Origin of the sequence: Methylococcus sp. ANG (assembly GCF_040730495.1) — a bacterium.
In the GTDB taxonomy this organism is placed as follows: domain Bacteria; phylum Pseudomonadota; class Gammaproteobacteria; order Methylococcales; family Methylococcaceae; genus Methylococcus.
This window is the reverse complement of sequence record NZ_CP160399.1, coordinates 4,056,224-4,113,190: the sequence shown is the minus strand read 5'-3', so window position 1 is coordinate 4,113,190 and position 56,967 is coordinate 4,056,224. Positions and strand designations below refer to the sequence as shown.

The 56,967-nt window shown below is 63.8% G+C and carries 48 protein-coding genes and 6 pseudogenes (2 of these 54 only partly in view); 20 read left to right on the top strand and 34 right to left on the bottom strand.

Features of this window, described 5'->3' with window-relative positions; translation table 11 throughout:
- A protein-coding gene (locus ABZN20_RS19940; protein ID WP_218806092.1) for an ABC transporter substrate-binding protein crosses the window boundary here: on the bottom strand, positions 1 to 2,081 show its 5' portion. 85 nt of this gene lie to the left of the window's left edge; 2,081 of the gene's 2,166 nt are visible here — the first part of the coding sequence; its start codon is at positions 2,079 to 2,081; its stop codon lies beyond the left edge, outside the window.
- A 128-nt stretch (positions 2,082 to 2,209) separates the two neighbouring features.
- Between ABZN20_RS19940 and ABZN20_RS19935 the strand changes: the two genes are divergently transcribed.
- Positions 2,210 to 2,992: an enoyl-ACP reductase FabI gene (locus tag ABZN20_RS19935; RefSeq protein ID WP_218806091.1), complete on the top strand. Its 783-nt coding sequence runs from the start codon at positions 2,210 to 2,212 to the stop codon at positions 2,990 to 2,992.
- Between the two features lie 329 nt (positions 2,993 to 3,321).
- A pseudogene (locus ABZN20_RS19930) lies at positions 3,322 to 4,281 on the top strand (ISAzo13 family transposase); the annotation flags it as partial.
- Between the two features lie 176 nt (positions 4,282 to 4,457).
- Here the strand turns inward: ABZN20_RS19930 and ABZN20_RS19925 are convergent.
- From ABZN20_RS19925 to ABZN20_RS19915, 3 genes and pseudogenes are all read right to left on the bottom strand, one after another.
- Positions 4,458 to 4,853: pseudogene (locus ABZN20_RS19925) on the bottom strand (transposase); the annotation flags it as partial.
- Complete coding sequence (locus ABZN20_RS19920) at positions 4,754 to 5,809, bottom strand: transposase (RefSeq protein ID WP_367025156.1); 1,056 nt, start codon at positions 5,807 to 5,809, stop codon at positions 4,754 to 4,756. The gene ABZN20_RS19920 and the pseudogene ABZN20_RS19925, both read right to left, overlap by 100 nt.
- Positions 5,810 to 6,138: 329 nt before the next feature.
- Positions 6,139 to 7,530, bottom strand: coding sequence for an IS1380 family transposase (locus tag ABZN20_RS19915; RefSeq protein WP_367025178.1), 1,392 nt, complete (start codon positions 7,528 to 7,530; stop codon positions 6,139 to 6,141).
- Positions 7,531 to 7,655: 125 nt separating this feature from the next.
- Between ABZN20_RS19915 and ABZN20_RS19910 the strand changes: the two genes are divergently transcribed.
- The 8 genes and pseudogenes from ABZN20_RS19910 to ABZN20_RS19875 all read left to right on the top strand — a co-directional run bounded on the left by ABZN20_RS19910 (position 7,656) and on the right by ABZN20_RS19875 (position 15,139).
- Positions 7,656 to 8,537 carry a ribonuclease T2 family protein gene (locus ABZN20_RS19910; protein ID WP_367026378.1) on the top strand — a complete coding sequence of 294 codons (882 nt, stop codon included), beginning with the start codon at positions 7,656 to 7,658 and terminating at the stop codon, positions 8,535 to 8,537.
- A gap of 21 nt (positions 8,538 to 8,558) precedes the next feature.
- A complete protein-coding gene (locus tag ABZN20_RS19905) occupies positions 8,559 to 9,614 on the top strand; it encodes a transposase (RefSeq protein WP_367025156.1) in 1,056 nt (351 codons plus the stop codon).
- Positions 9,515 to 9,910 (top strand): annotated as a pseudogene (locus ABZN20_RS19900) (transposase); the annotation flags it as partial. The gene ABZN20_RS19905 and the pseudogene ABZN20_RS19900, both read left to right, overlap by 100 nt.
- 408 nt (positions 9,911 to 10,318) lie before the next feature.
- Positions 10,319 to 10,693 (top strand): hypothetical protein, encoded by a 375-nt coding sequence (locus ABZN20_RS19895; RefSeq protein WP_255556324.1) that lies wholly within the window; start codon positions 10,319 to 10,321, stop codon positions 10,691 to 10,693.
- Between the two features lie 86 nt (positions 10,694 to 10,779).
- A complete protein-coding gene (locus tag ABZN20_RS19890; protein ID WP_218806118.1) occupies positions 10,780 to 11,289 on the top strand; it encodes a DUF1269 domain-containing protein in 510 nt (169 codons plus the stop codon).
- A 79-nt stretch (positions 11,290 to 11,368) separates the two neighbouring features.
- A complete protein-coding gene (locus tag ABZN20_RS19885; RefSeq protein WP_367026377.1) occupies positions 11,369 to 11,845 on the top strand; it encodes a hypothetical protein in 477 nt (158 codons plus the stop codon).
- A 193-nt stretch (positions 11,846 to 12,038) separates the two neighbouring features.
- Entirely contained in the window at positions 12,039 to 13,304 is a 1,266-nt protein-coding gene (locus ABZN20_RS19880; RefSeq protein ID WP_367026376.1) for a hypothetical protein, read from the top strand.
- Positions 13,305 to 13,315: 11 nt separating this feature from the next.
- A complete protein-coding gene (locus ABZN20_RS19875) occupies positions 13,316 to 15,139 on the top strand; it encodes a peptidoglycan recognition protein family protein (protein ID WP_367026375.1) in 1,824 nt (607 codons plus the stop codon).
- 674 nt (positions 15,140 to 15,813) lie between these two features.
- On the opposite strand, the gene dnaE is transcribed toward ABZN20_RS19875, so the two are convergent.
- The 9 genes from dnaE to ABZN20_RS19830 all read right to left on the bottom strand — a co-directional run bounded on the left by dnaE (position 15,814) and on the right by ABZN20_RS19830 (position 26,887).
- Positions 15,814 to 19,314, bottom strand: coding sequence for a DNA polymerase III subunit alpha (gene dnaE / locus ABZN20_RS19870; protein ID WP_367026374.1), 3,501 nt, complete (start codon positions 19,312 to 19,314; stop codon positions 15,814 to 15,816).
- A 438-nt stretch (positions 19,315 to 19,752) separates the two neighbouring features.
- Entirely contained in the window at positions 19,753 to 20,658 is a 906-nt protein-coding gene (rfbD, locus tag ABZN20_RS19865) for a dTDP-4-dehydrorhamnose reductase (protein WP_218806114.1), read from the bottom strand.
- Complete coding sequence (gene rfbC, locus ABZN20_RS19860; RefSeq protein ID WP_367026373.1) at positions 20,655 to 21,212, bottom strand: dTDP-4-dehydrorhamnose 3,5-epimerase; 558 nt, start codon at positions 21,210 to 21,212, stop codon at positions 20,655 to 20,657. The genes rfbD and rfbC overlap by 4 nt, the downstream gene beginning before the upstream one ends.
- A complete protein-coding gene (rfbA, locus tag ABZN20_RS19855; RefSeq protein ID WP_218806112.1) occupies positions 21,209 to 22,096 on the bottom strand; it encodes a glucose-1-phosphate thymidylyltransferase RfbA in 888 nt (295 codons plus the stop codon). Before rfbA ends, rfbC begins: the two co-directional genes overlap by 4 nt.
- Positions 22,093 to 23,166 carry a dTDP-glucose 4,6-dehydratase gene (rfbB, locus tag ABZN20_RS19850; protein ID WP_218806111.1) on the bottom strand — a complete coding sequence of 358 codons (1,074 nt, stop codon included), beginning with the start codon at positions 23,164 to 23,166 and terminating at the stop codon, positions 22,093 to 22,095. The genes rfbA and rfbB overlap by 4 nt, the downstream gene beginning before the upstream one ends.
- A gap of 5 nt (positions 23,167 to 23,171) precedes the next feature.
- A complete protein-coding gene (locus ABZN20_RS19845; protein WP_367026372.1) occupies positions 23,172 to 23,975 on the bottom strand; it encodes an ABC transporter permease in 804 nt (267 codons plus the stop codon).
- Entirely contained in the window at positions 23,972 to 24,715 is a 744-nt protein-coding gene (locus tag ABZN20_RS19840; protein WP_218806109.1) for an ABC transporter ATP-binding protein, read from the bottom strand. Before ABZN20_RS19840 ends, ABZN20_RS19845 begins: the two co-directional genes overlap by 4 nt.
- Complete coding sequence (locus tag ABZN20_RS19835; protein WP_367026371.1) at positions 24,712 to 25,701, bottom strand: YVTN family beta-propeller repeat protein; 990 nt, start codon at positions 25,699 to 25,701, stop codon at positions 24,712 to 24,714. The genes ABZN20_RS19840 and ABZN20_RS19835 overlap by 4 nt, the downstream gene beginning before the upstream one ends.
- Positions 25,667 to 26,887 carry an ABC transporter substrate-binding protein gene (locus tag ABZN20_RS19830; RefSeq protein ID WP_255556321.1) on the bottom strand — a complete coding sequence of 407 codons (1,221 nt, stop codon included), beginning with the start codon at positions 26,885 to 26,887 and terminating at the stop codon, positions 25,667 to 25,669. The genes ABZN20_RS19835 and ABZN20_RS19830 overlap by 35 nt, the downstream gene beginning before the upstream one ends.
- A 241-nt stretch (positions 26,888 to 27,128) precedes the next feature.
- On the opposite strand from ABZN20_RS19830, the gene ABZN20_RS19825 reads away from it, so the two are divergent.
- From ABZN20_RS19825 to ABZN20_RS19815, 3 genes are all read left to right on the top strand, one after another.
- The gene (locus ABZN20_RS19825) at positions 27,129 to 28,529 is read left to right on the top strand and encodes a TolC family outer membrane protein (protein ID WP_367026370.1); all 1,401 of its coding nucleotides are present in this window, start codon (positions 27,129 to 27,131) and stop codon (positions 28,527 to 28,529) included.
- Positions 28,530 to 28,707: 178 nt separating this feature from the next.
- On the top strand, positions 28,708 to 28,965 hold the full coding sequence (locus ABZN20_RS19820) for a type II toxin-antitoxin system Phd/YefM family antitoxin (protein ID WP_218806106.1): 258 nt from the start codon (positions 28,708 to 28,710) through the stop codon (positions 28,963 to 28,965).
- Entirely contained in the window at positions 28,953 to 29,285 is a 333-nt protein-coding gene (locus ABZN20_RS19815) for a type II toxin-antitoxin system RelE/ParE family toxin (protein ID WP_367026369.1), read from the top strand. Before ABZN20_RS19820 ends, ABZN20_RS19815 begins: the two co-directional genes overlap by 13 nt.
- 49 nt (positions 29,286 to 29,334) lie before the next feature.
- Here ABZN20_RS19815 and murI read toward each other — a convergent pair whose 3' ends face one another.
- Genes murI through ABZN20_RS19800 form a run of 3 tightly spaced genes read right to left on the bottom strand, consistent with a single transcriptional unit; the run spans position 29,335 to position 32,438 of the window.
- The gene (gene murI, locus ABZN20_RS19810) at positions 29,335 to 30,153 is read right to left on the bottom strand and encodes a glutamate racemase (RefSeq protein WP_367026368.1); all 819 of its coding nucleotides are present in this window, start codon (positions 30,151 to 30,153) and stop codon (positions 29,335 to 29,337) included.
- A 20-nt stretch (positions 30,154 to 30,173) separates the two neighbouring features.
- Positions 30,174 to 31,238, bottom strand: coding sequence for an AI-2E family transporter (locus tag ABZN20_RS19805; RefSeq protein WP_218806103.1), 1,065 nt, complete (start codon positions 31,236 to 31,238; stop codon positions 30,174 to 30,176).
- 24 nt (positions 31,239 to 31,262) lie between these two features.
- On the bottom strand, positions 31,263 to 32,438 hold the full coding sequence (locus ABZN20_RS19800; protein WP_367026366.1) for a pyridoxal phosphate-dependent aminotransferase: 1,176 nt from the start codon (positions 32,436 to 32,438) through the stop codon (positions 31,263 to 31,265).
- Positions 32,439 to 32,597: 159 nt separating this feature from the next.
- Here ABZN20_RS19800 and ABZN20_RS19795 point away from each other — a divergent pair, with 159 nt between their 5' ends.
- The 4 genes from ABZN20_RS19795 to sufT are packed head-to-tail and all read left to right on the top strand — an operon-like array spanning position 32,598 to position 35,972.
- Positions 32,598 to 33,914 (top strand): TRZ/ATZ family hydrolase, encoded by a 1,317-nt coding sequence (locus ABZN20_RS19795; RefSeq protein ID WP_367026365.1) that lies wholly within the window; start codon positions 32,598 to 32,600, stop codon positions 33,912 to 33,914.
- 13 nt (positions 33,915 to 33,927) lie between these two features.
- Positions 33,928 to 34,653 carry a bifunctional 2-polyprenyl-6-hydroxyphenol methylase/3-demethylubiquinol 3-O-methyltransferase UbiG gene (gene ubiG / locus ABZN20_RS19790; RefSeq protein ID WP_218806100.1) on the top strand — a complete coding sequence of 242 codons (726 nt, stop codon included), beginning with the start codon at positions 33,928 to 33,930 and terminating at the stop codon, positions 34,651 to 34,653.
- Between the two features lie 13 nt (positions 34,654 to 34,666).
- Complete coding sequence (locus ABZN20_RS19785) at positions 34,667 to 35,437, top strand: SDR family NAD(P)-dependent oxidoreductase (RefSeq protein ID WP_367026364.1); 771 nt, start codon at positions 34,667 to 34,669, stop codon at positions 35,435 to 35,437.
- On the top strand, positions 35,424 to 35,972 hold the full coding sequence (gene sufT, locus ABZN20_RS19780) for a putative Fe-S cluster assembly protein SufT (RefSeq protein ID WP_218806098.1): 549 nt from the start codon (positions 35,424 to 35,426) through the stop codon (positions 35,970 to 35,972). The genes ABZN20_RS19785 and sufT overlap by 14 nt, the downstream gene beginning before the upstream one ends.
- Before the next feature lie 152 nt (positions 35,973 to 36,124).
- On the opposite strand, the gene ABZN20_RS19775 is transcribed toward sufT, so the two are convergent.
- The 6 genes from ABZN20_RS19775 to ABZN20_RS19750 are packed head-to-tail and all read right to left on the bottom strand — an operon-like array spanning position 36,125 to position 43,507.
- Entirely contained in the window at positions 36,125 to 36,496 is a 372-nt protein-coding gene (locus ABZN20_RS19775) for a YkvA family protein (protein WP_218806097.1), read from the bottom strand.
- Positions 36,497 to 36,510: 14 nt separating this feature from the next.
- Positions 36,511 to 38,130: an ABC transporter ATP-binding protein gene (locus ABZN20_RS19770; protein ID WP_367026363.1), complete on the bottom strand. Its 1,620-nt coding sequence runs from the start codon at positions 38,128 to 38,130 to the stop codon at positions 36,511 to 36,513.
- Positions 38,127 to 38,969: a phosphoserine phosphatase SerB gene (serB, locus tag ABZN20_RS19765; RefSeq protein ID WP_367026362.1), complete on the bottom strand. Its 843-nt coding sequence runs from the start codon at positions 38,967 to 38,969 to the stop codon at positions 38,127 to 38,129. The genes ABZN20_RS19770 and serB overlap by 4 nt, the downstream gene beginning before the upstream one ends.
- A gap of 10 nt (positions 38,970 to 38,979) precedes the next feature.
- The gene (locus ABZN20_RS19760; protein ID WP_367026361.1) at positions 38,980 to 40,368 is read right to left on the bottom strand and encodes an ABC transporter permease; all 1,389 of its coding nucleotides are present in this window, start codon (positions 40,366 to 40,368) and stop codon (positions 38,980 to 38,982) included.
- A complete protein-coding gene (locus tag ABZN20_RS19755) occupies positions 40,368 to 41,345 on the bottom strand; it encodes an ABC transporter permease (protein WP_218806093.1) in 978 nt (325 codons plus the stop codon). The genes ABZN20_RS19760 and ABZN20_RS19755 overlap by 1 nt, the downstream gene beginning before the upstream one ends.
- Positions 41,342 to 43,507 carry an ABC transporter substrate-binding protein gene (locus tag ABZN20_RS19750; RefSeq protein ID WP_218806092.1) on the bottom strand — a complete coding sequence of 722 codons (2,166 nt, stop codon included), beginning with the start codon at positions 43,505 to 43,507 and terminating at the stop codon, positions 41,342 to 41,344. The genes ABZN20_RS19755 and ABZN20_RS19750 overlap by 4 nt, the downstream gene beginning before the upstream one ends.
- Before the next feature lie 128 nt (positions 43,508 to 43,635).
- Between ABZN20_RS19750 and ABZN20_RS19745 the strand changes: the two genes are divergently transcribed.
- Positions 43,636 to 44,418: an enoyl-ACP reductase FabI gene (locus ABZN20_RS19745; protein WP_218806091.1), complete on the top strand. Its 783-nt coding sequence runs from the start codon at positions 43,636 to 43,638 to the stop codon at positions 44,416 to 44,418.
- A gap of 329 nt (positions 44,419 to 44,747) precedes the next feature.
- Positions 44,748 to 45,707: pseudogene (locus tag ABZN20_RS19740) on the top strand (ISAzo13 family transposase); the annotation flags it as partial.
- A 176-nt stretch (positions 45,708 to 45,883) separates the two neighbouring features.
- On the opposite strand, the pseudogene ABZN20_RS19735 reads toward ABZN20_RS19740, so the two are convergent.
- From ABZN20_RS19735 to ABZN20_RS19690, 10 genes and pseudogenes are all read right to left on the bottom strand, one after another.
- Positions 45,884 to 46,279, bottom strand: a pseudogene (locus tag ABZN20_RS19735) (transposase); the annotation flags it as partial.
- Positions 46,180 to 47,043, bottom strand: coding sequence for a transposase (locus ABZN20_RS19730; RefSeq protein WP_367027591.1), 864 nt, complete (start codon positions 47,041 to 47,043; stop codon positions 46,180 to 46,182). The gene ABZN20_RS19730 and the pseudogene ABZN20_RS19735, both read right to left, overlap by 100 nt.
- A 90-nt stretch (positions 47,044 to 47,133) precedes the next feature.
- Positions 47,134 to 47,721, bottom strand: coding sequence for an IS5 family transposase (locus ABZN20_RS19725; protein ID WP_367025145.1), 588 nt, complete (start codon positions 47,719 to 47,721; stop codon positions 47,134 to 47,136).
- Positions 47,721 to 47,879 (bottom strand): annotated as a pseudogene (locus ABZN20_RS19720) (transposase); the annotation flags it as partial. The gene ABZN20_RS19725 and the pseudogene ABZN20_RS19720, both read right to left, overlap by 1 nt.
- Before the next feature lie 14 nt (positions 47,880 to 47,893).
- Positions 47,894 to 50,584, bottom strand: coding sequence for a hypothetical protein (locus ABZN20_RS19715; RefSeq protein ID WP_367026360.1), 2,691 nt, complete (start codon positions 50,582 to 50,584; stop codon positions 47,894 to 47,896).
- Positions 50,585 to 50,863: 279 nt separating this feature from the next.
- Complete coding sequence (locus ABZN20_RS19710) at positions 50,864 to 51,631, bottom strand: helix-turn-helix transcriptional regulator (RefSeq protein WP_367026359.1); 768 nt, start codon at positions 51,629 to 51,631, stop codon at positions 50,864 to 50,866.
- A gap of 72 nt (positions 51,632 to 51,703) precedes the next feature.
- On the bottom strand, positions 51,704 to 51,916 hold the full coding sequence (locus ABZN20_RS19705; RefSeq protein ID WP_218806083.1) for an FmdB family zinc ribbon protein: 213 nt from the start codon (positions 51,914 to 51,916) through the stop codon (positions 51,704 to 51,706).
- Positions 51,917 to 51,929: 13 nt separating this feature from the next.
- Positions 51,930 to 52,352, bottom strand: a complete 423-nt coding sequence (gene hemJ / locus ABZN20_RS19700; RefSeq protein ID WP_218806082.1) for a protoporphyrinogen oxidase HemJ — start codon at positions 52,350 to 52,352, stop codon at positions 51,930 to 51,932.
- Positions 52,353 to 52,356: 4 nt separating this feature from the next.
- A complete protein-coding gene (locus ABZN20_RS19695; RefSeq protein ID WP_367026358.1) occupies positions 52,357 to 52,815 on the bottom strand; it encodes a TlpA disulfide reductase family protein in 459 nt (152 codons plus the stop codon).
- Between the two features lie 74 nt (positions 52,816 to 52,889).
- On the bottom strand, positions 52,890 to 53,816 hold the full coding sequence (locus tag ABZN20_RS19690) for a Tim44 domain-containing protein (protein ID WP_367026357.1): 927 nt from the start codon (positions 53,814 to 53,816) through the stop codon (positions 52,890 to 52,892).
- A gap of 194 nt (positions 53,817 to 54,010) precedes the next feature.
- Between ABZN20_RS19690 and ABZN20_RS19685 the strand changes: the two genes are divergently transcribed.
- On the top strand, positions 54,011 to 55,702 hold the full coding sequence (locus ABZN20_RS19685; protein ID WP_367026356.1) for an alkaline phosphatase family protein: 1,692 nt from the start codon (positions 54,011 to 54,013) through the stop codon (positions 55,700 to 55,702).
- Between the two features lie 48 nt (positions 55,703 to 55,750).
- On the opposite strand, the gene ABZN20_RS19680 is transcribed toward ABZN20_RS19685, so the two are convergent.
- Together ABZN20_RS19680 and prlC are read right to left on the bottom strand one after the other, a co-directional pair.
- Positions 55,751 to 55,921, bottom strand: a complete 171-nt coding sequence (locus ABZN20_RS19680; RefSeq protein ID WP_218806079.1) for a rubredoxin — start codon at positions 55,919 to 55,921, stop codon at positions 55,751 to 55,753.
- 36 nt (positions 55,922 to 55,957) lie between these two features.
- Positions 55,958 to 56,967 carry the 3' portion of an oligopeptidase A gene (prlC, locus tag ABZN20_RS19675; protein ID WP_367026355.1) on the bottom strand. 1,039 nt of this gene lie beyond the right edge of the window, so 1,010 of the gene's 2,049 nt are visible here — the last part of the coding sequence; its start codon lies off the right edge, out of view; the stop codon is at positions 55,958 to 55,960.

The following is a 56,967-nucleotide window of genomic DNA, read 5'->3' as shown; positions in this document are numbered from 1 at the left end:
AGCGGCCACCAGACCGGCCGGTTCCACTCGGCGCGGCGGGCCGCGCGCTGCCAGGCGTCGATCTTCATGTACTTGAGCTTGTTGTTGGCCATCAGGTTGGGCTTGAGGTTGCCGTACCAGGCATGATGCAGCGAGAACCCCTTGGGATGCAGCCCGAAGATCCAAGGGGCATCGTGCCGGACCTTTTCCTGCAGGGCCTCGATCAGCGCCAGACGTTCCGGACCGTCGTCCAGGTTGCGCATCCGCTCGAACAGCCGGTCGAATTCCTCGCTGACATAGTTCGAGGCATTTTCGCCGCCGTTCGGCACCTTGGCGTTGCGCCCGTACAGCAGGAAGAAGAAGTTCTCCGGATCGGGGTAATCGGCATTCCAGCCCCACTGGTAGATCTGGGCATTGCCCGCCGCCATCTTCTGCTGGAACTGGTTGTAGTCGGTGGCACGGAACACCAGCTGCACGCCGAGCTTCTCCAGTTGCTTGCGGTACCAGGCCAGCAGCGGCTTGTCGTCCGCCCCATGGGTGGAAAGATCGAGATACAGCACCAGGGGCTTGCCGGTCGCGGCGTCGACGCCGTTGGGATAGCCCGCCTCGGCGAGCAGACGGCGGGCGGTTTCGACGCTTTTGCGCTGGGGCGCCCCGTCCACCCAGTCGTAGACGTAAGGATTGATCCCCTTCTCGCCTTCCTGGTAGCCGTAGATGCCGGGTGGCAGCACGCCCTGAGCCGGCACCCCCCGGCCGTTCATGAAGATCGAGATGAATTCCTCGTAATCCATGGCGATGCTGAGCGCCCGGCGCAGCTTGCAATGCGCCTCGTCCAGCCCGCCGACCACGGGGTCGCGCAGGTTGAATCCCAGGTAGTAATCGGAAGCCGCCACGGAAGTCTCCAGCCGGATGCCCTTCTCCAGCATTTCCGGCGTCAGTTCCGGACCGCCCGAGCTACCGAACTGCACGGCCTGGTCGAAGTTGTCCGAAGCGATGCCGGAATAATCGTAATAGCCCTGCAGGAATTTGTTCCAATAGGGGATCGTTTCCTTCTCCAGGTTCATCACCAGCCGGTCGACCAGCGGCAGCAGCCTGCCCGCATCGGCCAGCAGACCGTTCGGCCCGTCCTCGAGATCGCCCTCCGCCGGATAACGGTCCTCGTGGAAGTACGGATTGCGCTCCAGCACCATGCGGCGGTTGGGGTTGTTCTCCGCCAGCAGATAAGGACCCGACCCCACTGGATACCAGTCCAGGGTGATGTTCTTCTCGATCAGCCCAGGCTGGGCATAGAAGGCGTCGACCTCCCAGGGCATCGGGGCGAAGAAGGTCATCGCCAACCAGAAGCGGAACTGCGGGTACTTGCCGTTCAGACGGATGATCAGCCGGTGCGGGTCGGGAACCTGGACGCCTTCCAGGGCATACCGCCGCAGATCGAAGAAGCGCCCCTTGGCTGCCGCGAAATAGTCGCGCTCCAGGGTATCGCCCAACGTCTTGAAGCCGACGATGTGCTCCTTCATCAACTCGGCGATCGGCGAATGCAGCGCCGGATGCAGCAGACGCCTGATCTGATAGGCGTAGTCATCCGCCGTCAGCTCGCGCGTGCCGGTTTCGGGGAAATCCGCCAAGGTCCGGATGCCGGCGAGCTGCTCGGAGTTCAGATGGTGATAGAGATACTCTCCCCCCGCGCCGCGGGCGAAGGCCGGATGCGGCTGGAAACGGATGCCGCGTTTCAGGCGGAAGTCGTACTCGCTGTAGGCGATGGCCGAATCCGGCGCGCCGGGCGGCAGCACCTTGCCGCTGGCGTCGAGATAGCGGATCTCCGGCAAAGCCTCGGCGGTCGCCGGCTCCAGGGCATAAGGGCGCTTGAGGTAGTGGTACTGCAGCAGCGGCTCGTAAATCTGGCCGATGATGAGACTTTCGTCGGAGCTGTAGGCACGCACCGGGTCGAGGTGCTTGGGGCGCTCCGAAAACGAGGAATACAGGATGTTGCGCTCGGCATCGGCCGCCGGGTATGGGCTGTTGAGCGGCCCCTCGCAGCCCCCCAGCCCCAAGGCCGCGAACAGCGTCAGGTAAAGCCCGAGTTGGTTCGATCCGATACTCACAGTCCGAGCCCATGAAAAAGGTGGGCAATTATACGCGAACCCTGCGGACACGATAGCGCTGGACAGCCCTTGGACCCTTGGCGATACTCTGCGCCTTTCCAAGAACCCCATCCCGAAGGAGCATCCCCATGGGCTTCATGCAAGACAAGCGCGTACTCATCGTCGGCGTCGCCAGCAACCGTTCGATCGCCTGGGGCATCGCCGAAGCGATGAAGGCGCAGGGCGCGGAGATCGCTTTCACCTACCAGAATGAGAAGCTCAAGGAACGCGTGGAAAAGCTGGCCGCCGAATGCGGCTCCTCCATCGTCCTGCCTTGCGACGTTTCCGATGACGCCGAAATCGAGCAGTTGTTCGCCGATCTAGGCAAGCACTGGGACGGCCTCGACTGCATCGTCCACTCGGTGGCCTTCGCCCCCCGCGAAGCCTTGGAAGGCTCCTACATCGACTCCGTCACCCGCGAGAACTTCCGCATCGCCCACGACGTCAGCTCCTACAGCTTCGCCGCCCTGGCCAAGGCCGGCCGGGCGATGATGGCCGGCCGCAACGGCTCGTTACTTACCCTGTCGTACCTGGGCGCCGAACGCGCCGTCCCCAACTACAACGTCATGGGCGTCGCCAAGGCCAGTCTGGAAGCCAACGTCCGCTACCTGGCCTATTCCCTGGGACCGGAAGGCACCCGGGTGAACGCCGTCTCCGCCGGCGCCATCCGGACGCTGGCCGCCTCCGGCATCGCCAACTTCCGGGAAATGCTGGCGAAAGCCGAACAGGCCTCCCCGCTGCGCAGGAACGTCACCATCGAAGAAGTCGGCAACGCCGCCGCCTTCCTCTGCTCGGACCTCGCCTCCGGCATCACCGGCGAGATTCTCTATGTGGATGCCGGCTACAACTTCGTCGGCTTGTCGAGTTTTTGAGCCCACAGGTGGGGCCGTAAATCGGCTCCACCGAATTCACCATCCCTTTGCGTGTCTATTCTTGCCTCGATACAGTCATGTTTCGGGCAGCACTCGCATGGGACAGGACAGACCAAACTCGCCTGCTAACCGACATTCCAAGGGAACCTGGACGAACGTCCCGTCGCGGAAGCTCAGGGCCGGCTCATTTTCCGGCAACCACCACTGCGGTCCCTCTCGTGGGAATCGCCGAATGTTCTCCACCGAACGCTGGCGACTTCCAAGCTCAGCGCTTAGGAGCCTAGCAGAAATAACTTGAACAGTGAGCGGTCTGTGCCTACGCTTTGTGCATGGACGCCACCAAGGTGATTGAGGAAAAATTTCTGGCGCTTTCCGGCCGTCTGGACGAAGCAACGCTGCGGTTGTGGGCAGCGGTTGAGGCGCTTACCCTCGGCCATGGGGGCGTCAGTACCGTAGCGAGCGCGGTGGGTTTGTCGCGCACGACGATCTATGCCGGTCTGCGCGAGCTCGCTATGGCGCCATCCGGTGGCGAGCCAGTCACGGCGAGGATGGGCCGTGTTCGGGCCAAGGGTGGTGGGCGCAAGAAGCTGACGGCCAAAGACCCAACGCTGTTGCGCGACCTGGATGCGTTGGTCGAACCGACGACGCGTGGGGACCCGCAGTCGCCGTTGCGTTGGACCTGCAAGAGTACGCCGCGTTTGGCCAAGGAATTGGTGGCCCAAGGTCATCAGGTGAGCCAGCGCACCGTGTGTGATTTGCTGGCGCAGTTGGACTACAGTCTGCAAGCGACCCGGAAGATTCACGAAGGGGGTCAGCAGGCCGATCGTGATGCGCAGTTCAGCCACATTGCCGCGACGGCGGCGCAGTATCAGGCGGCGGGCGATCCGGTGGTCTCGGTTGATACCAAAAAGAAAGAACTGGTCGGGGACTTCAAGAATGGCGGGCGCGAATGGCAGCCGAAAGGTCGGCCGGAGGGCGTACGCGTCTACGACTTCATCGATCCGCAACTGGGTAAAGTCGCGCCCTATGGCGTGTATGACGTGGGCGCCAACCAGGGCTGGGTCAGTGTTGGGATCACCCACGACACGGCGGCATTTGCGGTTGAGAGTATCCGCCGGTGGTGGCGCGAGATGGGCCAGCCACTCTATCCGGCCGCGCGTCGCCTGCTGATCACCGCCGACTGCGGCGGCAGTAACGGCTATCGTGTGCGGCTCTGGAAGGTTGAGCTGCAGCAACTGGCCGACGAACTGGGGATGGTGATCCAGGTCTGTCACTTTCCGCCCGGCACTAGGAGTCTGTCGGACTATGGATTTACTCGGGTCGGGATTCTTGGAATCGAGAATTTTTCGGGGGCATTGGCGGGGTAGTCACCAGCGTTTCGCGTCGATAACTAGACCAAGATGTGCCCCGCCTCCCCCATGGCGGCGCTATTGGTGTGTAACGCTTGGTTTTTACGTGAAGCCTGTCACGCTGCCGCCAACACGTGCATCCGCCTCAGATTGAACGCCATCGCCACCAGCTTCCATTCTCCGGCCACTGCCTCCAAGCCGCGCAGAGAGAACTGGCGGAATCCCAAGACCTGTTTGATGATGCCGAACACCGGCTCCACCGTGGATTTGCGCTTGGCGTAGCGGGCCTTCCCTGCCTTCGTTTTGAGTTTCCAGGCCATCTTCTCCACGGGATCGGTGGTTTCCGGTTCCGGGGCATCCGGAGCCAGGCGTTCCGCCAGCGGCACGTGATGGCTGTCCCGTCCCATCGCGATCAGCGGTTCGATCTGCTGTTCGCAGCAGGCGTGCACGTTGCCGGCGCTGAAGTAGCCCGTGTCGGCCAGCAGGGCTTCGGGCTTCCCCAGGCTTCCGGCAGCTTCTCGATCTCGGCCAGCATCGGTTCGACCTGCTGCTTGTCGTTGGTCTGCTGACTGACGGTGGTGGCGACGATCAACATCGTCTCCACATCCACCGCAGCCTGGCTGTTATAGCCCTGGAGGAAACCCGCGTGGCTCGGCATGATGCGGGATTCCTCGTCGGTCAGATTGATCTGGTCGCTGGCCTTCGGCCCGGTTTCCGGCGGCTTCGGCTCCTGCCCACGTGGCTTCTTGCCCGCCTGCCGCTGGCCTTCGCGACGGGCTACCTTGGCTTCATAGTCCTGCTGCGCCCGGGCATCGCGCTCCGCGACCCGCTCCACGATCTTGGCCTTCGCCTCCGCCAGGGCCTTCAGCCGATCCTGCCGCCGCGCCAACTCCTCTGGCAGGTCGATGCCGTCCGGCTCCTCCGCCCCGTCGGCCTCCGCCGCCTTCTGCAACAAGGCCTGCACCTCCTCCCGCAACTGCGCTTCCAACTTCTCGATGTGGCCATGAGACAAGGCCTTGTGCTTGGAGGCGTTGGCCTTAATCTTGGTCCCGTCCAGGGAAATCTGCCCGAGCCTCACCAGCTTCATCGCCTGCGCCAGGCTCAAGACCTGAACGAACAGGTCCTCCAGCTCCCCCAGAAAGGTCTTGCGAAAGTGGGCCAGGGTGTCATGATCGGGATGGGTTTCCGCCGACAGAAAGCGGAAGGCCACCGAATCGTAGGTGGCCCGCTCAATCTTGCGGCTGGAGAACACCCCGGTGGCATAACCATAAACCAGCAGGGCCAGTAGTACCGACGGATGGTGCGCCGCCGACCCGCGCCCCGAGTAGCGGCTCGTCAGTCGACTTAAATCCAGCTGATCGATGACCTCGACGAGGAACCGTGCCAGGTGGTTGGCTGGCAGCCATTCGTCAACCGAGGGCGGTAGCAGATACTGCTGGTGGCGATTGACGGGGATGAAGCGGCTCATCGGGTCTCACCTTGTCGCGATCTATCCGGAATAGGCCGCTATGTTAACGGAAACAGCGGACTTCCGCCCCTCCAATCCGGTTCGAACCAGAACCGGAAAGTCCGACAGACTCCTAGCCCGGATGTTTCATAAAAATGCCCCCTGCGCCCGATAGCTTGGCCAGCTGCCTATTTTTTCAGTCCACCGAACTGACCTACGCCCCCCATGAGGCATGGGCAGCCCCTCGACCTGCCTCTTTTCGCGGGGGTGGTGGCCGGAATCCAGACACTGGACGCAATCAACCCTCCGAGTCCTGCCGGATCCTCCTCGGTTGAGGGTGACGGCGCGCTTCAGGCCATGGCCGGTGGTCGGACGAGATAGAGTATCTCGGTGACCCGGTGCAACAGCGCCTTCACCGGACAGGCGCTCGGCAAGTGCAACTTGATCCGGTCCTTGTACTGCACCACCCGCACCGCCAGCTTGAACAGCTTCAGGATGAGGGTCATGGGCTGCGCCTTGGCCAGTTCGGTGTGGCACAGGGTGTGCTCCCGCAGGCTGTGGATCAGGCTGTAGGCGGCACAGGCATAGAACAGGCGCAGGTGGTTGGCGAGGAAGGCATGGTCGGCGGTGCGATCACTGGCCAGATCGTTCTTCACCGCCTTGATGAAGTTCTCGTCCTGGCCGCGTGCGCAGTACAGATCCCGGTACAGCGCCTCCGGCGTCGGGTCGGCGAGCGAGGTCACGACGAAGCGCGGGTTGTCCCCCAGGCCCATGACCTCGGCCTTGAGCACCACCCGATAGGCCTTGGGCCAGGAACCGGCCTGGTAGGCCACCTCGTCATACAAACGGGTCGCCGCCGGCTCGGGCTGTTCGGCGCGGCGAGCGAAATCACAGCGTTGCGCATGCAAGGCGCGCGTCTTGGCAAGCAGCGGCTCGGCCTTGGGCGTCAGCACCTGGTTGCCGGCCAGGCCGAAGAGGAAATCCATCCGTGCATCGGCTTCGCACAGGGCCATCAACTCCGGGTTGGCGAAATGGCCATCCCCGCGCAGGACGAGGTGGGTATCCGGCCAGGCCTGGCGCAGGCGGCGCACGACCCGCTGGAGGATGGCGGCGTTCTCGCGCCCGGTGGGGCGTTTGCCGGGCCGCAGCACGGCGGTGATGAACTTGCCGGAGAGGCCCTCGAACAAGAACAGCGGCAGATAGCAGTGGCTGCCGTAGTGGTGATTGTAGAAGGCCAGTTCCTGCTGCCCGTGGGTGCGGTCTTCGGAGTGGTCCATGTCCAAGACGATGACCGCGGGCGGGGTGGTGTAGCTGGCGATGAAGGCATCGACGAAGGCGCGGGCCAGGCGGTAGATGTCCTTGCGGGAGACTCCGTTCTCCAAGCGCGAGAAGGTGGGGCCGGAAGCCAGGGCGTTGTCGGCATCCAACGGCGCCCGCTCGGCCGCCAGCTTGAACACGGGATCGTGGCGCAGGCTGTTGGCGTCGTTGCCGTCGGCATAGCCGCAGGCGGTCTGGAAGATGCGCTGACGCAGGAGGTCGGCCAAGCTGTGGGCGATGTAGGAAGGGTGCCGGCGATCCTGAATGGCCGAGGCCAGACGGGCGATCAATCCGGTCTGCCGATCCACGCCCTGCAGGAGGAGGGCGCCGAAGTCGCTGGACACCGCGCCGCCTTCGAAGTCGGCACGGACGGTGAAGCCGGCGACGGTGGGAAAACGGAGCTGGGTCGGGATAGAATCACTCATTGGGCGGTCTCGTTTAGGCTTCGTACGAAGCGTTATTGGCGCAACTCCAATTATATCAATTGGTTAAGCGAGATTCGCCCACTTTCTTGAAATATCCGGGCTAGAAAAAGTTCAGGCACATTGGCTTGCTCAAACCTCCAATGATCTGCAGGATCTGGTTCACCTTCGTCCTGTCCGTCGGACTTGCACACGCCGCTCGGCCCGCAACCGCGCAAACCACGTTCACTGCAGACCGCGATTGCCCGGCCTACGTCTCGAAAAACAAGCAGACCAACCCGGACGGCGTCCGCGTCGCTGCGGGAAAGGCTTATCCGGTGATCGAGACCAACAAGCCGGATGGCGCCGGGTGGTACAGGCTCCGCCTGCCCGCGGCCAATCCGCCCGAGCGCTGGGTGAGCCGGGACTGCGGCCGGCTGGAGCCGGACACGACAGCCGAACCGGCCATGGAACGATGCGATCTTGCGGGGCAGGCGGACGCTTACGTGCTGGCGCTGAGCTGGCAGCCGGCCTTCTGCGAGCTCAAGCCCGACAATCCGGAATGCCGCGTCGCCGATCCGGCGGCCTACCCCGCCCGCAATTTCAGCCTCCACGGGCTGTGGCCGAACAAGTCGGGCTGCGGGACGGGCTACGGCTTCTGCGGGGAGGTGAAGCAGTCCAGGCGCGACTTCTGCGACTATCCCCCCGTCGCCCTCGAGCCTGCCGGGAAGGCCGCGCTGGCCGAGGTCATGCCAGGATCCGCATCCTGCCTGGAGCGCCACGAATGGCATAAGCACGGCACCTGTCAGACCGCGATGTCGAGCGATGCCTATTTTGCTCTGGCCGCCGACCTGACCCGACAGTTCAACGGTTCCGGTATCGCCGAGTTTGCCACGGTCCGTATCGGGCGGACGGTGCGCACGGAGGATTTTCTCGCTAGGAGTCTGTCGGACTTTCCGGTTCTGGTTCGAACCGGATTGGAGGGGCGGAAGTCCGCTGTTTCCGTTAACATAGCGGCCTATTCCGGATAGATCGCGACAAGGTGAGACCCGATGAGCCGCTTCATCCCCGTCAATCGCCACCAGCAGTATCTGCTACCGCCCTCGGTTGACGAATGGCTGCCAGCCAACCACCTGGCACGGTTCCTCGTCGAGGTCATCGATCAGCTGGATTTAAGTCGACTGACGAGCCGCTACTCGGGGCGCGGGTCGGCGGCGCACCATCCGTCGGTACTACTGGCCCTGCTGGTTTATGGTTATGCCACCGGGGTGTTCTCCAGCCGCAAGATTGAGCGGGCCACCTACGATTCGGTGGCCTTCCGCTTTCTGTCGGCGGAAACCCATCCCGATCATGACACCCTGGCCCACTTTCGCAAGACCTTTCTGGGGGAGCTGGAGGACCTGTTCGTTCAGGTCTTGAGCCTGGCGCAGGCGATGAAGCTGGTGAGGCTCGGGCAGATTTCCCTGGACGGGACCAAGATTAAGGCCAACGCCTCCAAGCACAAGGCCTTGTCTCATGGCCACATCGAGAAGTTGGAAGCGCAGTTGCGGGAGGAGGTGCAGGCCTTGTTGCAGAAGGCGGCGGAGGCCGACGGGGCGGAGGAGCCGGACGGCATCGACCTGCCAGAGGAGTTGGCGCGGCGGCAGGATCGGCTGAAGGCCCTGGCGGAGGCGAAGGCCAAGATCGTGGAGCGGGTCGCGGAGCGCGATGCCCGGGCGCAGCAGGACTATGAAGCCAAGGTAGCCCGTCGCGAAGGCCAGCGGCAGGCGGGCAAGAAGCCACGTGGGCAGGAGCCGAAGCCGCCGGAAACCGGGCCGAAGGCCAGCGACCAGATCAATCTGACCGACGAGGAATCCCGCATCATGCCGAGCCACGCGGGTTTCCTCCAGGGCTATAACAGCCAGGCTGCGGTGGATGTGGAGACGATGTTGATCGTCGCCACCACCGTCAGTCAGCAGACCAACGACAAGCAGCAGGTCGAACCGATGCTGGCCGAGATCGAGAAGCTGCCGGAAGCCTGGGGAAGCCCGAAGCCCTGCTGGCCGACACGGGCTACTTCAGCGCCGGCAACGTGCACGCCTGCTGCGAACAGCAGATCGAACCGCTGATCGCGATGGGACGGGACAGCCATCACGTGCCGCTGGCGGAACGCCTGGCTCCGGATGCCCCGGAACCGGAAACCACCGATCCCGTGGAGAAGATGGCCTGGAAACTCAAAACGAAGGCAGGGAAGGCCCGCTACGCCAAGCGCAAATCCACGGTGGAGCCGGTGTTCGGCATCATCAAACAGGTCTTGGGATTCCGCCAGTTCTCTCTGCGCGGCTTGGAGGCAGTGGCCGGAGAATGGAAGCTGGTGGCGATGGCGTTCAATCTGAGGCGGATGCACGTGTTGGCGGCAGCGTGACAGGCTTCACGTAAAAACCAAGCGTTACACACCAATAGCGCCGCCATGGGGGAGGCGGGGCACATCTTGGTCTAGTTATCGACGCGAAACGCTGGTGACTACCCCGCCAATGCCCCCGAAAAATTCTCGATTCCAAGAATCCCGACCCGAGTAAATCCATAGTCCGACAGACTCCTAGACTGGATGTATCCTTGGGGACGGGTGCCCGCGACCGGATTTGGCTGAACTGCGAGCGTGGAATGCTGATCGAGGTGCGCGTAAACCTACCTCCCGAGCTCAAACCCGGCGCCAGACTCGGATCCTTGCTTCCACTCGCCGGCAAGAGCGGCGGCTCGAACTGCGGAAGCAGCTTCCGGCTGGGTCCGATGGGACGCCAGCCCCTATCCAGAATCGAAACAGGAGGCTGACATGATGCGCCTGGTCGTTGCGATGTTCGGCATGCTCATCGCCTCATTCGGGGCTTTCGGGCTTATCAGGCCGGCGGATTTCGTCGGGCTCGCCCGGAACTTCTGGGCCACGCCGAAAGGCGTGCATTATGCCGCCGCGCTGCGCCTGGCGCTCGGCATCGCCCTGCTCCTGGCCGCCGCCGATTCGGCCTACCCTCGAACGCTCACCGCGCTCGGCTATCTGTCCCTGGCCGGTGCCGCGATCGTCGCCCTCCTCGGCCACGTCCGGCTCGCGACGATCATCGAATGGTGGGCCCAGCAGCCGGAAACCGCCATCCGCCTCTGGGGGCTCATCGCCCTCGCCTTCGGAATCTTTCTCGTTTCCGCAATACGCTGACGACGCCGATCGGGCTACCATAGCGGCGGCACGGCCCCCAGGCCGCGCTCGATCCCTACGACCATCATTCACCAAGGAGTCCACGAATGGCAGAACTGATCTCGATCGTCTACCCCGACGAATTCCGCGCCGCCGAAGTCATGGCCACGCTCAAGCGCCTGCAGCGCGGCTACCTGGTCGACCTGGAAGACGCATGCGTCGTGGTACGCGACAAGGAATCGGGCAAGATCAAACTCCATCAGGCGGTCGACCTCACCACCATCGGCGCCACTTCCGGCGCGCTTTGGGGCGCGCTGATCGGACTCATCTTCCTGTCACCGCTGGCGGGCATGGCGGTAGGGGCCGCGGCGGGCGCGATCGGCGGTTCGTTGAGCGATTACGGGATCGACGACGGCTTCATCAAGAACGTCAGCGAAAAGATGCGGCCCGGCACCTCCGCCATCTTCATGGCGCTGCGCAACATCACGCGGGACAAGGTCGAGCCCGAGCTGGCCCGGTTCGGTGGCGAGATTCTCTATACCAGCCTGCCGAAGGAAAGCGAGGAAGCACTGCAAAAACTCCTCGCCGAGCACCGCTCGGCCAACCTGTCCGCCTGAGCCGACGGCGGGCGGCCGCAGCCGCGGAACCGCCCGTCGCCCGCATCTGTCCTGTTCATCCCGCGATTTTCGACCCGCCGTGCTGAAACAGCTCCTTCTGTCCGTCCTCGCCGTTCTGGTCCTGTTCGAAGAATGGCTCTGGGACATCCTGACCGTTCTCGGCCAACGGCTCTCCCGCCTTCTGCATCTGGAACGCTTCGATGCCTGGCTTTCACAGGCTTCCCCGAAGCTGGCGCTGACAGCCTTCGCCATCCCCCTGGCGGCCGTCGCGCCGCTCAACGTCGGCGCGGTGATGCTGATGGTTCACGGCGCGATGACCGCCGGTATCCTGCTGGAAATCGCCGCCAAGCTGCTCGGCACGCTGCTGGTCGCCCGGGTCTTCAGGCTGACGCGGCCGGCCCTGATGTCGTTCGCCTGGTTCGCCCGGCTTTACGAATGGATCATGCGACTGGTGCACTGGGCGCACGCACTGGTGCAGGAATCGCAGCTCTACCGCGCGGCGCTTGCCTTGAAGGAAACCATGAAGCGCTGCATTCGGAAGGTACTGGAAGGCTAGCAGAACACCGATGTCCTCATTGCGGCGGTTTCAACGGGCGGAGACGAATCGCGAATATCGCCAGGGACACATTTCCGGCTAAACTGCGGTGGCGCCCATTCGGCAAGCGGTTCATCGAACAGGGAAGATTCGGATTTTTCCGCCGGGCCGCAAAGCCCGGCCTGGCATTTTCCGCCAATCGGAGGATTCGGCAATGCTGAAAACCATCGACATCCTGCTGGGGGTTTCCGTCGTCATGCTCATCGCCAGCATGGCGGTAACCGTACTGACGCAGCTCATCACCGATTTGGCGAATACGCGGGGAAAACATCTCTCACGCGGGCTGGGCGATCTGCTGCGGCAGATCGATCCCAGCCTGAGCCGCGAGATGGCGGAGCAGGTATCCCGCGCCGTGCTGACCCACCCCATGATCAGCCATGTGGGACAGCGGCTCGGCGCCACGATACACCGCGAGGAATTCACCAAGCTGCTGCTGGACATCGCCAGCGGCCAGACGCCGAGAGACAGCAAGAACCGCTTGTCCGACTCCGCCAGGCAAATTCTCGCCAATATGCTGGAAAAGAACGGCATCGAGGACCCGGCAGCCACGCTCGAAAACGTCCGGGCCTATGCCTTGCAGCTCGAATTGAGCCATCCGGAACTCGCGACCAATGTCCGCCACAACGTGGCGCTGTTGCAGGAGGCCAACAGCCGCCTGGTGGCCAAGATCAACGGCTGGTTCGACCAGACCATCGACCGGGTTTCCGAACGATTTACCGCCACCACCCGGCTGATCACGGTGGCCTGTTCGGTCGTCGTGGTCGCCACGGTTCAGCTTGACACCATCGACATCATCAACCGGCTGTCCGTCGACGAAGAACTCAGAAACGCCCTGGTCCAAAAGGCCTTCGAGTTGGACCAACGGCCGCGCGACGCCGGTAAACCCGAAAAGGCGGGCGATGCCTCCAGGCCAAAGATTCCGGCTCCGCCGTCCGTCAATGCCACTCCCCTCCCGAGTCCGCACACGAAAGGCCCCGATGGCACGGCGGCCATTCCGGGCCGGGCGGAGGAGCCCAAAGGCAAACCCGCCTCTGTTCCGACTGCGGTGGCAGGCACGATGGCACCGCAATCTCCAGTTTCCGCCCAGTTCACCACCGGCAGTCCGGCCGGCGTCAGAACCGACCTGGAATATCTGCAAGACCTCGGCCTCATCAACGTCCTGGGCAGCAGCAAGGGATGGATTGGACGATGGCGCGAGGTCAATCCCATCGGCATGATCCTCTCGGTGTTTCTCCTCAGCCTCGGCGCGCCTTTCTGGTACGCCGCGCTGCAGAACCTGCTCAAGCTTCGCGGCGTCCTGGCGGTGAGGGATGACGAGCAACGGCGCGAACGGCAGAGCCCCCAGACGTCTGCGGACCAGACCGCCGGCGGTACGCCGGCCGCACCGCCACTCGCCGGCGAACGCGGCATACTGGGCTAGGAGAGCCTGCCATGCTCAAACAATGGATCGGCTGCCCGCCGGACAACTTCACCCAAGGCCGGCGCGGCCATGAGCCTCAGGCCGTCGTCATCCATGCCTACCCAAGCCTGCAAGCCGCCGACGCCTTGTTCGCCAACCCCAAATCCAGCGAATCCTGCCACTACGTCGTGGCTGCCGGCGGCCTGGTCCACCAGTACGTGGACGAAGCGGACACGGCCTATCACGCCGGCCTGGTCGTCAACCCGAGCTGGGCGCTTTATCGCCGGGGCATCAACCCCAACCTGATGACGATAGGCGTCGCCGCCGCCGTCGGGCCGGGCGAAAACTGGTCCGAGGAAATGTACGGCGCCACGGCGGAGCTGATACGGGAGATAGCGGCGTACTGGGGCTTCCCGGCGGACGCGGAGCAAGTCGTGCTGCACGCCGAGATACGGGCTTCGCGCGACTGCACCGGCCCTGGATTCGACCGCGCCGAGCTGCTGAAACGGATCGCTTCCCAACCCGCCCCGGCCCGGCCGACGCCCGGTTCGGGTCCGCTCGCCGCAAGTTTGGAACAGCGCTTCGTACGGCTCCTCGGTGCCGCAAATCTCCGCGAAGGCGCACCCAACACCCGCGCCCGCATCCTTCGCACCCTGCCGCGAGGAACGGACGTGGCGGTCACGGGCTTCACCGACCGCGGCGAGCGGATCAGAGGGAACGCCGTCTGGTACGAAACGCCGGAAAACGCCTTTCTGTGGGCGGGCGCCACCGACACTCCGCAGCCGCTGGCGCCGGCTCCGCTGCCGACGCCAGCCGCACCGCCGGTCCCGCCCCCGGAAACCGGCATCGAGTGCGGGATTCCCCGGATCGACGCCCTGTTCCGTGGGCAGAGCAGCGCTGCCATCGACAGTCACGAGCCGGCGGGCGATGCCGTCGGCGCCATCCAGGACCTGCTGTCGGGCCACGGCCATACCGGCCTGCCCGGCCTCCTCTCCGCCGCCTACGGGCGGTTCGGCAGCAAGACCGCTACGGCGGTGCAAAACTTCCAGTCCAATCGTGGGCTTCCCGCTTCGGGCGAAGTCGATGCCGCAACCCTGCGGGCTCTGGCAAGAACGCCCGCCAGCAAACCCCGGATTTCCCAGGTCTACCTCAGCCTGGTTCTGGGCTTGCCTTATCGAGGTCTGCACAAGATTCTGAGCATCGTCGCGCAGATGGAAGGCGTCGGAAAATTCGGCGCGCTCAATCTCAACACCGACGCCGCAGGACTGTCCTACGGCATCATCCAATGGGCCCAGCGTCCGGGCCGCCTGCCGGAATTGCTGCGGGCGTTTTCGGCCGCCGACCGGGAACGGTACATCGAAATCTTCGGCGACGGTAACGCCCGCCTGGCCGACGGTCTCATCGCCTATACCAGCAGGGCCAACGGCGGTGTCGACGCCCGAACCGGGCTCACGCTCGACCCGGCATTCGATCTCATTCGCTCTCCCTGGACCGGACGCTTCGAAAAGGCCACTCTTCACCTGCCCTTCCAACTGGCCCAGGTCCAAACCGCCGCCAACGCGTTCCGCCAGTCTCTCAAGAAGATGCAGGGCTACGCACGGAACCTCCGCACGGAACGCGGCATCGCCTTCATGCTGGACGTCGCCAACCAGTTTGGCGACGGCGGCCTGAAGAAGCTCTACCTGGCGGCCCACCGCGAGGGCATGGCCGAAATGGACCTTCTGGAAGCCATCGCCGACGAAAGCGTGGAACGCATGCCGGACAAATTCAAACAAGGTGTCCGGGCCAGGCGCGACGGCTTTCTCCAAACGGCCAGACTGTCCGACGAGGCCGTCGACATGGATGGCATGGGATAGACCGAAAATCCGCCGTTGGGCCTTCGGACGGATTTCGCTAAGGAGGCGGCTCTTGATCTCGAATCCGCCAGATGACGCCGAGGGGGGCGGTTTGTACTGCCTGTGATACAGAACAACCAGTGAATGCCGTTTTGTTTACCGAGAATAAACGTCAAGCATGGACGTCATAAGAAACTCTGATACTAAAACGGATTGGATTCGGTATAATTTATTCAACCTCAACGGAACGATCCGGTGCGGCTTAACCAGTGATGGTTGTTGCTCGGTTTTTGTTCTCCTCCTCCTGGGCGTCTTTTGAGGTCGCCTTATCCCCCTCCCTGGCGGACATAAGAAAGCCCGCCAGGGGCGGGCTTTTTAGCGTTTTTTGTTATTGTTGTTGTTTCAACGCTATCGCCGAGTTTACCTGCGAAGCGCATCGGTAGTTGCATTATTGTTGTAATTATCAACTGCCCCGAAGGGCTCTCCTCCTCATTGACGACTCTCTCTGAGGCCCCATCCCTGACGGCTGGGCAAAGTATAGCGGAAAAGTTCCCGGTGTCCAGGTTTTTTTACAAATTTGAAACAACCTCTTTACTATAAAATTTTACTCTTATAATTCAAGGCGTTGAACTTCGCATCGGCATCAATGAACGCGATTCCACAGTCCGACGCCAGGTAATTGTCCCCTCGCCACACTACCGGTACACCACGTCGACCCGAGAGCTGCCGATGCATTTCCGCAGGCGCCCCAGCAGCTCGTCCCTGGGATGAACCCGCCAGCGCTCACCGAGACGAAGCAGGGTCTGCGCACCTCGTCCGCGGTAAGCGACGTGGACGGGACAGGCGCCCCCTGCGAACTGGTCGAGCAGGGTCTTGAATTCGTCCAGGAATGACGGAGGAACACCATCGGCTGCCGCCGCAGCGGGCCATTCGATCCGGAGACAGCGGGCGAAATGCGCCCTCGCCTCCTCGATGCTGAAAATCCTTTCGGCGGTGATGCGGGTCTGGCCGGCATATTCGTCGTATCCCAAGGTACCTTCGGCAACGATGAGGCCGTCCTTGGCAAGATGGTGGCCGTCGCGCTGGAAGGTTTCCGTATAGACGGCAAGCTCCATGCGCCCGGTGCGATCGTCCAGCGAAATGAAACCCATTTTCTGACCGCTGCGCGTGAGCCGGGTGCGGATGTCGACGATGAGGCCCGCCACCACCACCCGCGTCTCACCCCGGCCGCCCTCGCCCTCTCCCATGAGCGGTCCGAGCCGGGTCGTGACGATCTGCTCGAGTTCGCGTTCGTGCGGCGTGATCGGATGGCCGGTGAGATACAGCCCCAGCGTGGCTTTTTCCTGGGCCAGCCGCTCCGCTTCGGTCCAGGGTTCGACCTCCGCCGAAACGAGGCTTGCGCACGCGGCCAAGGGGCTTTCCGCCGAGAAACCTCCGAACAAATCGTCCTGGCCGGCGGCGCTCATGGCGCCGTGCTGCTCCGCCGCCTTCAGCGCATCCGGCAAAGCGGCGAACAGGGCGGCCCGGTTCCGGTCGAAACAATCGAGCACGCCGGCCCGGATCATCGCCTCCAGCACCCGCCGATTGGCCTTTCGGAGGTCGATGCGCCGGCACAGGTCGAGCAGGTCGGCGAACGGCCCGTTGCTCTTCCGCTCCTGCAGGATGTCTTCGATCGCGGTCTGGCCCACGCCCTTGACCGCACCCAGGCCGTAGAGGATTTCCCGCCGGCCCTGGACGGTGAACCGGTACTCCGAGAGATTGACGTTGGGGGGCAGGATGGACAGCTTCATCCCGCGGCATTCGTCGATCAGCACGACGACCTTGTCGGTGTTGTCCATGTCGGCTGAAAGCACGGCCGACATGAACTCGGCCGGATAGTGCGCCTTGAGCCAGGCGGTCTGGTACGACACCAGGGCATAGGCGGCGGAATGTGATTTGTTGAAGCCGTAGCCGGCAAACTTCTCCATCAAATCGAAGATGTAGGAGGAGATGCCCGGGTCTATGCCTTGTCCGGTGGCGCCGGCGACGAAGATTTCCCGCTGCTTCGCCATCTCCTCCGGCTTCTTCTTGCCCATGGCGCGCCGCAGCAGGTCGGCGCCGCCCAGGGTATAGCCGGCCATGTCGCGGGCGATCTGCATCACCTGCTCCTGGTACAGGATGACGCCGTTGGTGGGTTTCAGGATCGGCTCCAGGACCGGATGGGGATATTCCGCCTTGGTCCGGCCGTGCTTGACGTTGATGTAGTCGTCCACCATGCCCGATTGCAGCGGGCCGGGGCGGAACAGCGCGACCAGGGCGATGATGTCCTCGAAACAGTCCGGCTTGAGCCGCTTGATCAAGTCCTTCATCCCGCGCGATTCGAGCTGGAACACGGCGGTGGTCGCGCACTTCCCCAGCAGCTCGTAGGCCTTGGGATCGTCCAGGGGAATCCGGTTGATGTCGACCGGCTCCTCCCCCGCAGCCTGGCGCTTTCCGTTGATGTCGGCCAGCGCCCAATCGATGATGGTCAGCGTCCTCAGCCCCAGGAAGTCGAACTTGACCAGGCCGACCGCTTCGACGTCGTCCTTGTCGAACTGGGTCACCAGGTTGCCGCCGCCCGGCTCGCAATACAGCGGGCTGAAATCGACCAGGCGCGAGGGCGCGATCACCACGCCGCCCGCATGCTTGCCCGGATTGCGGGTGATGCCTTCGAGCGACTGGGCCAAATCGAGCAGGGCCTTGACCTCCTCGTCCTCCTCGTAGAGCTTGCGCAGGTCTTCGCTGTCCTCCAGCGCCTTGCTCAGGGTGATGCCGAGCTCGAACGGGATCAGCTTGGCGATACGGTCGACGAAGCCGTACGGGTGGCCCAGCACCCGGCCGACGTCGCGCACCACAGCCTTGGCCGCCATGCTGCCGTAGGTGATGATCTGGGACACCTTGTCGCGGCCGTACTTGCGGGCGACGTAGTCGATCACCTCGTCGCGCCGCTCCATGCAGAAATCGACGTCGAAGTCGGGCATGGAGACGCGCTCGGGATTGAGGAAGCGCTCGAACAGCAGCTCGAATTCGATCGGGTCGAGGTCGGTGATCTTGAGCGCATAGGCCACCAGCGAGCCGGCGCCGGAGCCGCGCCCCGGCCCCACCGGAATGCCCTGGCTCTTGGCCCACTGGATGAAGTCGGCGACGATCAGGAAGTAGCCGGGGAAGCCCATCTCGCGGATCACCGACAGCTCCAGTTCGAGCCGGTCCGAGTAGCGTTTCGTCCGTTCTTCCAAAGTTCCCGGTCCGGAAGGCGGTCGCACGGCCAGACGTTCCTTCAGCCCTTCTCGTGACTGCTCCGAGAAAAAATCGTCCGGCGTCATGCCCGCCGGCACCGGGAAATCCGGCAGGAAGTTCTTCCCCAGGGTCAGGCCGATGTTGCAGCGGCGCGCGATCTCCACGCTGTTCTCCAGCGCCTCCGGCAAATCGGCGAACAGCGCCAGCATCTCCTCCTCGCTGCGCAGATACTGCTGCTCGCTGTATTCGCGGGGACGGCGCGGGTCGTCCAGCACCCTGCCCTGGTGGATGCAGACCCGCGCCTCGTGGGCCTCGAACTCCTTCGATGATAGGAAGCGGACGTCGTTGGTGGCCACCACCGGCAAGTCGAAGCGGGCGGCCAGCCCCACCGCCGCATCGATGTAGCGCTCCTCGTTGGCGCGCCCCGTCCGGCACAGTTCGAGGTAGAAGCGGTCCCGGAATATCCCGCCCCAGTATTCGGCCAGACGTGCCGCTTCCGCGCTATTGCCGCCGATCAGGGCATGGCCGATGGCGCCTTCGCGCCCGCCGGAGAGCGCGATCAGGCCGGCATTGCGATCCGCCAGCCATTCCGGCATCAGCATGGGAACGCCCTGGTGCTGGTTTTCCTGGTAGCTGCGCGAAATCAGCTCGGTCAGCGCGAGATACCCCTCCTGGTTCTGGACCAGCAGGGTGAGCCGGTGAGGGGAACTCGCATCCTGCGGGCTCTGCACCCACACGTCGGCGCCGGCGATCGGCTTGATCCCGGCGCCCATGGCCGCCTTGTAGAACTTGACCAGGGCAAACAGGTTGGACTGGTCGGTCACGGCCACGGCCGGCATGCCGAGTTCCGCCAGCTTCTTGACCAGCGGTTTGATCCGGACCACCCCGTCGACGAGGGAATATTCGGTGTGAATCCGGAGATGGACGAACTTAGGCTCCATGAGCGCCCGCTAATGCAAATTCATATTCAAAGGCCGCGCGCAGCGAGGCCGTTTCCGCTCTTGATCTTGAATCCCGTTCAGCCGCGCCGAGCATCGCAGCTTGCCGAGCGGAACAGCCCGCAGGGGCGCCGCAAGGAGGCGGCGCGTCGACAGAGGGGCATGGAAGCCCCTTCTGTCGACCCCGCTCGGCAAGCGACAACTTTGCCAGAAGCAAAGTTGAACAGCCGTAGGCTGGCCCGTAGGGCGAAAACCATGGATGGTTTTCGTAGAAGCGCAAGGGCTTTCGCGGCTGTCGGGCGGCCTTTTCTTTGCATCCTTTCTTTTGGCCGAGCAAAAGAAAGGATGTCGGCCGTGGGTCCGAAAACCCACATTCAAATCAACTGCGCGCAGCGCCTCTTCTTTCTTTCGCGCTTTCGGCACGGTAGCTGAAAATAACTCTCACCGACCGGCAAGATCAGCCAAACAAAGCTCCAGCGCCTGTTGCCAGCCGGGGGGCACGATGCCGAACCGCTCCTCGAGCTTGCTCAAATCCAGCACCGAATAAGCCGGCCGCTTGGCCGGAGTGGGATATTCCGCGGTCGGGATGGCCTCGACCCGGGCCGCGGTGTCGGGGAGCAATCCGGCGGCCACGGACCGCTCGCGGATGGCGCAGGCGAAGCCGTACCAGCTCGTCCGGCCACTGCAGGTGAGATGGTAGACACCGCTAGCTTCCGACAGATCGGCCACACCGGAACGCAGCGAGCGCGCCACCAGAATCGTGGTCGCCTCCGCGATCATCCGCACCCAGGTCGGGGCGCCGAGCTGGTCGTCGATGACCCGCACCACCTCGCGCTCGGCCATGAGCCGCAGCATGGTCCTCAAGAAGTTCTGGCCGCGCACGCCGTAGACCCAGGCGGTGCGGAGAACGACATGGGCGGCGCCGGATTCGGCGATGGCCGCTTCGCCGGCCAGCTTGCTGCGGCCGTAAACGTTCCGCGGGCCGACCGGGTCGTCCTCGCGGTACGGCACGCTGCCGTCGCCGGGGAAGACGTAATCGGTCGAATAGTGGATCAGGCCTATACCTAAACGCGCCGCCTCCGCCGCCAGCACGGCGGGCCCTTCGGCGTTCGCCTTCCAGGCCCGCTCCGGCTCCTGCTCGGCCCGATCGACCGCGGTATAGGCGGCCGCGTTGACGATCAGGTCCGGCCGGACGGATCGCACCGCCGCGGCCACGCCCGCCGGTTCGGCCAGATCGAGAACCGGCACGGTATGGCGATCGAGTGCGACGACCTCGCCGAAGCAGGCGAGCGTGCGCCGCAGTTCCCAGGCCAATTGCCCGCCCCTGCCGACGATGAGGATTTTCATGGATAGACCGGCAGCCGGTCCTGCGGAAAATCCCGGAGCAGCAAGGCGTCCTTGTCCTTGGCGGAGAGTTCGGGCGCGTCGTCCTGCGGCCAGTCTATGCCGATGTCCGGATCGTCCCAGCGCAGCGAGAATTCGGAGGAGGGATCGTAATACTCGGTGCACTTGTAGGCGAACATCGCCGTCTCGCTGAGTACGCAGAAGCCGTGAGCGAAGCCTTCCGGCACGTACATCTGCAGATGGTTCTCCGCCGACAGCACGGTGCCGAACCAGCAGCCGAAGTGCGGCGATCCGCGCCGGATGTCCACCGCCACGTCGAACACCTCGCCCTGCAGCACCTGCACCAGCTTGCCCTGGGAGCGGGGATTCTGGAAATGCAGGCCCCGCAGGATGCCCTTGCGCGAATAGGACAGATTGTCCTGTACGAAATCGGCCGGCAGTCCGGCATCCTGGTAACGCTGGCGGCTCCAGGTTTCCTTGAAATAGCCGCGGGCGTCGCCGAACACCTTGGGCGAGATCAGCACCACGCCCGGCAATGACGTCTGTTCGACTCTCAAACCGGCATCCCTCCTTCGATCAGCCGGCGCAGATAAGCGCCGTAGCCGCTCTTGCCCAGATCGCCGGCCAGGCGACCGACCTCTTCCGCGCCGATCCAGCCCTTGTTCATCGCGATTTCCTCCGGACAGCAGATCTTGAGGCCCTGCCGCTCCTCGATGGTCTGGATGAAATTGGATGCCTGCAGCAGCGAGTCGTGGGTCCCGGTGTCCAGCCAGGCGACGCCGCGCCCCATCTTTTGGATGTGCAACTGGCCTTGCTCCAGATAAAGCCGGTTGATGTCGGTGATCTCCAGCTCCCCCCGCGCCGAGGGCTCGAGCGTCGCCGCCATGTCCGCGACCTGTTCGTCGTAGAAATAAAGCCCGGTGACGGCGTAGTTCGACTTAGGTCTGGCGGGCTTTTCCTCGACGCCGATCACCCGCCCGGTCGCGTCGAATTCGGCGACGCCGTAGCGCTCCGGATCGCGCACCCAGTAGCCGAACACCGTGGCCCCTTCTTCGCGTCCCGTGGCGTCGGACAGGAACTCCTGAAAATCGTGGCCGTAAAAGATATTGTCGCCGAGAATCAGGCAACTGCGCCGGCCGTCGATGAAATGGCGGCCGATGAGAAAGGCCTGCGCGAGGCCTTCCGGCTTCGGCTGGGCGGCATAGCTGATATCGATACCCCACTGCGCGCCGTCGCCGAGCAGAGCCTGGAACAGCGCGGCATCATGCGGCGTGGTGATCACCAGGATGTCCCGGATGCCGGCCAGCATCAGTACCGACAAGGGGTAGTAGATCATCGGCTTGTCATAGACCGGCAGCAACTGCTTGCTGACCACATGGGTCAGCGGATACAGCCGGGTGCCGGAACCGCCGGCCAGGATGATGCCGCGGATTCCGCTCATGCCTTCTCCTTGGCGCTCTCGACGCCGAGGCGCTCGCCGCCGTAATTGCCGGCCTTGACGTGCTCCACCCAGTCGCGGTTGTCGAGATACCAGCGCACCGTCTTGCGCAGGCCGGTCTCGAAGGTTTCCTCCGGCTGCCAGCCCAGTTCGCGGCCGATCTTGCCGGCATCGATGGCGTAGCGCAGATCGTGGCCCGGCCGGTCCTGCACGAACTGGATCAGCCGGCGGTGCGGTTTATGGGGGGAATCGGGCAGGAGTTCGTCGAGCAGGGCGCAAATCGTCTCCACCACTTCGATGTTGGTCTTCTCGTTGTTGCCGCCGACGTTGTAGACCTCGCCCGGCCGGCCGCCGGCCAGCACGGTCTCGATCGCCCGGCAATGGTCCTCCACGTAGAGCCAGTCGCGGACGTTGGTGCCCGCGCCGTATACCGGCAGCGGCAGGCCCTGCAAGGCATGGTCGATCATCAAGGGGATCAGCTTCTCCGGGAACTGGTACGGCCCGTAATTGTTCGAGCAGTTGGTGGTCAGCACCGGCAGGCCGTAGGTGTGGAAATAGGCCCGCACCAAGTGGTCGGAACCGGCCTTGGACGCCGAATACGGCGAGTTGGGCCGGTACGGCGTCTCCTCGGTGAACTTGCCGGTCGCACCCAGCGTGCCGTACACCTCATCGGTGGAGACATGCAGGAACCGGAACGCCTTCCGGCGCTCGTCGTCCAGTTGGCGCCAGTACCAGCGCGCGGCCTCCAGCAGTTCGAAAGTGCCGGCGACGTTGGTGTGGACGAAGGCGTCCGGGCCGTCGATCGAGCGGTCGACATGGGTCTCCGCGGCGAAATTGACGATCGCGTCCGGCTGATAGCGCTCCAGCAGGTATTCGACCAGCTCGCGGTCGCCGATCGAGCCCAGCACGAAGTCGTGGTTCGGATCGTCCTCGACTTCGGCGAGGGTGCGCAGATTGCCGGAATAGGTCAGCGCGTCCAGGTTGACGACCTCGACGCCGCCCTGCCGCATCTGCCTGAGCACGAAATTGCCGCCGATGAATCCGGCTCCGCCGGTAACGAGTAAGGTTTTCACTGGGTTCAAGCGCCGCCTTTACGCTGCATCATGCCTTTGGAAGGGTTGTAGCCGACGATCGCCACGCCGAGAAACAGCGCCGTGGCCCCGGCCGTGTAGCCGCATGCCAACCCGTTGAACTGTCCGTACAGCGCGAAGCGGATCAGCTCCACCGCCTGCGAGAAGGGGTTCCATTGGGCCAGCCAGTGCAGCAGCTCGCTGGACTCCTGGATCTTCCAGAGCGGGTACAGCGCCGTGGACATAAAAAACATCGGGAATATTACGAAATTCATCACGCCGGCGAAATTCTCCAACTGGCGGATGAAAGATGATAATAGCAGGCCGAGCGCCCCCAGCATCACGCCGGAGAGCAGCAGCGCCGGCAGCACCGCCAGATAGCCTTGGGCCGGCGCCTCGATGCCGTAGGCCCAGGCGACGCCCAAGAACACGTAGACCTGCAGAATCGACACGGCGACGCCCGCGACCAGCTTGGCGGTCAGCAGGAACCAGCGCGGCAATGGGCTGACCAGGAGCGTCCGCATGCTGCCCATTTCGCGGTCGTACACCATCGACAGCGAACTCTGCATGCCGTTGAACAACTGGATCATCCCCAGAAGCCCCGGCGTGATGTAGACCTCATACAGGATATAGGTCTCGTAGGGCGGACTGATGGCCAGACCTAAGGTCGAACGGAAACCGGCGGCGAACACGAACAGCCAGACCAGCGGCCGCACCAGGGCGGAGACGAAGCGTTCGCGCTGGTGGACGAAGCGGTGGAGCTCGCGGGCGACGATGCCGCGCAGCGCTCGCAGATAATGCATAGGCCTCATCCCTCGCCCTCCGCCGTCAGCCGGTGGAACGCCGCGCTCACCGTTTCCGCGCCCTGCCCGGCCAGCACCTCGCGCACGGTGCCTTGTGCCCGGACCCGCCCCTTGTGCAGCACGATCAGGCTGTCGTCCTCGCCGATCTCGTCGATCAGATGCGTCGCCCACAGCACCGCCAGCTCGCGGCTGCGGCACAGCTCGTGGATGTAGTCGACCAAGGCCTTGCGGCTGGGCACGTCCAGCCCCACGCTGGGCTCGTCCAGGAGCAGCAGGGTCGGGCGGTGCAGGAGGGCGCGGGCGATCTCCACCCGCCGCCGGTGGCCGCCGTTCAGTTGCCGGACCTTCTCGTCGCGCCGGCCGTGCATGCCCTGCCGCTCCAGCTCCTCCCGGATACGAAGCTCGGCCTCCTTGCGGCTCAAGCCATGCAGGGATGCGTGATAGCGCAAGTTCTGAGCGACGCTCAGGTCCAGGTCGAGGGTCGGCTGCTGGAACACGACGCCGAGCCGGGACAGCGCGGCGCAGGAGTCCTGGCGCAAAGAGCGGCCGGCGATGCGGATCTGCCCTGCGGGCGCATCGTAAAGCCGGGTCACCAGCGAGAACAGCGTGCTCTTGCCCGCCCCGTTGGGGCCGAGCAGGATCGCGCACTCGCCCCGGTGGACGCGGAAGCCCACGTCATCCAGCGCCTTGCGCGGCCCGTAGGCGAACGAAAGGTGTTCGACCTCGAGCGCTGGAACCGCAGCGCTCATGGCCTGACCGCGGCTCCCCAGGGATGTGTGCCCACGGCCACCGACTTGGTCACCTTGTGCGATTCCAGGTCGACGATGGACAGGTCATTGCTGAGGCCGTTGGTGGTGTACAGCCGTTTGAAATCGGGCGAGAACTCCAGATTCCACACCCTCTGGCCGACCAGCAGGTAGTCCTTCACTTCCAGCTTCTGCGCGTCGATCACCGCGACGCGGTTGGCCGGCCCCAGCGCCACATAGGCGTAGCGCCGCTCGGGATCGATGCGGATGCCGACCGGCTGGACCTTCTCCTGGGTCACGCCGGCGATCTTGAAAGGAATCGTCTTGATGGGCTGGCGGGTTTCCGTATCGATCACCGTCACCGTGCCGGCGATCTCGGAGCTGACCCAGAGCTGTCTGCTGTCGGCGGTGAAGGCCGCGGCGCGGGGGCGCGGATCGACGAGGGTGTTGTCCACGACTTCCAGTTTGGCCCGGTCGATCCAGTGCGCCATGTTGGTAGTCTCGCTGGTGCTCACCACCCAACGCCCGTCCGGGCTGACGGCGATGCCCTCGGGCTCGACGCCCACCGGAATCTCCTTGACCGCCTTGCGGGCGGCGATGTCGATCACCGTCACCCGGTTGTCGTCCTCGTTGGAGACGTAAAGGAACTTGCCGTCAGGGTCCATGGCGAAGGTTTCCGGGTCTTCGCCGGAAGGCAGCGTGCCGGTGACTTTCAGCGTCTCCGCATCGATCACCTGGATGACGTCGCTGTCGCTGGCGGCGACGTAGAGGCTCTTGCCGTCCTTCGCCAGCAGGATGCCGCGCGGGCGCTTGCCGATCTTGGCCGTCTTGGTCCGGGTGCCGGTGGCGCCGTCGACGACGGCGATGGCGTCGTCCTTTTCCAGCGTGACGTAGACGGTGTCGGCGCCCACTGCGCCGCAGGCCAGGGCGAGGAAGGCGCCGATCAGGCGGAAGTCATTTCTTGGCACGGCACAGAGTTTCCGGTTCATCGTATCCCAAACTGTCCAATTCGTTTTTCGGATGGGCGAAGCCCTCCACCGGCGCCACCGCGACCAGGGAGCGCTCCTGCGCCAGCAGCACCGGCTGCCGCAACTGGCCGTCCCAGCGACGGAACGACAGCGGCACACCCTTGAAGCCGGCCAGCGCGAAATTATCGCCCAGCATATAAGCCCTGACCGCCTCGAACTCCAGCGACCGGGTCCGGGTCGCGGCCTCGCCGATGGCCCGCACCGCCAGCCAGGCGCCGTAGTCGACCTCGGTCATCCGCCGCCCGGCCTGTTCGCGGAAGCGGTTCTGCAACTGGATCGCGCCCCAGGCCTCCAGGGTATGGTGCCAGGCGGCGGCGACCAGTCCCTGGGTGCCGGCGACCAATCGCGGCTGCCAAGTCCGGTACGACAAGGTGTCCCCGAACAGTCCCGCCTCATCGGCCACCATGACCACGTCGTAGTCGCCGCCCTGAGTGAACACCGGCACTTCCGATTCCGGCGTCCGCCGGTCGTCGAAGCTATGCTCCCAGTTCTTCTCGGCGACGATCTTCATCCCGAAACGCTTGGCCGAACGTTTCAGCGCGTCGGCGAACAAGCGGTCCTCCGGCGCCGGCCCCACGGCCAGAAACCAGCGCTTCCACTTCTTCTTCGCCAGGTACTGGGACAACGCGTCCGCCCGCATGGCCCGACTCGGCAGCAGGTGCAGCACGTTGGGCGCGCAGGACTCGCCGCGCAGGGCATCGTCCCGGCTGGAGACGTCCAGCAGCAGGACGTCGCGCGCTTCCGGCAGGGCGGACAGGCGCCGCAATACTTCCGGCTTCAGGTCGGCCAGGACGAAACGGCGGCCCTCCGCGACCAGCCGCTTGAACGCCGCCTCGGCGTCGTCTCCCGGCGCGAGCAGGGTTTCGGCGATGGCGAACTCCTGACGGGTGAAGCGGCCGGTGGTATTGTCGTCCGCCAGCCCCAGCCGGGCGCCCTGGATACCCCGGTCGGTCACCACGGGATCGAAATACGGCGGAATGACGGTCGCTTCCGCCGGCTGGCCCAGATAGGCGAGGGTCAACAGGTCCACGGCCCGTGGCGTCGCCGTCGGCGCCGGGGTCTGCCGCGGGACGGGCGAAGCCCGCTTGGCCGCCTCGGCGCCATCGGCCTGAAGCAGCGCCAATGCGACGATTCCGGACCTGAGCATGGCTCGGCCCGCGCAAGCTCTGAATCGGTTGAAGCGGATCAAAGGGTTCAATTCCGGGTTGAGTTCAAGGCGAAGCGGCGCCCCGAACCGGGGGCGGGTGGAATTCTATGGGATTTGTAAGGAACGCACCATGAGGTAGCGAGATGGTAGATAATCCCTAAAGACACGCAGGCCGAAGCGGCCCGACAGCCAGACCGTTCGGTCACTGGCCGCGCATTCCGATCTCCTCCACTCATGCTGCATGAACAAACCCGCGTTTGCCGCTTTGCTTCTGTCATTGTCCGCTCCGCCCGCCCCCGCCGTCGATCTGCTCGGCGTGTTCGATCTCGCGCTGCAATACGATCCCCGTCTGCATGCGGCGCAGGCCCAGCGCGACGCGGCACTGGAGAACAAGCCCCAGGCCGTGGCCCGGCTGCTGCCGACGGTGTCCGCCACCACCGGCCTGACCCGCCAGATGGTGCAGACCGGCGACTCGCCCATCCTGGTGTTCAACGCCAAGAAGAACGTCGGTTTCTGGCTGGCGACCGGTATCGTGCAACTGGTGCAGCCGATCTACCAACACGACCTGTGGGTGCGGCTGGCCCAGGCCGACAATGCGGTGGCCGAGGCCGAGGCGTTATACGCGGCGGAACTGCAGAACGTGATGCTGCGGGTGACTCAGACCTATTTCGACGTGCTGTACAAAGAGGCATCGCTGGAGTTCGCCAGAGCCGAGCTGGAGTCGATCAACCGGGAGCTGGAGCAGGCCAACGCCCGCTTCGAGGTGGGACTGTCGGCGGTGACCGACGTGAACGAGGCGCAGGCCGCGGCGGACCGGGCGCGGGCGGGCGTCATCATCGCCGAGAACGAGCTGAACAACGCGAGGGAGTATCTGCGCCAGATCGTGGGTGACGATCCGGGTGAGCTGGAACCCCTGAAGCTCGAAGTGCCGTTGGAGGATCCGATGCCGGACGACATCGACCGCTGGAACGACACCGCCCAGCAGAGCGCGCTGGCCATCATCGCGGCGACCAACCGGGCCGACCGGGCCAAACAGGAAATCGAGGTGCAGTTCGCCGGGCATTACCCGTCGATCAACTTGATCGCCGACGCCCAGTTCTACGACAACGACCGCCCACCCCGCCCCAACCGCTACCAGCAGCAGGACGTGGGGATGCAGATCAACGTGCCGCTGTTCGCAGGCGGCAGCGTCAACTCCAAGGTACGCCAGGCACGCTTCGGCTTCGAAGCCGCCACCCAGCAGGTGGACCAGGAACGCCGCGCGGTCCGCACCAAGGTGAAGAACGCCTATCGAGCCATCCGTTCCGCCATCGGCCAGGCCAAAGCCTTCAAGACCGCGATCAAGTCCTCGGAAAGCGCGCTGGAGGCCGCCATCTCCGGCATGGAGGTCGGCACCCGCACCATGACGGACGTGCTGTTCGTACAGCGCCAGTACTACGAAAACAAGCGCGACTTCGCCCTGGCCCTGCGCGACTACATCGTCAACAGCGTGGCGCTCAAGGAGGCCGCCAGCGTGATGCAGCGCGAGGACCTGGACCGGATCAACGGCTGGCTGCAGGCGCAATCCGCCGTACCGCCGAAGGACAAGACCGACGCCCCCGCCACACGGCCAAAACTCAAGACAGGCCGCAAGGCCGGCTAGAGCGCGGCTGCCGGTTCCAAAGCCCGAGCTTAGGAACCAAACCTGGAAACCCGGGCCTCCCATCACCCTAGCCACGCCGCTTCGATTGGGCGTCATGCATCGGCCGCAGCGGGGCTCAGGAGCCGCATAGGCTAGGACAGGACTTGCGCCTCAAAATGTTCCACTTTAGTATCACTACATGCGTACTGAACTCGTGACCACTCTCAAGCGCCAAGCCACCGAGCTGCTATCCCGGCTAGCCCGTGATCGTGAACCGATCCTGATCACGCAACATGGCGTGCCGGCGGCGTATCTGGTGGATGTTGAAACTTTCGAGACTCTTCAACGGCGGATGGTTCTACTCGAGGGCATTGCGCGAGGCGAGAGAGCCATTGAGGAAGGACGTACCCTTACCCAGGCCGAGGCGAAGCAACGCATGGCCAGATGGCTGAAGTAATCTGGACCGAACCAGCTCTCGGTGATCTGGATGCCATTGCCGATTACATTGCCTTAGACAACCCAGAAGCGGCGCGAAGCCTCGTCCAGAGAGTTTTTGAGCATGTTGATCATCTGGAAAGACATCCTCAGCTCGGCTCGAAGCCGCCGGAACTCAAGGGGTGGGGTTGCCGTCAGATCGTGGAACCACCCTGCCGAATCTTCTATCGCGAGGATTCGGGCCATGTGTTCATTCTTCATGTCATGCGGGCCGAGCGCCTTCTGAAGCCCGAACTGCTTGCGACTCGAGATAAGGAAACGGGTGGGACAAACCCGTTTTAGGCGGCGATCCTCCTTCGTGGGTTTGTGCCTAATCCTCAGCGCAAGCCCCCTACACGCCCGAAGCGGCGAAATCTGCCGGCAGACGCTGCACGCGATGTGCGGCGGCCCATAGCACAGCAATGGAACGGCCCGTTACGTCTTCCGAACCGCTGCTCCAGAACTGTTCGGCACCCGGGCCGGTCCGCCGCGCCAGCAGCCGGTCTACTTCGAGGCGGCACCGGAGATGGCGCGCGACGGCAGTGCCGGTTTCGACGATGCGCACTTCGGGCCCGGCGATGTCGGCGATGAGATCGCACAGGAAAGGATAATGCGTACAGCCCAGCACCAGGGTGTCGGCGCCGCGCTCCAGCACCGGCTGCGTATACCTGTAGACCAGCGCACGCGTCGCGGGGCTTGCCAGTTCGCCCCGCTCGACCTGCTCGACCCAGCCGGGGCAGGCCTGGGCGATCACTTCCACCGCCTCGCCGGTCCGGTCCACCAGGTCGCGGAACTTGGCGCTCTTCAACGTGCCCTCGGTCGCCAGCACGCCGACGATGCGTGATTTCGACAGCGCGATCGCAGGCTTGATGCCCGGCTCCATGCCGATGACGGGGACGTTGAATTCGGCCCGTAGCGCTGCGATCGCCGCCGCCGTTGCGGTGTTGCAGGCCACGACGATGGCTTTAGCGCCCCGGCCCAGCAGAAACCTTCCGACCGCCAGCGCCCGCCGTTCGATGTACTCCGCGGGCTTGCTGCCGTACGGCAGGTGCCCCGAATCGGCGACATACAGCAGGTTTTCGTGCGGAAGCGCGGCGCGTATCTCCCGCAGCACCGAGAGTCCGCCCACTCCCGAGTCGAAGACGCCGATGGGACCGTCGCAGCCGGCCAAACCTGGAAGCTCCGCGCCGATCAGTCTTGGGACAGGCGCGCCTCGTCGTTCCAGTCGCGCCACAGCGAAATGAGTATGGCCATCACGGTGGGCCCGATGAAGAGGCCGACGAAGCCCATCGCCTCGACGCCGCCGAAAATGCCCAGCAAGGTGGGCAGGAAGGGAATGTTGGCGGCGCCGCCGATCAAGGCCGGCCGCACGTAGTTGTCCGCGATGAGGGTCACGATGAACCCGTACACCGCGAGTACGATGCCGGCTGCGGCATGCCCCTGGACGATCAGATAGATCGAAGCGGCGCCGAACACCAGCTTGGCGGCGAACGGCACCAGCGCGACGACAGCCGTCAGGGTGCCGAGCAGGACCGGCTGGCTGAGGCCCACGGCCCAGTAGCCGATCCCGAGAATGACCCCCTTGCCGATGCCGACCAGCAGCATGCCGTTGACCGTGCCGCGCACGGCGGTGACGGCATGCCGCGCATAGCGGGCACCGGCTGAGCCGAACAGGCTCACGGAACGGCCGAGAATCTGTTGTCCCAAACCGTGCCCGTCGCGGAAAATGAAAAACAGCGCGAGCAGCGTGATGAAACCGGACATGAAGCGGTGCAGCACCTGGGCCGCGAGATCGCGGGTATAGGTGAACACCGTCCCCATTCCCAGCGCATTGAGCGCATTCTTGATCGTTTCGGGGTTACCGAAAGTCTCGCTCCAGGTTTCCTGTACCCAGTCCCCGACCCAGGGCAACTGGCTCAGCCACTCCGGCGCGCCGATGCCGGAACTCTGCACCTTGACCAGCAGGCGGTGGAGCATCTGCACCTCGTGACCGAGCACCACGACGCCGAAAGTCGCGGGAATCATCAGCAAGACCATCATCAGCAGGGTCATGCCCAGCGGCAGCCAGCCGGCGCGCGCGCCGCGAGGCGCACGTTGATAGAGATGCTCGTACCAGGGCCAGACGGCGAAAGCCAACACCGCCGCCCAGGCGATGGGCATGATGAAACCGTGAAGCACCCAAAGGCCCGCCGCCAACAGCAGCAACACCGCCAGGCCGGCCGGTTTGATAATCGTCAGAAAATGGGAAGAGGTCATCGTGATTAGGTTTCTTATGTGTTCTTATCGGCCGTCCATGATCGTTCGCAGGCCGTGCACCAGGCGGCCTATGCCTTCCTCCGCGGTCGCCGGCAGAAGCGCGCCGTAGGCGATCCGCAGGTAACAGCCGCCGTCGAGGCCGAAGGCGGTGCCGGGGATCACCGCCACGCCGAATTCGCGGATCAGGCGCTCGGCCAGGGCAAAGGCATCGCCGCCGCGCTCGATGCGGACGAGGACGTAGAACGCGCCTTGGGCTTCCGGCACACGGCAGCGCTCCCCCAGTCCGGCCAGTGCATCGAGAACGATGCGCCGCACCCGCGCAGTCGTCGCCAGCTTTTCCCGGCAATACGCCGACCCGGTTTCCATGGCTCCGACTGCCGCGTGCTGGGAAACCAGGGGCGCGCAGATCAGGTTGGTGTCCTGCACCTTGAGCACGGCCGGTTCCAGCGCCCGCGGGATCAGCATGTAGCCGATGCGCCAACTGGCGAAGCCGTAGGCCTTGGACAGAGAATACAGGGAAATCGTGTGGCCGGCGGAATCCGGCAAGGAAGCCGGCGAGAAATGGCGCGCACCATCGTAGACGAAGTACTCGTAAGTTTCGTCGGTAACGTGGAACAATCCCCGCTCCCGGCACAGCGCATTGACCGCCCGCAAGGCGGCCTCCGGGTAGACCGCGCCGGACGGATTGTTGGGCGAGACCGTGACGACGACACGGGTGCGCGGCGTGATGGCGCGTTCCAGGCGGTCCAGATCGAGCTGGAACCGATCGTCGGTCGGCAGCTGGACCGGCGTGCAACCCAGCATGCGGACTGCCATTTCCTGGTTGAAATAGTAAGGGCTCGGCAGGATGATCTCATCGCCCGCATCGGCGATGGCGAACAGCGCGTTCAGAAATCCCATGTTGGCGCCCGCCGTCACCAGCACCGTGCGGCCAGAGAGGGAAATGCCGTTCTCCCGCTCGAGCTTTTCGCGCATCAGCGCCCGCAGCTCCGGCAGCCCTTCCACAGGGCCGTAGCGGTGCTGGCCCGGCCCCTCGCCGAATTCCCGCATCCGCTCCAGCGCCCGCCGCGGCGGCCCGTACCAGGCCACGCCCTGCCCCAGCGAAATGACGCCGGGGTGCTCGCGGATCATCGCGGCGATGACCGGAATGATCGGCGCCTGCACCGCGCGCATCCGCCCGCTCACGGGATTGCTCATCATGGAAAGACCGTCGAACCGAAAAAATCTTCCCATTCTAGCGTCCCGCGGGACATTTACGCTCGCGCCGTGAGCCGCTGAAGTCTCTCCACCCCGAACCGGTACGCCACTCCGCCGGCTATACGGCGTGACAAAGCCAAGCGAAATGGTCAGAATTATCCGATGATTATCGACACTTTGATCACCGCGCGCTGGATCATCCCCGTCGAGCCCGACGGCGTCACGCTCGAACACCATGCCCTGGCCATCGACCGCGGCCGCATCGCCGACCTCCTCCCCACCACCGAAGCGCTGGTCAAATACCAGCCGCGGCGGATCGAACGGCTGGAGCATCACGTCCTGATCCCCGGCCTGGTCAACGCCCACACCCATGCCGCCATGACCCTGCTGCGCGGCGTCGCCGACGACCTGCCGCTGATGCAATGGCTGCAGGAGCACATCTGGCCGCTGGAGCAGAAATGGATCGGCGAAGCCTTCGTCCGCGACGGCGTGCAACTGGCGATGGCGGAGATGATCCGCGGAGGCATTACCTGCTTCAACGACATGTACTTCTTCCCCGAAGTGGTGGCGCGCGAAGCGGTGCGGGCCGGCATGCGGGCGGCGGTGGGCATGATCGTGGTGGATTTCCCCACCGCCTGGGCCGCCGACGCGGACGAATATCTCCGCAAAGGCCTGGCCCTGCGCGACGACTACCGCCACGAACCGCTGATCGCCACGGTGTTCGCGCCGCACGCGCCCTACACCGTGAGCGACGAACCGCTGGCCCGGATCCGTACTTGGTCCGAGGAGCTGGACTGCCCGGTGCACATCCATCTCCACGAGACCGCCGACGAAATCCACCGGAGCGGACAGCAGTACGGCATGCGCCCGCTCAAACGGCTGGATCAGCTCGGCCTGGTCGGGCCGCACCTGATCGGCGTCCACATGACCCAGCTGGAAGACGGCGAGATCGCACGCCTGGCCGAAGCCGGCGCCAGCGTGGTGCACTGCCCCGAATCCAACCTGAAGCTGGCCAGCGGCTTCTGCCCCGCCGCCAAGCTCCTGGCGGCAGGCGTCAACGTCGCGCTCGGCACCGATGGCGCGGCCAGCAACAACGATCTGGACTTGCTCGGCGAAGCCCGCACCGCCGCGCTGCTGGCCAAGGCGGTAGCCAATGACGCCACCGCCCTCCCCGCCCACCAGGCCCTGCGGATGGCGACGCTGAACGGCGCGGCGGCTTTAGGATTGGCGGTGGAAACCGGCTCGCTGACGATCGGCAAATCCGCCGACGTGGTCGCCATCGGGCTGGAGCACATCGAATCGCTGCCGATCTACAACCCGGTGTCCGACCTGGTCTACGCCGCCGGCCGCCAGCAGGTCACCGACGTCTGGGTGGCGGGGCGTCAACTGCTGAAAAAGCGCGATCTGCTGACCCTGGACGCCGCGGAAATCCGCGAGAAGACGCAGATCTGGCACGATAAACTGATCCATCATTCCTGACCGGTCGAGACCCATGGCAACCGACAACGTCCACATCGGCGAAATCGAGAAATTCGGCTCCCACGCCCACCGCTGGTGGGACCCGGACGGCGAGCTGAAGACCCTGCACGCCGTCAATCCCCTGCGGATGCAGTTCATCCAGGCGCACACTTCGCTGACCGGCCGCAAGGCGGTCGATGTGGGCTGCGGCGGCGGCATCCTCACCGAGGCCCTCGCCAAGGCCGGCGCGGATGCCTTGGGAATCGACCTCAGTGAGGACCTGCTGAACACCGCGGAGGAACACGGCCGGGAATCCGGCCTGACCGTGGCCTACCGGCAGATCGGCGCCGAGGCGCTCGCGGACTCGCAGCCCGGTGAATTCGACGTGGTGACCTGCATGGAAATGCTGGAGCACGTGCCGGAACCGGCATCGGTGGTCGCCGCCTGCGCGAGGCTGGCCAAACCCGGCGGGACCGTTTTCTTTTCCACCCTGAACCGCAACCTCAAGGCCTATCTCCTGGCCATCGTCGGCGCGGAATACCTGCTGCGCATGATCCCCAAGGGCACCCACGACTTCAGCAGCTTCATCCGTCCCTCCGAACTGAGCCGCTGGGCGCGCGACCGCGGCCTGGACCTCGCCGGCATGGAAGGCATCGGCTACAACCCCATCACCGGCCAGTTCCACCTGACATCCGACATCGGCGTCAATTACCTGGCCGCATTCCGCAAGCCCGGTGCGGAGAACGCCGGGGGCTGTTGAACGGCTGCCCGCGATGATGACCGCTGACCCCACGCTCGAAGGCCGCATCGTCCTGATCACCGGCGCCGGTGGCGATCTCGGCGCCGTCGCCGCCGAAGCCTGCGCCGGCGCCGGCGCGACGGTGATCCTGCTGGGCCGTACCCTCACCCGGCTGGAAGCCACCTACGACCGCATCGTCCGCCAGGGCGGCCCGGAACCGCTCCTGGCTCCGCTGGACCTGGCCGCCGCCACGCCCGAAGAACTGTCGGCCATCGCCGGCTCGGTCGAATCCCGGCTCGGCGCACTGCACGGGCTGATCCATTGCGCCGCGCACATGGATTACCTGGGCCCCTTGCGCGATGTCGGCGACGCCCAGTGGCGTGACGCGCTCGACGTCAACCTGACCGGCGCGTTCCGCCTGACCCGGACCCTGCTGCCCCTGCTGACGCGATCGGAAGCCGCCGCCGTGGTCTTCGTCACCGACAGCGAAGCCGAGCGCCGGCGCAGCTACTGGGGGCCTTACGCCGTCGCCAAAGCCGGGCTGGAAGCCTTCGCGCTCGTCCTCGCGGACGAATACGACGGCGCCGGCACGCTCAGGGTCAACCTGCTCACGCCCGGCCCGGTCCGCACGCGCCTGCGGCGCAAGGCCTTTCCAGCCGAGACCGCCCCCGGCCCGGCGGCGCTCGCCCCCTGTTTCGTCGACTTGATGCGCAGCGACAGCCCCTACGCCAACGGCGAACGGATTGCCCCCGCCGCGGTCGAACCATCCGTCATCGAGGAGGAAATTCAGCATGTACGGACGTGAAGACATCGTCCTGCGGCGGGATGTCAATGCGGTCCAGATTCCCGACGGCACCCCTTGTGTGCTGCCGCAAGGCCATGTCGTCAGCCTGTTCCAGTCGCTGGGCGGCAACTTCACGGTCACCACCGAGCGCGGCTACATGGCGCGGATCGCCGGCGCCGACGCCGACGCGCTGGGCAAGGAACCGCCCATCATGCCCGGCATCAGCCCCGACGCGGACGCCGAATCGGTGGAAAAGAACGTGTGGGAAGTCCTGCGCACCGTGTACGACCCGGAGATTCCGGTCAACATCGTCGACCTGGGGCTGGTCTATGCCTGCCGGGTCATCCCGGACGGCGCGAGCGGCTTCAAGGTCGAAATCGTCATGACCCTCACCGCTCCCGGCTGCGGCATGGGGCCCGTGTTGCAAAGCGACGTGGAGCACCTGGTGAAGAACCTCCCCGCCGTGACCGCCGTCGAGGTCAGTGTCGTGTTCGACCCGCCGTGGGGCCGCGACATGATGTCGGAAGTCGCGAAGCTGCAGCTCGGGATGCTTTGAGCGTTTGGCGATCCCCACCACCTGCGACAAAACGATCCTGGCGAATTTTTCCGGCGCCTTGTGGGGGTGTTTTCTAAGCGTTTGATTGATCGTTCCCACTCTGGAGCGTGGGAACGATCAACTGTGGGAGCGGCTCCGCCGCGACACAACGATCAATAAGCCCACAGCAGACCCAGCACCACGAGCGCCACCCAGATGCCCACGATCACGAAGCCGGCGGCACGGCTCACCGGCCTGCCGTTCGCCGCCATCTCCATAGCCTTGGCCCGGCATTCCGCCAGCACCGCCGGCGGCACCAGCCTGACCGCCAACAGGATGCCTAAGGGGATCAGCACCAGGTCGTCCAGATAACCGAGGATTGGTACGAAATCCGGGATCAGGTCGATCGGGCTGAAGGCATACGCCACGATGCCCGCGACCAGCAGCTTCGCGTACCAAGGAGTCGCCGGATGGCGCGCGGCCAGATAGAGCGCGAAGGTTTCCGCCTTGAGGCGGCGGGCTTGGGATTTGAGGCTGGCCAACATGGATGACAGCAGGTTTACGAGGCTTTGCGCAGCCCCGGCAATGCGTCGAGCAAGGACCGGGTGTACGGATGCTCTGGCCGCAGCAGCACCTGTTCGGTCGGGCCGGTTTCGACGATTTGGCCGCGGTACATGACGGCGACCCGGTGAGCGATGTCGGCGACCACGCCGAGATCGTGGGTGATGAAGAGATAACTGAGCTTCTCCCTCTCCCGGAGTTCCTTGAGCAGGGCCAAAATCTGCACCTGGACCGAGACGTCCAGCGCGCTGGTCGGCTCGTCGCAAACGATGAGGCGCGGTTCGACCGCCAGCGCTCTGGCAATACAGATGCGCTGGCGCTGGCCGCCGGAGAATTCGTGCGGGTAGCGCAACCGGCTTTCCGGGCTCAGGCCGACCGATTCCAGCAGGGATTCCACCCGCGCCCGGCGCTGCCCGGCGCTCATCTCCGGCTTCACCGCCTTCATCCCTTCTTCGATGATGTCGCCCACGATCATGCGGGGATTCATCGCGGCATAAGGGTCCTGAAACACGATCTGCATGGCCCGGCACAGCGCCCGGCGCTGCTCGCCGCCAGCAGCCGTGATGTCGGTACCGTCGAATTCCACCTTCCCGCCGGAGGTCTCGATCAGGTTGAGGATGCCCTTGCCCAGGGTGGTCTTGCCGCAGCCGGATTCGCCCACCAGCGCCAGCGTTTCGCCCGGCTGGAGCCGGAACGACACGCGGTCCACGGCCCGCACATGGTCGACCACGCGCTGGAACAGGCCCTTGCGGACGGGATAGTGCACCTTGAAGTCGCGGACTTCGAGCAGCGGACGGCCGTCCGCCACCGGTTCACGCCCGATGCAATGGCTCAGCCTGGGCAGGGCTTCGAGCAACTGACGGCTGTAGGGATGCCGGGGCTGCCGGAAGAAATCGTCACGGCCGGCCTCCTCGACGATCAGGCCGTTGCGCATCACCGCGATGCGGTCGGCCAGGTCGTGCACGATGCCGAGATCGTGGGTGATGAGCCACAGCGCCATGCCGGTCTCCCGCTGCAGGCGCTTGAGCAGTTCGAGGATCTGCGCCTGCACGGTCACGTCCAGCGCCGTGGTCGGCTCGTCGGCGATCAGGAGGTCCGGCTCGCCCGCCAAAGCAATGGCGATCATCACGCGCTGGCGCATGCCGCCGGAAAGCTGGTGCGGATATTCGCCGAAATGCCGGTCGGGCCGAGGCAGACCGACCAGACCGAGCAGTTCGATCACCCTGGCTTTCAGCGCGCCGCCGTTGAGCCGTTTGTGCAGCCGCAGCACTTCGCCGACCTGCTGGCCGATGCTCATGACCGGATTGAGCGAGCTCTGCGGGTCCTGGAAGACGATACCGATACGCCTGCCCCGCACCGAGCTCATCGCCATCTCGGGCAGGGCGAACAGGTTGCGGCCCTTGAGGGTCACCTTGCCGTCGAGAATCCGTCCGTTCTGCGGCAACAGGCGCAGCACGGAGAGCGCCGTCACCGACTTACCGGAACCGGATTCGCCGACCAGAGCGAAGGTTTCGCCCCGTTCGATGGCGAAGGACACGCCGCCGACGGCCTTGGTCATCTGCCCGCCCTGGACGAAGCCGGCCTTGAGGTTCTCGACCTGCAGCAGCGGGCCGCTCATCGCGTGTCCTCCAGAAAATCGGCGACGGCGGCCAGGTCGGCGTATTCGATCACCGCGTCGGCGACAGCCCGCAGCGCCGGTTTGGGATGGTAGCCGACGCCCAATCCCGCGACGCCGAGCAGCCGGGCGTCGTTGGCCCCGTCGCCCAGGCCGATGGAGGCCGCCGGGGCAAGCCCCAGCCGCCCGCACAGGCTGAGGAGAAAGCCGGCCTTCTCCGCCCCACCGCAGATCGGCCCTTCGATGCGGCCGGTCAGGAAGCCGCCGCGCGATTCCAGCCGGTTGGCGAGGGCGAAGTCCAGACCGAGCCCGTCCTTCAGCCGGTCGACGAAGAAGTCGAAGCCGCCCGAGACCAGGGCGATGCGGACGCCGCGCCGGCGGCAAGCGGCGACCAGCGCCTCCGCCCCCGGATTCAGCCCGACCTTCTCGTCGTAGACCGCTTCCAGCACCGAGACTGGCAGCCCTTCCAGCAGCGCGACCCGCCGCTGCAAGGACTGGGCGAAGTCCAGCTCGCCGTTCATCGCGGCTTCGGTGATCGCCGCCACCGCCTGGCGCTGGCCGGCGCGGTCGGCGATTTCGTCGATGCATTCGATGGCGATCAGGGTGGAATCCATGTCGGTGACCAGCAAGCCGACGGCGGCGCCGTCGAAGCCCTGCGGCAGCGGATTGACGTCCAGGCGGAGCGATGCCCGCAGCGCCTCGGCGGCTTCACGTTCCGCCGGCCGCTCGTGGCGCAGCAGCCAGTGGGTATCCCGCGGTTCGAGACGGCCGGGGATCGCCGCCAGGATGCTCGCGGCCTCGGCATCGGCAAGGCGGGCGGTATGGATCAGGGTTCGGTACACCAAGACTCCTTTAGTCGGCACGGCGCGGATCGAAAGCATCGCGCACCGCGTCGGCGAACAGATTGGCCGCCAGCACCAGGGCGAACATGAAGGCGAAGGCGGCGGTGAGCGACCACCACACCGGCGGCTCGCGGGCCATTTCCAGGCGGGCGCTGTTGATCATGTTGCCCCAGGAATCGGTGGTCGGGTCGACACCGATGTTGACATAGGACAACACGGCCTCGGCCAGCACCAGCGAGCTGAAATCGAGCGCCACCGAGATCAGCACGATGTGGAACACGTTGGGAAAAACGTGGCGCAGCAGGATCGTCCCCCGCCGCACGCCCAGCGCTTGCGCGGCTTGGACGTATTCCATCTCGCGCAGCTTGAGGGTCTCGCCGCGCAGCAGCCGGCACAGCCCGGTCCAGCTCGTGATCCCGAGGATCAGGCACAGAAACATCAGGCGCAGATCGGCGCGCAGCGCCAGGCTGGCGAATTCCTCCTCGTGCTTGGCCATGTAGACCTGGGTGAGCAGGATCACCGCCGCGATCAGCAATACGCTGGGAATCGAGTTCAGGGTGGTATAGACGTACTGGATCAGGTCGTCGACCCAGCCGCGGAAATAGCCGGCGAGTATGCCGAGCAACAGTGAGAGCGGCAGGGTCACGAAGGTGGTGAGGGTGCCGATCAGGATGCCGGTGCGGATGCTCTTGAGTGCCTGGTAGAGCACGTCCTCGCCCACCTTGTCGGTGCCGAACACGTGGTATTTGAGTGCCAGTTCGCCCAGCACCCCGCCGACGACGCACAGCGCGACGACGGTGCCCAGGATGGCGCGCCAGGGGATCTCGCTCTGGCCCGACAGCACCTCGCCGCCGACCAGGGACAGCGGCAGCTCCCGCGCTCTTGCGATCAGCAGCACTGCCCCGAAGCACAGAATCGCGCCCAGGCCCATTCCCCCGGCCGCTCCCTTGAAACCGGTCCGCAGCACGTCTCCCAACCGACCCCGTGCAGGATCCTTCAAATGGGCGCCGCCGAACTTGAGGCGCGGATAGTCCCAGCGCGTACTGCCGTCGGCCAGGCGCAGGCTTTCCCTGGCATAGCCCCGGACCGCCAGCGGCGCCGAATAGGTCTTCTCGACCCGTGTCCGCAACGGCGTCAAACACCAGTCCAGCACGCTGACCGGCTCGGTTTTGTACTGGGCTCCGCCCCCTCCGTCGCGCGGAAGGAAATGAATCGAATCGAGCACGGCGATGAAGAGATAGGCCACCAGGATCACCGCGGAAATCATCGCGCTGCGGCTGCGGGCGACCTTGCGCCACGGCCGGCGCAGATGCTCATGGTGACGGGTCTGCCAGATCAGCCCACCCAGCATGGCGAGCAGCAGCAGAAATAAGGCGTCGGTCCAGAACAGGGTCAGCATCAGTCGAGGCGCACGCGCGGGTCGGCCAGGGTGTAGGAAATGTCGGTCAGCACCAATCCCAAGATGTACAGCGCCGAGCCCAGGAACACCATGGCGCGGACGATGGCGAAATCCTGCTGGGCGATGGCGTCGATGGTGTAGCTGCCCAGGCCCGGAATGGCGAAGAACGATTCGGTGATGAGGCTGCCGATGAACAGCGAAGGCAGGATGACCACGACGCCGGTGAGGATCGGGATCAGCGCGTTTCGCAGAACGTGGGTGAACAGCACCAGGGTTTCCGAGAGCCCCTTGGCGCGGGCGGTGCGGACATAGTCGCGTTCGACCTCCTCCAGGAACAGCGTGCGATACCAGCGCACGCCGGGACCGATGCCCGCCACCACGCTGATGAGCACCGGCAGGACCAGGAACTTGACGGCGTTCCAGCCGCCGTCATAGCCGGAGATCGGCACCAGCAGCAGGAGCTTGCCCAATACGAACTGGCCACCGATGATGTAGAACAGCGAGGAAATCGAAAGCAGCGCCACGCACACCGCGACGCCCCAGAATTCCAGGTAGGTCAGGCGGAAGAACACGAGCCCCACCGCCAGCGTGATGTGGACCAGGAGTCCGAAGATCAGGGCGGGCACGGCGAAGGCCAGCGAAGGCCAGGCCCGCTGGGCGATGTCCGCGCCGATGTCGCGCCCGTTGTCGGAGCGGCCGAAGCGGAACAGGAACAGCCCCACCGATTTCTGAAAGAAGATGGTTTCGGTCAGTTTGGCCGTACCTTCGGCCCCGCCGTTCCAGAGCTGCGGCAGATCGTAGCCGCGTTCGTGCTTCCATTTTTCGATCGCCTCCTGGGTCACGTGCTTCTGGCCCAGATGCATGCGCGCCATGTCGTCGGGGCTGTTGACCACGAAGAACAGCACGAAGGTGAGGACGTTGACCCCGAGCAGCAAGGGCAGCGCGTACAGCGTGCGGCGGATGAGATACGCCGTCATAGCGCCGAGGCCCTCTGCCGCCGGCGATAACTGCGGTAGGCCGGAATGACAGCGGCCAGCAGCAGCGTAAGCCCCCCCAGCAGCGGCCACCAGACCGGCCGGTTCCACTCGGCGCGGCGGGCCGCGCGCTGCCAGGCGTCGATCTTCATGTACTTGAGCTTGTTGTTGGCCATCAGGTTGGGCTTGAGGTTGCCGTACCAGGCATGATGCAGCGAGAACCCCTTGGGATGCAGCCCGAAGATCCAAGGGGCATCGTGCCGGACCTTTTCCTGCAGGGCCTCGATCAGCGCCAGACGTTCCGGACCGTCGTCCAGGTTGCGCATCCGCTCGAACAGCCGGTCGAATTCCTCGCTGACATAGTTCGAGGCATTTTCGCCGCCGTTCGGCACCTTGGCGTTGCGCCCGTACAGCAGGAAGAAGAAGTTCTCCGGATCGGGGTAATCGGCATTCCAGCCCCACTGGTAGATCTGGGCATTGCCCGCCGCCATCTTCTGCTGGAACTGGTTGTAGTCGGTGGCACGGAACACCAGCTGCACGCCGAGCTTCTCCAGTTGCTTGCGGTACCAGGCCAGCAGCGGCTTGTCGTCCGCCCCATGGGTGGAAAGATCGAGATACAGCACCAGGGGCTTGCCGGTCGCGGCGTCGACGCCGTTGGGATAGCCCGCCTCGGCGAGCAGACGGCGGGCGGTTTCGACGCTTTTGCGCTGGGGCGCCCCGTCCACCCAGTCGTAGACGTAAGGATTGATCCCCTTCTCGCCTTCCTGGTAGCCGTAGATGCCGGGTGGCAGCACGCCCTGAGCCGGCACCCCCCGGCCGTTCATGAAGATCGAGATGAATTCCTCGTAATCCATGGCGATGCTGAGCGCCCGGCGCAGCTTGCAATGCGCCTCGTCCAGCCCGCCGACCACGGGGTCGCGCAGGTTGAATCCCAGGTAGTAATCGGAAGCCGCCACGGAAGTCTCCAGCCGGATGCCCTTCTCCAGCATTTCCGGCGTCAGTTCCGGACCGCCCGAGCTACCGAACTGCACGGCCTGGTCGAAGTTGTCCGAAGCGATGCCGGAATAATCGTAATAGCCCTGCAGGAATTTGTTCCAATAGGGGATCGTTTCCTTCTCCAGGTTCATCACCAGCCGGTCGACCAGCGGCAGCAGCCTGCCCGCATCGGCCAGCAGACCGTTCGGCCCGTCCTCGAGATCGCCCTCCGCCGGATAACGGTCCTCGTGGAAGTACGGATTGCGCTCCAGCACCATGCGGCGGTTGGGGTTGTTCTCCGCCAGCAGATAAGGACCCGACCCCACTGGATACCAGTCCAGGGTGATGTTCTTCTCGATCAGCCCAGGCTGGGCATAGAAGGCGTCGACCTCCCAGGGCATCGGGGCGAAGAAGGTCATCGCCAACCAGAAGCGGAACTGCGGGTACTTGCCGTTCAGACGGATGATCAGCCGGTGCGGGTCGGGAACCTGGACGCCTTCCAGGGCATACCGCCGCAGATCGAAGAAGCGCCCCTTGGCTGCCGCGAAATAGTCGCGCTCCAGGGTATCGCCCAACGTCTTGAAGCCGACGATGTGCTCCTTCATCAACTCGGCGATCGGCGAATGCAGCGCCGGATGCAGCAGACGCCTGATCTGATAGGCGTAGTCATCCGCCGTCAGCTCGCGCGTGCCGGTTTCGGGGAAATCCGCCAAGGTCCGGATGCCGGCGAGCTGCTCGGAGTTCAGATGGTGATAGAGATACTCTCCCCCCGCGCCGCGGGCGAAGGCCGGATGCGGCTGGAAACGGATGCCGCGTTTCAGGCGGAAGTCGTACTCGCTGTAGGCGATGGCCGAATCCGGCGCGCCGGGCGGCAGCACCTTGCCGCTGGCGTCGAGATAGCGGATCTCCGGCAAAGCCTCGGCGGTCGCCGGCTCCAGGGCATAAGGGCGCTTGAGGTAGTGGTACTGCAGCAGCGGCTCGTAAATCTGGCCGATGATGAGACTTTCGTCGGAGCTGTAGGCACGCACCGGGTCGAGGTGCTTGGGGCGCTCCGAAAACGAGGAATACAGGATGTTGCGCTCGGCATCGGCCGCCGGGTATGGGCTGTTGAGCGGCCCCTCGCAGCCCCCCAGCCCCAAGGCCGCGAACAGCGTCAGGTAAAGCCCGAGTTGGTTCGATCCGATACTCACAGTCCGAGCCCATGAAAAAGGTGGGCAATTATACGCGAACCCTGCGGACACGATAGCGCTGGACAGCCCTTGGACCCTTGGCGATACTCTGCGCCTTTCCAAGAACCCCATCCCGAAGGAGCATCCCCATGGGCTTCATGCAAGACAAGCGCGTACTCATCGTCGGCGTCGCCAGCAACCGTTCGATCGCCTGGGGCATCGCCGAAGCGATGAAGGCGCAGGGCGCGGAGATCGCTTTCACCTACCAGAATGAGAAGCTCAAGGAACGCGTGGAAAAGCTGGCCGCCGAATGCGGCTCCTCCATCGTCCTGCCTTGCGACGTTTCCGATGACGCCGAAATCGAGCAGTTGTTCGCCGATCTAGGCAAGCACTGGGACGGCCTCGACTGCATCGTCCACTCGGTGGCCTTCGCCCCCCGCGAAGCCTTGGAAGGCTCCTACATCGACTCCGTCACCCGCGAGAACTTCCGCATCGCCCACGACGTCAGCTCCTACAGCTTCGCCGCCCTGGCCAAGGCCGGCCGGGCGATGATGGCCGGCCGCAACGGCTCGTTACTTACCCTGTCGTACCTGGGCGCCGAACGCGCCGTCCCCAACTACAACGTCATGGGCGTCGCCAAGGCCAGTCTGGAAGCCAACGTCCGCTACCTGGCCTATTCCCTGGGACCGGAAGGCACCCGGGTGAACGCCGTCTCCGCCGGCGCCATCCGGACGCTGGCCGCCTCCGGCATCGCCAACTTCCGGGAAATGCTGGCGAAAGCCGAACAGGCCTCCCCGCTGCGCAGGAACGTCACCATCGAAGAAGTCGGCAACGCCGCCGCCTTCCTCTGCTCGGACCTCGCCTCCGGCATCACCGGCGAGATTCTCTATGTGGATGCCGGCTACAACTTCGTCGGCTTGTCGAGTTTTTGAGCCCACAGGTGGGGCCGTAAATCGGCTCCACCGAATTCACCATCCCTTTGCGTGTCTATTCTTGCCTCGATACAGTCATGTTTCGGGCAGCACTCGCATGGGACAGGACAGACCAAACTCGCCTGCTAACCGACATTCCAAGGGAACCTGGACGAACGTCCCGTCGCGGAAGCTCAGGGCCGGCTCATTTTCCGGCAACCACCACTGCGGTCCCTCTCGTGGGAATCGCCGAATGTTCTCCACCGAACGCTGGCGACTTCCAAGCTCAGCGCTTAGGAGCCTAGCAGAAATAACTTGAACAGTGAGCGGTCTGTGCCTACGCTTTGTGCATGGACGCCACCAAGGTGATTGAGGAAAAATTTCTGGCGCTTTCCGGCCGTCTGGACGAAGCAACGCTGCGGTTGTGGGCAGCGGTTGAGGCGCTTACCCTCGGCCATGGGGGCGTCAGTACCGTAGCGAGCGCGGTGGGTTTGTCGCGCACGACGATCTATGCCGGTCTGCGCGAGCTCGCTATGGCGCCATCCGGTGGCGAGCCAGTCACGGCGAGGATGGGCCGTGTTCGGGCCAAGGGTGGTGGGCGCAAGAAGCTGACGGCCAAAGACCCAACGCTGTTGCGCGACCTGGATGCGTTGGTCGAACCGACGACGCGTGGGGACCCGCAGTCGCCGTTGCGTTGGACCTGCAAGAGTACGCCGCGTTTGGCCAAGGAATTGGTGGCCCAAGGTCATCAGGTGAGCCAGCGCACCGTGTGTGATTTGCTGGCGCAGTTGGACTACAGTCTGCAAGCGACCCGGAAGATTCACGAAGGGGGTCAGCAGGCCGATCGTGATGCGCAGTTCAGCCACATTGCCGCGACGGCGGCGCAGTATCAGGCGGCGGGCGATCCGGTGGTCTCGGTTGATACCAAAAAGAAAGAACTGGTCGGGGACTTCAAGAATGGCGGGCGCGAATGGCAGCCGAAAGGTCGGCCGGAGGGCGTACGCGTCTACGACTTCATCGATCCGCAACTGGGTAAAGTCGCGCCCTATGGCGTGTATGACGTGGGCGCCAACCAGGGCTGGGTCAGTGTTGGGATCACCCACGACACGGCGGCATTTGCGGTTGAGAGTATCCGCCGGTGGTGGCGCGAGATGGGCCAGCCACTCTATCCGGCCGCGCGTCGCCTGCTGATCACCGCCGACTGCGGCGGCAGTAACGGCTATCGTGTGCGGCTCTGGAAGGTTGAGCTGCAGCAACTGGCCGACGAACTGGGGATGGTGATCCAGGTCTGTCACTTTCCGCCCGGCACTAGGAGTCTGTCGGACTATGGATTTACTCGGGTCGGGATTCTTGGAATCGAGAATTTTTCGGGGGCATTGGCGGGGTAGTCACCAGCGTTTCGCGTCGATAACTAGACCAAGATGTGCCCCGCCTCCCCCATGGCGGCGCTATTGGTGTGTAACGCTTGGTTTTTACGTGAAGCCTGTCACGCTGCCGCCAACACGTGCATCCGCCTCAGATTGAACGCCATCGCCACCAGCTTCCATTCTCCGGCCACTGCCTCCAAGCCGCGCAGAGAGAACTGGCGGAATCCCAAGACCTGTTTGATGATGCCGAACACCGGCTCCACCGTGGATTTGCGCTTGGCGTAGCGGGCCTTCCCTGCCTTCGTTTTGAGTTTCCAGGCCATCTTCTCCACGGGATCGGTGGTTTCCGGTTCCGGGGCATCCGGAGCCAGGCGTTCCGCCAGCGGCACGTGATGGCTGTCCCGTCCCATCGCGATCAGCGGTTCGATCTGCTGTTCGCAGCAGGCGTGCACGTTGCCGGCGCTGAAGTAGCCCGTGTCGGCCAGCAGGGCTTCGGGCTTCCCCAGGCTTCCGGCAGCTTCTCGATCTCGGCCAGCATCGGTTCGACCTGCTGCTTGTCGTTGGTCTGCTGACTGACGGTGGTGGCGACGATCAACATCGTCTCCACATCCACCGCAGCCTGGCTGTTATAGCCCTGGAGGAAACCCGCGTGGCTCGGCATGATGCGGGATTCCTCGTCGGTCAGATTGATCTGGTCGCTGGCCTTCGGCCCGGTTTCCGGCGGCTTCGGCTCCTGCCCACGTGGCTTCTTGCCCGCCTGCCGCTGGCCTTCGCGACGGGCTACCTTGGCTTCATAGTCCTGCTGCGCCCGGGCATCGCGCTCCGCGACCCGCTCCACGATCTTGGCCTTCGCCTCCGCCAGGGCCTTCAGCCGATCCTGCCGCCGCGCCAACTCCTCTGGCAGGTCGATGCCGTCCGGCTCCTCCGCCCCGTCGGCCTCCGCCGCCTTCTGCAACAAGGCCTGCACCTCCTCCCGCAACTGCGCTTCCAACTTCTCGATGTGGCCATGAGACAAGGCCTTGTGCTTGGAGGCGTTGGCCTTAATCTTGGTCCCGTCCAGGGAAATCTGCCCGAGCCTCACCAGCTTCATCGCCTGCGCCAGGCTCAAGACCTGAACGAACAGGTCCTCCAGCTCCCCCAGAAAGGTCTTGCGAAAGTGGGCCAGGGTGTCATGATCGGGATGGGTTTCCGCCGACAGAAAGCGGAAGGCCACCGAATCGTAGGTGGCCCGCTCAATCTTGCGGCTGGAGAACACCCCGGTGGCATAACCATAAACCAGCAGGGCCAGTAGTACCGACGGATGGTGCGCCGCCGACCCGCGCCCCGAGTAGCGGCTCGTCAGTCGACTTAGAACCTGTCTGGTAAAAGTTTAAGCACATTTAGCAAGAGTCAGCTTGAGCATGGCGATGCGAATCATGTTTTCGGCAGTGGCGGTGAGGATTTCGACATCCTTGGCGAGTCGGCGGAACGACCCGAGCCAAGCGAAGGTGCGCTCGACCACCCAGCGCTTGGGCAGGACTGCGAAGCCATCTTTGATCTTCTCGGAAATATGCAGCGTCAACCCCAAGGTCTCGTCGACAAACCGAACGGCGGTGCCGCGATACCCGGCGTCGCCGGAAAAGGCCTGTAGACCGGGATGCTTTTCCGCGGCTCGACGCAGCACCTCGCAAGCCCCCACCGTATCGTGAAGGTTGGCGGCATGAACCTGGACGTGCAACAGATTGCCCAAGACATCGACCACGATATGGCGTTTGCGGCCTTTCACTTTTTTGCCGCCGTCGATGCCACGCTCTTCGCTGTCGTACTGGGTTTTGACGCTTTGCGAATCAATGATGCCGTAGCGGGGACAGGGCGCTCTGCCGTTTTTTTTCGCCGTTGCCGATTCAAGTCGTCCAGCGCGCGTTCCCAAACGCCGTTTTTGTTCCAGCGGCTGAAATGGTCGTACACCGTTTTCCACGGAGGAAAGTCGTTGGGCAACTGCCGCCACTGGGCACCCGTTTTCACCAAGTACAGAATGGCATCGACGATGCGTTTTCGCGAATGCTTACACCCGCTGCCTCGCCGATCATTGGGCTGAAAGTAGCGCTCTATCCGCGCCCATTCGTGCTCTTTCAAATCACTCGGATAACTCAATGGCTTCGCTCGTCAGGTCCAGGGACCATTGACTTTACTACGTTTTGTTTTTCAAGACAGGTTCTTACATTGTTGCAAAAACCGGAAACGCTGAAATAAGGGCTGGACTTATCGATGCAATATTGCAGGTCCTTTGCATTCAGGTCAGAAGTCACCGGGGGAGCGCCGGTATGCTTCTTTCCGGTCCGGAAACCCCACAGCGTGGTCCAGTCCGTCACCTTCGACCCGGTGTAAATATCGACGACACCGGTCTTCTTTTCGGGTGCCATGCTCAGCTTCAGTTCGTCGCCGAATTTATCCTTTGCCAGGATTTCGCACGGCAAATAGCCTTTTGTCGCATCGAACTTCAAGGGAAGCGTCTGAGCTCCGGGACCTCGGATCGGGACCTGATGACCGCAGGTCGTCAGGCTTACCCAGTTGTTGGCTTGCGGAACATCGGCTTTCTTCAGTGCGATCTGATCGTACAACCTGGCTTCACCGGCGGGCCAACCCGTATCCACATCGAAGTTCAGCACACCGATCGCCTGTTCAACGACAGCATCGACGTTCAGCGCCTGCGCGGGGAAGACGTCCGCCGGCTTTTTGAGGAAGACGCGATCGATCAGATCCTGAAACGTGTGGCTCTTGCCCCTGCTGTTCTCCATTTCCTGGGCCGCCAGGGCTTCCAGATCGGATTTCGTGGTCAGCGGATTGGTCAGATGCCAGGCGCCGCTGCTGTCGTGCCCCAGCACGGCCAGCTTGTCGCCCTGCCTGAGCAGGAACGGTCGTTTGCCGTGATTTTCGGCGATCTGCTCCAGCTTGGCCTTTATGCCCTCGATGCTGGTTCCGGTATCCAGCCAAGCCAGGCTGAACTGATCCCGGTTATACCCCCAGGTCACGGTGTACTGCTGGTAAGGGTCGTAAGGCCGCTTGTTCTCCAGTGCGGTGACTCCGCCAGCATCGACGGTGAATCCCGACGCCGCGTCACGGAAGTTGCCGTATTTGTCGTCGATCGAGAACGAATAGGACACCGATCCTAAGCCGTCCTTTCCGCTGTCGTGCACCAGCCGGGTATAGGGATTGAGGTTGAACTGGCTATCGTACGGCGCGGCGAAGGTGAGGAACGGATCGAACTGCCACTGCTGTACGTCCGCCTTGGGCACGCTGGGATGGTTAGGATCGTACGGATCATTTCCTTCAAAGGCGACGCCGCGCAGAAGCGCCTGCACGCGCCCCGGCAGGTCTCCTCCCAACACTTTCGAATCATAGCCTACGATTTGCTGGATGATACAAAAGTTCTTGGTATTCTCATCCGTAGGGTATGGCGCTTTTGGAAACCCACACTTCTCCCAGACCTTCGCTTGATTTGGATTAAATCCATCGACGGGGTCATTGGTGAAATGATCCCAAACGACTTTCACGCTTTCCTGGAATTTCTCGCAGAAATACTGATGTTTGAAAGTGCAGCTCTGAATGGCCTTCTTGCTGTCGTATTTGCAGACATGATCAGGCCATTTCAATTTGTCCAACCGTGCCTTGTCCGCGCAAAATGCGGGGTTGTCCTTGTCTTTTACCCAGAACATCCAACGGTCGATATAGGGCTGCACCAGCGCATTGCTCGGCTTTTGCGTTTTCTCGTCGTACTGCACGCCAGTAATCAGTGGCCCTTTATCGGTAACATAGTTAGTCCCCGTGTAGTAATTCGTCGAAGGGCCTCGTGTCAACGTCATGTCGATACTATTATAACCCCCAGGAAAGTGCGGGATGATGGTGTTACCACCGCTCTTTCCCAATTCCTTCGGCAACAGGTCGCTGAAGGTATTTATTTCCTTATTCTGAGAATTAAAATACTGGCTCGTATAAGCTGCGAATACGGGCCATACCTTTTTCCTTCCACCACGGCCGTCCGGATCGGTCAGGAAGCCGTCGATCCGCTTCTTGAATTGAGTCAGGTCGTTGACTCCATTTGGGTTGACGGTCGAGGCGGAGCCACCCATGTAGCCCGTAGCGCCATGATTGGCGACGGAGCCGGCCACAGGAATGTACAATTCGTCGACCATGGACACGTCGATATCCGCCATCGGATCGCCGGTATCCATGTTTTGATCCGTGGCATTGTCCGCGTCGAAGGTGAATTCGGCCAGTTGCGCGGGCGCATCGACGGAATAGCTGGCACCGGACACACCGGTTTTACAGTCGCCCTTGACGGCGTCGCCTTCGGCGTTATTGTCGCCCTTATAACAGTCGACGGCTTCTGACGGATGCGTCGGGTCGTCATATTTCGTGATGACTTTAGTCTGTAAGGGGTCCAATTTTACTATATTGTCCTCGTACGTTTTTAGAGCCACTGGGAAAATATAGACACGCCCGCTCTGATACCAGCAGTTCTTGTCGACCGTCTTCCCGTCGACAATCACCTGTTTTTGGTCGCGCGGAATCCAGACGGTGATTTTCTTGCCGGTTGGCAGCCCTTCCATCTTCGCATCATAATTAATGATGATCCGCCTATCTCCCGTGGCTTCCTTCCCATCACAGATGTCGGCGGGGACTTGAATGACAGGATAGACCGTGAATGGAAAATCGTTCTGGAACGTAATATAGCGGTTGTACTTGTCGTCCGTCTTCTTGGCTTCCGCCGGCGGAACCGCCAGCGACAGCAGGCACAAGGCGGGGACCGCCAAGCGCATATAGCGTATTAGCTTCTTCATTTTTGTCATCTCCTCAATTGGACAACGAGCTGCAAATCTGACCAACTCAACTTCTTTCTTGTCTTCCGTATTTTGACCCATCCAGGATGCCATTTCCCCATTTGGCGCACCCCATGACATCTTTTTGGCACCAGGACTTGACGATTAGTTCCATTCTCCGCGCTTACGGCCGCGAAAACCAAATTTCCCCAAGGGTAAAAATCAGCTAAAAGATATACCGTATGAATAAGCGGTGAATAGTCTCTGAACAGAGACTGTGACGAAACGCCGTTCCGGGAGTCAACGCCCCAGCCACAAGGCCGCGAGGCCGGTCCGCCCCTTGACGCCGAATTTTCGGTAGATGCGGGTGGCATAGGTATGCACTGTGGTGGGCGTGAGGCCGAGCCGTTCGGCGATCTCGGCCTCGGAGGCGCCGCAGAGCAGTGCGTTCAGCAGCCGTCGCTCGGCGGGGGTGAGGGGCTTGGAAGCGATCGTAAGACCATGATGCAGAGCGACCTGCCGGTGGAACCATTTCAGTGCCCGGCCGGCCCGCTCCAGCAGTTCCCGCTCGACTTCTCCGAACAGCGGTGCTTCCGAACCGACGCGCTCGAAGCCGAACCAGGATTCCATATCGCTGTTGACCGGCGTCGCCATGTAGCAGACATCGCGGATGCCGAAAGGCTCGAACAGATTGCGATAGAACTCGCTGTCGTACCAGCCGGGCGGCACGATCTCGTGCTGGATGCTGACGCGGAAACGGCCAGCATGACGCAGATTGGCGATGATGCTGGGGTCGATGTCACCCCGGTCGAGACGGCGGCAATGCTCCGCATAGGCCGCATCCCGCTCGGGGTGAGGGTGAAGATAGCGAATGGCGCAAGCCCGCCAGCCATCTATCGGATCGTCCCGGCAGTCCAGCCGCACTGCACCGAACCAGCACGCCTGCCGCGCGCCGATAATCTCGCACAATGAGGCCATGGCATGGTCGAGCGCCTCATTGACACGGGTCGGCCCGAATTCAGCGAGTCGGTCCCACAGGTCGTGAATCTGCTGTTGTTTCGACGCCATGCGGACCGGAGAGAGAAATCCCCCCGACACCGTCCCGCCTCGGGACCCGCCAGAGGACGGACTCGAACGGAATCAGTGCTTGCAGCCGCAGCCGCCCATGCCGCAGCCGTGGCCGGCTGCAGGCGGCGAGGTATGGCTCGATCCGCCATGGACGGCGGGTGCCGAGAGCTTCTTGGTCACCGACTCGGAACCGCAGTGCGGACAGACGGGTGGCGGATCGCTGATTTTCTGCATCACGGTGAAATCCCGGGCGCAGGATTGGCAGGCATAGTCGTAGGTAGGCATTCGATGCTTCTCGTCAGAAGGGTTTCAAACTTGCGAGCAGGACGATGGCGAAAAGAAACAGCACCGGGACTTCATTGACCCAGCGGTAGAACAAGTGGCTGCGGGTATTGCGGTCCTCGGCGAAATCCCGAAGCCATTGCCAGCAGAGGAAATGGTAGCCGACGAGAAGCGCCACGAGCGTCAGCTTGACATGCAGCCACCCGCTGCCGCCGTAAAGCGCCCAGGCATAGTCGACCAGCATCCAGATGCCGAACAGGAGAGTCAGGAGCATCGCCGGCGTCATGATTCCCCAGAACAGCTTTCTTTCCATGATCTTGAACCGGACGATGCCCACCGCGTCGGAAGTCATGGTGTGATAGACGAACAGCCGCGGCAGATAGAACAGACCGGCGAACCACGTCACCATGAAGATCAGGTGAAAAGCTTTCAGCCACATGCGCTCATCCCTCCCGGAGCAGCTTGTCTATCGTTTCCCGCAGTTCGCGGAAATCGGGTTTGCCGAGGCGCGTTGCGACGACCGCGCCGTCGCCGTTCAGCAGATAGCAGTTCGGCACCAGTTCGACCCTGAGTGCACCGGCCAGTTCGCCCAGCGGATCGAGCGCAACGGGAAACGGCCAGCGTTCCTTCCCGGCCAGGGACAATACGCGATTCGGCAGATCGTAAGGCATCGCCACCGCCGCCATCCGCAGGCCGCGCCCTTCGTAATCCCGGAACAGCGCGGCGAGCTCCGGCATTTCTTCCAGGCAACTGCGGCAATTGCTGGCCCAGAAAGCCAACAGGACGGGACGCCCGCGCCACTCCCCCAGACTCACCCTTTGTCCCTGGATGGTGGTGAAGCCGAGATCCGGAGAAAGGCTTCTTCCCTCGAGATATCCGTGGCCGAGCCAGAGCGTCGGCACGAGCAAGCTTGCGGCGGCGAGGAGCCGGGCGAACCGCCCCCACCCGCGCCCGCCGAAGCGGACTGGGGCGGCTTTCAGGCCTCGACCTGTTGGATGCCGTCCAGGAACCAAGTGGGCTGGCGGCTCGAACGCGATCTCACGAAATGCCAGACCTCGTGAACCACGACCGCTTCTTCGGCCGGCACCTCGCGCAGCGTGACGTCGAACAGGACGGCGACCTCACGTTCGTCGCCGCGGTCGCTGACCTCCAGGATTTCCGCATCGACCCGCAGTAACTCCGTGCTGTGACGCTCGGCGGATGCCCGTAACTGGTCCTGCAGTTCGGCAAACACCTTGTCGGTCGTGAGCGCCCGCAGGGTCCCGAGGTCGCGCTCGTCCCAAGCCACCTGAAGCTGCCGGTAGGCGGCCTTGGCGCCGTTCAGAAAACCGGCAGCGTCGAAATCGGCCGGCTGGGTCCGCCCCGGCTGCGCTCCTCCGCGACGGGACAGCAGATCGGTATCGAACGATGGGCGTCCCGAAGCAGGCTTCCCGCCCGCGGCGGTTTCCGAATGCGGGTAATAGCCGGCACCTGTCGCGGGCTGCGGCTGGCTCCTGCGCGCGGCCAGCAGCCGGTAGAGGAAATAGCCGACCCCCGCGAACAGCAGGATGTCGAGAAAATTCAGATGCTCGAAAGCGCCGCCGAACAGCATGGCACCCAGCAGGCCGCCCAGCGCCAGACCGCCGAGCATGCCCATCAAGCCGCCACGGCGGGCAAAGGCATCGCGCGCCGCCTGGTTGTGCTGGCTCGCGGCACTGGCCGGCTGACTGGGCTGGTAAGCCGGCCGCTGCGTTTGCGAGGAGGAACTTCCGTCGGTCGAACGCCGATACGGCTCGCTGTACGACGGCCTGCTCCCGAAGGACTTGCCTCCGCCCAGGCGTTTGGCGAACGCGTCGTTCATACCGGAGAACAGCAGCGCCGTGACGAGCGCGGTACTCAGTGCGAATCCAAAAATCTTTTTCATATAGCCCTCAAGCCTCAACGTCATCGTGGGTGTTATAGGGGAAGCACCGGCCGATTACAACTCCCCTGTCATGGCTCCGGACTTTCCCACGCGCGTAACGTGCGGCGATTAGTCTGTCCGCTGCCGCGTCGAAAGCGACCGGCAAGCCGCCGCTAGCGGCCGACACATCCACACACGCACAGGAGCCGATGTTCATGCGAGTCGCATATAAGCTGTCCCTGGCTGCCGCCTTCCTCGCAGCCGGGTCCGCCGCCGTTCCGGCCGACGCCCGTTCCGACAACGAAATCAGAAAAATCAAACGGTTCGTCGTCATCTACCAGGAAAATCACAGCTTCGACAACCTGTACGGCGACTGGGAAGGCGTGAACGGACGCACGCCGGCCAACTATATTCCGCAGGTCAACCAGGCCGGCTCTCCGTACGGCTGCCTGCTGCAGAACGACCCCAGCCTGACTTCCCCATCGCCGCTGCCGGTGAGCTGCACCGATGCCGAGAACGACATCGCCAGCGCATTCACCAACGCGGAGTTTTCGATCGATACCTATATTCCGGCTACGGCTCCGACCTGCACCGGCGGCTATGACCAGGGCGACAGCTACAACGGCGGCTGCACCGAGGACATCGTACACCGCTACTATCAGCAGATTTACCAGTTGAACGGCGGCAAGCTGAACCGCTACGTCACCGGCAGCGACGCCGTCGGCCTGACCATGGGCTATTACGACACCAGGCAGCTCCCCATCTACCGCTACTTGCACCAGGACGGCCATCCCAACTACGCGATCCTGGACAACTTCTTCCATGCGGCCTTCGGCGGCTCGTTCCTGAACCATCAATGGCTGATCGCGGCAAACACGCCGACATGGCCCAATGCGGTGAATGACGGCAGCAAAAAGGATTTGCACTCGGTGGTGGACGGCAACGGCATGCCCACAAACTACCCGCTCTATACCTCGCCGGCGAGCTATGCGCTCAATGATGCTCAGTTGACCGCGTCATGCGATCCGCCGCCGGACCGCGGCCCCACGCCCCCTGGCGTCGTGTGCGGGGATTACGCCGTGAACACCACCCAGCCCACGAATCAGCCCTTCCAGCCGGGGACCAAGGACTACAAACTGCTGCCGCTGCAGACGGCGCCGACGGTCGGCGACCGGCTCACGGCGGCCGGCGTGAGCTGGGCCTGGTATTCGGGCGGCTGGTCCAACGCCGCCGGCAACATTGGGGCGCCAGGCTGGACCAACGGACTCGGGCCGAACTGCGCGGACCCGCGTACCATCCAGGGTTCGACCTTCCCGAACTGCCCGGACACCTGGTTCCAGTTCCACCACCAGCCGTTCAACTACTTTGCCAACTTCAGCACCCGGACCAAGAGCGGCCTGAAACACCGTAAACAACACCTGCGGGATGAAATCGAGTTCATCAATCTGGCGCAGACTTCGAAGAAGAAGTGCAAGCTGAAATCGGTGAGCTTCGTGAAACCCCTCGGCCAAGGCAACGAACATCCGGGCTATTCCAGCGAACCCATCGGCAGCGACCATCTGGTCGTCCTGCTCTCGGCGATCGAAAACAGCGCCTGTGCGAAGGACACGATGGTCATCGTGACTTACGACGAATTCGGCGGCCAGTACGACCACGTCCAGCCGCCTGGCCAGGGCAACGACAAAGGACCGCACGACAAGTGGGGACCGGGCAATCGAATCCCGGCCTTGATCGTGTCGCCGCTGCTGCCGCATGCCTTTTCGGTCGACGGCACGCAATACGACACCACTTCGATTCTGGCGACTTTGGAAAAACGCTACGGACTGGCGCCGGTCGCCGACCGGGACGCCCAGGTCAATAATCTCTTTTCGGTCTTCGACGCCGCACCGGCGAATGCCGCCCGCTGATGTCCATGAATTCCGCCGGCCGTGCGGCCGGCGGATAGGGTTTTCTGCTCAATCCAGCAGCTCGAAGAAGCTCTTGTCCACGCCGCACTCCGGACAACCCCAGCCTTCGGGGATGTCCTCGAAAACGGTGCCGGGAGCAAGGCCCGCGTCCGGATCGCCCTCGGTTTCATCGTAGATGTAACCGCAGGCGGAACATTGATACTTGTGGTATTCGACCATTTTCGTCTCCTTGGCGATCGTGAAACACAAAAAGACCTAGCCGGCGGGCACGAGCATCCCGCTATGACGCAGCAAGGCCTCGATTTCCGGCTCGCGGCCGCGGAAGGCGACGAAGGACTCCAGCGCGCTGCGACGTCCGCCCTGTTCCAGCACGTTACTCAGGAAGGCATGGCCGGTATCCGGATCGAAGATGCCGCGCTCCTCGAACAACGAAAAGGCATCGCTCGACAGGACTTCCGCCCACTTGTAGCTGTAATAACCGGCCGCATAGCCGCCGCCGAAGATGTGCTGGAAACTGTGGGGGAAGCGATTATAAGCCGGAGGCGGCATCACCGAGACCTGCCGCCTCACGTCGTCGAGGATTTCATAGACACGCCCGCCTCGGGCCGGATCGTATTCATGATGGATACGGAAATCCAGCAAGGCGAACTCCAGTTGGCGGACCGTCTGCATACCGGCCTGGAAGTTCTTCGCCGCCAGCATCCTGGCCAGCAGTTCGTCCGGCAGCGGCTCGCCGCTCCGGTGATGGCCGGAGATCAGGGCCAGCGCCTCGCGCTCCCAGCAGAAGTTCTCCATGAACTGACTCGGCAGCTCCACCGCATCCCATTCCACGCCGCGGATTCCCGACACGCCGAGATGTTCGACCCTGGTGAGCAGATGGTGCAGGCCGTGGCCAAATTCATGGAGCAGCGTCACCACGTCGTCGTGACGCAGCAGCGCCGGCTCCTCGCCCGCGGGCGGGGTGAAGTTGCAGGTCAGGTAGGCGACCGGTGTCTGAATCGCACCGCCGACGCGGCGCCGGCTGACGCATTCGTCCATCCAGGCGCCGCTGCGCTTGCTGGGCCGGGCGTAGAGGTCGAGATAGAACCCGCCCCGCAGTTCGCCGGCCCGGTCGAATATCTCGTAATAGCGGACGTCCGGATGCCAGACGTCGACGCCTTCGCGCCGCTTGATTTCCAGGCCGTACAGCCGCTGTACCACCGCAAACAGACCGGAAACCGCGCGTTCGGCCGGAAAATAGGCCTTTACCTCCTCCTCCGAAAACG

What these genes read in the sequence shown, in the direction of transcription:
- ABZN20_RS19845 (WP_367026372.1), bottom strand. Translation starts at nt 23,975, where the DNA reads ATGAGGCCTATGCATTATCTGCGAGCGCTGCGCGGCATCGTCGCCCGC.
- ABZN20_RS19705 (WP_218806083.1), bottom strand. Translation starts at nt 51,916, where the DNA reads ATGCCTACCTACGACTATGCCTGCCAATCCTGCGCCCGGGATTTCACC.
- ABZN20_RS19895 (WP_255556324.1), top strand. Translation starts at nt 10,319, where the DNA reads ATGATGCGCCTGGTCGTTGCGATGTTCGGCATGCTCATCGCCTCATTC.
- dnaE (WP_367026374.1), bottom strand. Translation starts at nt 19,314, where the DNA reads ATGGAGCCTAAGTTCGTCCATCTCCGGATTCACACCGAATATTCCCTC.
- ABZN20_RS19920 (WP_367025156.1), bottom strand. Translation starts at nt 5,809, where the DNA reads ATGAGCCGCTTCATCCCCGTCAATCGCCACCAGCAGTATCTGCTACCG.
- ABZN20_RS19710 (WP_367026359.1), bottom strand. Translation starts at nt 51,631, where the DNA reads ATGGCGTCGAAACAACAGCAGATTCACGACCTGTGGGACCGACTCGCT.
- ABZN20_RS19815 (WP_367026369.1), top strand. Translation starts at nt 28,953, where the DNA reads ATGGCTGAAGTAATCTGGACCGAACCAGCTCTCGGTGATCTGGATGCC.
- ABZN20_RS19935 (WP_218806091.1), top strand. Translation starts at nt 2,210, where the DNA reads ATGGGCTTCATGCAAGACAAGCGCGTACTCATCGTCGGCGTCGCCAGC.
- ABZN20_RS19760 (WP_367026361.1), bottom strand. Translation starts at nt 40,368, where the DNA reads ATGCTGACCCTGTTCTGGACCGACGCCTTATTTCTGCTGCTGCTCGCC.
- ABZN20_RS19785 (WP_367026364.1), top strand. Translation starts at nt 34,667, where the DNA reads ATGATGACCGCTGACCCCACGCTCGAAGGCCGCATCGTCCTGATCACC.
- ABZN20_RS19835 (WP_367026371.1), bottom strand. Translation starts at nt 25,701, where the DNA reads ATGAACCGGAAACTCTGTGCCGTGCCAAGAAATGACTTCCGCCTGATC.
- ABZN20_RS19875 (WP_367026375.1), top strand. Translation starts at nt 13,316, where the DNA reads ATGCTCAAACAATGGATCGGCTGCCCGCCGGACAACTTCACCCAAGGC.
- ABZN20_RS19685 (WP_367026356.1), top strand. Translation starts at nt 54,011, where the DNA reads ATGCGAGTCGCATATAAGCTGTCCCTGGCTGCCGCCTTCCTCGCAGCC.
- ABZN20_RS19830 (WP_255556321.1), bottom strand. Translation starts at nt 26,887, where the DNA reads ATGCTCAGGTCCGGAATCGTCGCATTGGCGCTGCTTCAGGCCGATGGC.
- ABZN20_RS19905 (WP_367025156.1), top strand. Translation starts at nt 8,559, where the DNA reads ATGAGCCGCTTCATCCCCGTCAATCGCCACCAGCAGTATCTGCTACCG.
- ABZN20_RS19890 (WP_218806118.1), top strand. Translation starts at nt 10,780, where the DNA reads ATGGCAGAACTGATCTCGATCGTCTACCCCGACGAATTCCGCGCCGCC.
- ABZN20_RS19775 (WP_218806097.1), bottom strand. Translation starts at nt 36,496, where the DNA reads ATGTTGGCCAGCCTCAAATCCCAAGCCCGCCGCCTCAAGGCGGAAACC.
- hemJ (WP_218806082.1), bottom strand. Translation starts at nt 52,352, where the DNA reads ATGTGGCTGAAAGCTTTTCACCTGATCTTCATGGTGACGTGGTTCGCC.
- ABZN20_RS19915 (WP_367025178.1), bottom strand. Translation starts at nt 7,530, where the DNA reads ATGAGTGATTCTATCCCGACCCAGCTCCGTTTTCCCACCGTCGCCGGC.
- ABZN20_RS19755 (WP_218806093.1), bottom strand. Translation starts at nt 41,345, where the DNA reads ATGACGGCGTATCTCATCCGCCGCACGCTGTACGCGCTGCCCTTGCTG.
- ABZN20_RS19690 (WP_367026357.1), bottom strand. Translation starts at nt 53,816, where the DNA reads ATGAAAAAGATTTTTGGATTCGCACTGAGTACCGCGCTCGTCACGGCG.
- ABZN20_RS19770 (WP_367026363.1), bottom strand. Translation starts at nt 38,130, where the DNA reads ATGAGCGGCCCGCTGCTGCAGGTCGAGAACCTCAAGGCCGGCTTCGTC.
- ABZN20_RS19715 (WP_367026360.1), bottom strand. Translation starts at nt 50,584, where the DNA reads ATGAAGAAGCTAATACGCTATATGCGCTTGGCGGTCCCCGCCTTGTGC.
- ubiG (WP_218806100.1), top strand. Translation starts at nt 33,928, where the DNA reads ATGGCAACCGACAACGTCCACATCGGCGAAATCGAGAAATTCGGCTCC.
- ABZN20_RS19805 (WP_218806103.1), bottom strand. Translation starts at nt 31,238, where the DNA reads ATGACCTCTTCCCATTTTCTGACGATTATCAAACCGGCCGGCCTGGCG.
- rfbD (WP_218806114.1), bottom strand. Translation starts at nt 20,658, where the DNA reads ATGAAAATCCTCATCGTCGGCAGGGGCGGGCAATTGGCCTGGGAACTG.
- ABZN20_RS19840 (WP_218806109.1), bottom strand. Translation starts at nt 24,715, where the DNA reads ATGAGCGCTGCGGTTCCAGCGCTCGAGGTCGAACACCTTTCGTTCGCC.
- ABZN20_RS19680 (WP_218806079.1), bottom strand. Translation starts at nt 55,921, where the DNA reads ATGGTCGAATACCACAAGTATCAATGTTCCGCCTGCGGTTACATCTAC.
- ABZN20_RS19825 (WP_367026370.1), top strand. Translation starts at nt 27,129, where the DNA reads ATGAACAAACCCGCGTTTGCCGCTTTGCTTCTGTCATTGTCCGCTCCG.
- sufT (WP_218806098.1), top strand. Translation starts at nt 35,424, where the DNA reads ATGTACGGACGTGAAGACATCGTCCTGCGGCGGGATGTCAATGCGGTC.
- ABZN20_RS19880 (WP_367026376.1), top strand. Translation starts at nt 12,039, where the DNA reads ATGCTGAAAACCATCGACATCCTGCTGGGGGTTTCCGTCGTCATGCTC.
- ABZN20_RS19795 (WP_367026365.1), top strand. Translation starts at nt 32,598, where the DNA reads ATGATTATCGACACTTTGATCACCGCGCGCTGGATCATCCCCGTCGAG.
- ABZN20_RS19745 (WP_218806091.1), top strand. Translation starts at nt 43,636, where the DNA reads ATGGGCTTCATGCAAGACAAGCGCGTACTCATCGTCGGCGTCGCCAGC.
- ABZN20_RS19800 (WP_367026366.1), bottom strand. Translation starts at nt 32,438, where the DNA reads ATGATGAGCAATCCCGTGAGCGGGCGGATGCGCGCGGTGCAGGCGCCG.
- rfbA (WP_218806112.1), bottom strand. Translation starts at nt 22,096, where the DNA reads ATGAGCGGAATCCGCGGCATCATCCTGGCCGGCGGTTCCGGCACCCGG.
- ABZN20_RS19820 (WP_218806106.1), top strand. Translation starts at nt 28,708, where the DNA reads ATGCGTACTGAACTCGTGACCACTCTCAAGCGCCAAGCCACCGAGCTG.